Genomic DNA, 56866 nt, shown 5'->3' with positions numbered 1-56866 from the left:
TGACCCGGGCCGCCGGGTGAGCGGAATGACCGCGATCAGTGCTCCCTTCGGCGGTTCCCGCTATGCGCGCTATTGGGTCGTGCCGAGCATCCGTGCCTTCGCTCCCACCAACATGGCCCTGCACGACCTCGGCCTGGACCACCGGGGCAACAACCGCATCACGTCTATCTACGAGGTGGTCGACCCGCATGTCCCCGAGGGCAGTGAACTCGTCGGCGCCCGCAACATCCAGCTCCGGGTCGGTGGGCACTTCCGCACCCTCGGCGACCCGGCGGCCGTGCGGGCCGTGCTCGACGCGGTGACGCATGCCGTGGAGTCGGCAGTCTGACTCCGGGTCGCAGATCGACCTTCGGTCACGCGGGCAAGGCGCTTGGCCTGCCGCACGTGGAGCCTGACCGCTCGGGCTGATGTTCAGCCGCAGGGAGGACTCCGCCCCGACTACTTCGCCGCGACAGTGCGCGCGCGGCGCGTATGGCGCTTCGTCGACGAGCCTCCTCGCCCGTAGACCAGGTACATGGTGAACCCCATGATGATCATGAGAAGCACGGTGTAGACGAACGTGATCGACATGGAGTCGAGGTTGTTCTCCCCCTCCGTGCTGGCCTTGATCGCGACACCGAGGGGTTGGTAGAGCGGGTGATACAGGAACACCGCGGCGTCATAGTCGTCGAGCAGGCTGTTGAAGTTGAGCGCCGTGATCGCAGCCGCGGTCGGGAGAACCAGCGGAACCAGCACCGTGCGAAGGGTGAACATCGACCCGGCACCGAGGATGCGGGCGGCATCCTCGAGCGACTCCGGCACCGACGCGAAAGCCGCCTTGAGCAATCGCAGGGTGAACGGGATCTTCACGATCACGTAGGCGATCAGCAGGAGACTCGTCGTGCCTGTGAGCACCTGGCCGCCGACCATCGCGTTGGGGCGGTCGAACGTCATGACGAGGGCGAGGGCGATGAGAATCGTCGGCAGGATCCAGGGGATGTGCAGCAGGTACTCCAGCGTGACGGTCAACGGGTTGCGGTGCTTCTGCAGCAACCGTGAGACGAACAGCATCCCGCCGACCACGATCACCGACGCCAGCGCGCTGTAGACGACGCTGACCACGAACGGCCGGAGCACCGCGGGCGTGCCGAAGACCGTGGCGTAGTTGTCGAGCGTGAACGAATTCCAGCTGATGCTCCCCGTGACAATGGCACTCGAGTGCACGAAGGAAAACAGCACGATCAGCAGCACCGGCGTCGCGTAGACGACAAAGAGAGCGTAGGCGGCCACGTGCACGGCAGCGTTCGCCACTGGGTTCGGGATTCTCTGTTTTTGCAGCGGGGTCGCCACCTTCGCCACCGAGAAGTACACCCCCGACTTTTCGACCCGGTTCATCATTGCCAGAAGCACGATGGTCGCCAGGCCGAGGATCACGGCGAGCAGCGCGGCGAGGTCACGCGACCCGGTGCTCTTGGAGAAGGTGAGGATCATCGGGGCGATCGTTTGGAAATCGGTGCCGCCCAACACGAGCGGCGCTGTCAGTGCGCCGAGACCGGTCAGGAAGGTGAGAATTGTCACGGCGAAGATCATCGGGCGCAGGGCGGGCAAGACGATTCGCCAGAGGATGCCCATGGTCGACGCGCCCATATTGCGCGCCGCCTCGATGGTCTGGTAGTCGATCTTCGCCAGCGACGATCCCAGGAAAAGCATATGGTTCGTCGTCGTGGCCAGCGTCATCACGACGACGACCGCGAAGTAACCGGAGAACCAGTTCGGGTCGATCTCGGGAAACCAGTTGCGCACGGCGTTGGTGACGAATCCGTAGCGGCCGTAGATGAAGTTGTAGCCGGCGGCGAGCACGATGCCCCCGTAGATAAGGGTGGTGGCGTAGCCGAGCCACAGCATCCGTGCGCCCCGGATCTTGAAATAGTCGGTGACGAGAACGATGAAGATGCCGACGGCATTCACCGTGACGGCCAGCGTGGCGGCCAACGCGAAGCTGTGCCAGAGGCTGTTCATCGCACGTTCGGAGCTGACCAGTTTCTCGACGGCCCGAAAGCTGAACTGACCCTCCGGGAAGAAGGTTCTGATGAGCAGGTTGGCGTTCGGGAAGACCAAAAACGTCGCCACGAACCACAGCGTCACCAGGGTGATGATGACGACGAACGGGGATCGGAACATTGAAGCCCACGACGAAGTGCGCACGGATGTTCTCCTTTAGTACTGCAGGATCGACGACGGGTCGATATACAGTCGCGCCGCAGAACCCGGTTCGAGCGCAGATCCGCCGCCCTCGGGCACCAGAGCACGAATGCTGCTGCCATGACTGTCGATTGTGTAGGTGCTGTGCGAGCCGTGGTAGGAACGGCCGGCGACAACGCCATCGAGCCGGATCGCATCCGTGTTGCCTGGGGGCGCCTGCAACGACACCTTCTCCAGGCGCAGGTACGACGTTTTTGCTGGTGCGAGACCGGTGCCACCGCGCTGGCGCAGCTGGTGCACGACGTCGCCCGAGAGCTTGTTCATCGCACCGACGAAGGTACAGACGAACTCGGTGCCGGAGCGGTTGTAGATCTCCTCCGGGGTGCCTACCTGCTCGACCACACCGTGGTTGAACACGGCAATCCGGTCGCTCATGGTGAGCGCCTCTTCCTGGTCGTGCGTGACGTACACCGTGGTGATGCCGAGTTCCCGCTGCAGGTTCTTCAGCTGTCCGCGCAGCTGCACGCGCAGCTTGGCGTCGAGATTGGAGAGGGGCTCGTCGAGCAGCAGGATGCGCGGCTTGAGCACGAGGGCCCGGGCGATGGCGACCCGCTGCTGCTGGCCACCGGAGAGTTCGGACACGTTCTTCGCGAGCTGCTCCTCGCTGAGCTCGACCTGAGCGGCGATCTCGTCGACGAGCAGCGCCGTCTCGGCCTTCCTGGTCTTTCGCACCCGCAGGCCGAACGCGATGTTCTCCCACACGCTCATGCTGGGGAACAGCGCGTAGTTCTGGAAGACCATGCCCACGCTGCGTTTTTCGCTCGGCAGCCGGGTGGCCACCTTCCCGTCGATGTAGATCTCACCCCGGGACGGTTCGATGAACCCGGCGAGCGTGCGCAGGGCCGTCGTCTTGCCGCACCCGGAGGGCCCGAGCAGGGTGAAGAACTCACCCTGCTCGATCTCGAGGGTCAGGTCCGGGATGGCGATTTTCTCGCCGAAGCTCACTTCGACGTTCTCGAATCTGATCATGACTGTTCGTGCCCGGGCCGAGACTTAGGGCAGGTACTCGAGCTCGGTCTTCTCGACCCACTCGGAGATGCGTTCGCGGGTCAGCGACCAGTCGATGTCCTGCTTGGGGAGGGACTCGATCAGTTCGACGACCTCCGGAAGCGCCTCGGCGCGAGCCTTCTCATTCACCGGGTAGGACGCGAATTCGGCGGCGAACTCGCCCTGCACCTCGGCTCCGCCGAACCAGTCGATGAACTTCTCGGCCTGGTCCTGGCGCGGCGTGCCGTTGATGACCGCGATCTGCTCGGTGACGTAGGGGACACCGTCTTCCGGGCTGATCACGCCGGTCTTGGTGGCGTATTCGGCGTCGCGGCTGGTGATTCCGCTGCTCGGGAGCACGCCGTAGTCGACCTCGTCGCGGGTCAGGCGCGCATACAGGTCGGTGCCCTCGATCGCTGGTGAACCGTGCTTGTAGTAGTCCTGCACCTGCTTCCAGCCGGCATCCGAGATGCCCAGGTCGCCCTTCTCGTCGGCATAGGGCGCGAGCATGCCGGCGAGAACCAGTTGCGGGGTGGCCTGGCCGAGGCTGGTGTTCACTTCGTATCGGCCGTGGTATTCGGCGCCGTCCCACAGGTCGCTGACCTGTTTCGGGGCGTCTGCGCTCGTCACGGTGTTGGTGTCGTAGACGGTGACGATGGCCTGTTCCACGAGGGGCCAGAACGCCCCGTCCTTGGCGTCACCGGCTTTCTTGTCGACATCCCCCGACCACTCCGGCGTGTAGGCGGTGACGGCATCCTCTGCCTTCAGCGTTTCGAAGAACATATTGTTCAGGCCGAAGACGACGTCGCCCACCGGGTTATTCTTCTCGGCGACGATGCGGTTGGCGAGGTCGGCCCCGCCCAGCCCCACGATCTCGATCTTCATCCCGGCCTCGGCGGCCTTGGCGGTCACCCATTCCCCACGCCCATCCGAATTGCTGTTCGTGTAGACGATGAGGGTTCCGGAAGATTCCCCCGACGACGCCTCGCCTGCCGTGCTGCTGCATGACGCCAACGCGACGGTGCCCAGAAGCACGGCCGCAAGAGTGGCCGCTGTGAGAATGCGCTTGTTCAATTGTGAGTCCTTTTCTGGGCCGCGAGAGGGCAGATGGCCACTCACCGACCGAATCAAGTTTTAGCAACGGTTCATTCACACTAAGTCGCAGAAAATCCAGCCCCAGGCCACCTGAACGAAAGTTCGCCTTGCGTTAACTGGCTGTACTGACGCCGTTGGAAGCGATGCCGCAGTTGACGTCTTGCGCACGCAGCTGATGCCGAAATGTCCCGGGTTTAACTTGGCGCTCGTTCCCCGAAGCAGGCCCAGGCGCACTAATGCCAACGCGTCACGCGGCCCCGGCCTCGGCAGGGCCGACCTCCCCGAGATAGCCCTTCGACCATACGTAGAGCAAGAGCACACGATGGGCTCAGACCGCGATCGAACCACGATTGCTCGCGAGAGCGATGGACCTGCTCGCAAAGAATGACCAGGACTGGCAGCATGCCTCCACCCTCAATCCGCAGATGAAGCGCATGGACCCGTCATTCCAGGAACGAACTTTGGGATTCCGGCCCTGACCACCCTGGTCGACGTTCAGTCGACCAAGCACGTCTGGTCAGCAGAGGGTCTCGTCGAACGCCACTATTGCCGCGGCCAGGGAGGCCGATTGGTAATCCTCGATCAATGCAGACGCCGTAGTATCCCGCAGGTTTGTCACTTCAGCCGTGGGATTCGTGATGGCGGAGGTAAGTTGCAATAGCTGCTTGAGATCGGCCTGAGTCTTCGGTGTTCCGGAACCAGACATCGCCAGGGCAAGGTTGCAGGCGGCTCGCACATCGCTGTCACCATAGGCCTCGATCTGCTCGAGCCAACGGGCGGCATTCTTCTCCGCGGCAGCAGAACCGCCTCCTACGATGAGTTCGGTCTCGTTTGCAGATCGGCCGAGAATGCGCCCCAGATCATCCAGGCTGCTCGTGCCACTCCGAGCGCAACTGGCGCCCGTGAGGAGAAAGCCAGCAAGTACGAGCGCCAAGAACGTCCGGGCTGAGGCGTGCGGCCCCCTGGCCGATGGTAAGCGGATGCTGTCATGTGTCATGTCGATCCCACTCCAGTCAGATGCGATTCAAGCTCCTGGTTTCTCCGGCGGCGCCGGTGTTCGCTCTGTGGCCAGGCCGTCCGAAACGGGTCCGGAACCCGGTTTTACGACGCCGGCTCCCGCTCCGGCAATCGGCACCCGTGTCGTCTGCATTTCCCGCTCTAGCTCAATCTTTGAACGAGTCAGCTCGGCGTTTGTCTGTAGGTCTTGTACGGCTTGAACCCCCGAGGTAGCGGCCCGCTGCCCGAAGTAGAAGCCGACGATTGCGATGACGACCGTCGACAGTGTGGCGAAGATCGTCTCGGCGAAGTCAGTGCTTGCGCCAGAAGCCGGCGCCAGCACCACATCGTAGGTGCGCCCGGTCCCGTCGGCGGCGCCAGCCTCGGCAACATTGACGCTGATGACGCGTTCAGACGGAAAGCCCGCGAGTGTGCTTTCCGAAACTCCGGTGGATTTCGCGCCCCGCGATTCGCGCAAGCTGAGCTGACTGAACAGGTAGATCGACGAAAACGCGAAGAGGAGCAGAAGCAAGAGCGCAATCACCGCGCTGATGCTGCCGTTCGGAAGATTGAGCGCACCACGGTTTGCCGTGCCATCCATAACTCGGGAAATCCAGGCCACCAGCGTGAGCAGGACGAGGAGCGCTGATAGTCCGAGGAGGATCCAGACGGTGAGCGCGATCTCGGCCGGTACACCCACAGGCTGCTGAGCAAGCACTGTGATCAGAACCGTCAGAGCGGCCAGGACAACAGTGAGCACACCGCCCGTGACGTAGAGGGCGGTGTTGCTCGGTTCGCTTGCGCCCACTCTCGGCATCATCACAGCTCCCATCCGAATCGTTGCACGCAACATACACCTGGGACTCAGGTAGCGCTCATCTGAACGTGGCCCGGCACACTGAGACACGGGCGGTCTTCGCCTCAGTGTTGTTGTTGGCATCATGCACCCCGAGTTCAAGCAGGTGCTGCTGCCCTGGATCACCGAACGCCTGATGTTCCCGGGCGTCACTGGAGCGGGGTGGACCGATTCGCAGATCGAACGCGACGAGCGCGACCGCCGCAAACTGTTCGTGGGCATCACCCGAGCTCGCGACGAAGTGTGGGTCGGCTGCATCGCGGCGCAGGGATCGTCTGCGTGACCTACCCAATCCCCAGCTGCACCGGCAGCGGAAAGTGATCACGCGTTACTCATACACGTCCCGACGATGGCCGACGGTGACCACGACCACCACGAGGATGTCGTTGCGAATGATGTAGATGATCCGGTAGTCACCCACCCGCACCCGATAACCGAGTACGAGCCCGGCCGCATCGAGAAGGGAAGCGTCGGGGGCGAAGGTGACGAGAAGGTCGATGTCGCTGCCGGCGGCATCCGTGCCCTGGGCGATGCTGCCGAAGACTCGCACGGCGCCGGCACCGCGGTGGCCGGCCAGTTCGAGCACACGGCGCCGCTCGCGCGCCAGCACGAGAGACGGCCGCTCAACGGCGGCAGCCAGGATGCGAGCGAGAGTTTCCGGCCGCGGCTGCACCCGACCAACCTCGTAGGCGGAGCGGTTGGGCTGCGGAACTCTGGCACGAAGGGCCAGCTGGCTCTGCGAGAGATTGGCCCGTAACCGAGCCTCAAGAATCCGGGTGGACGCACTCATGCCGAGACTAAAGCTGGAGGCCGTGCGAACGAGTTGATCGCAACCACGCCCCACGCTTTTTTGAATCACCGCAGACAAATTTGATGCGATCCCGAACCCCGCCCACGGTTGGTTCAGTATGCGTTTTTGCGGTGGTCGACGTTTACGGCCAGGAAGACCAGAGTCTCGTCCATGATCTGAACGAGGACGCGGTAGTCCCCTACTCGGTATCGCCACACGCCGGAGTGGTTTGCGGTCAAACCCTTCCCGCGTTGGCGAGGATCGTCGAGACGTTCGACGTCCTCGAGGTATGACAGGACTCGTCGCTGCACAGCGCGGTCCAGCTTCCTGAATTGGCAATCGAACTGCTCGGTGGTCTCAACGCGCCACCGGGCGATCACAGCTCAGACTCGGCTTTCAGCGCCGAGAGCGGCCGGGAGCGGCGGCCTGCGGCTTCAAAAGCGTTCAGCGATTCGTCGGCCGCAAAGGCGTCCTCCAGATCGGTCAAGTGCTCGCGGAGGGCAGCTCGAACGTAGAAGCTCTTCGAACGCCCCGTGCGCCTGGACAGCTCCTCCAGCCGCTCCTCTTCCTCGGGGGTGAGACGGATTGAGATCGTCACGCTGCCACCTTCCAAAGTAAGACATGTTTACAAAATGATACATCCGTCCTGAAATTGCGTCCAGCCTCAGCCTCAGCCTCAAGCCCAATAGACCCGACAACGCTTTGCATTCCTATCCAATGCGCACGCCGAGGCTCGCCCTGGTCGAAGCTGGCCTTCGCCGGCAGTGGGAAGACGCGCTCGGCGGGAAGCATCGAGCACTCCTGGGCCGTACCGCTGTGCCCGCTGGTACGCGGCGACCGCCAACCACACCAGTTCGCCCACCCGCACGTGCTGCGCGCCGTCGCCGGCCGCCTCCACGATCCTTGCTCCGGGGTCGGTCAGCAGCAGATCGACAAACTGAAGAACGGACTGTTCACCGCTCTTGCTGTACACAATTCGCTTCAGGTCGGAGGTAACGCTGACGGGGGTGGAAAGTTCCTCTCTGCGCCCCAGACGGCCCCACGGTCTAGACCCTCCTGCAATTGCTCACCATGCCGGGCCAACGAGCGAATCTCACTGCTGATGACTGGGGCGTCAGCCGCGAAGCAGCCCCCACACACGATGAGGGCGACCCCGCACCGCGGGGCCGCCCTCTGGCGAAACGTAGAGCCGGTGAAACTAAACGGCCTCGGCCGCCGCTTCCTTCTCCGCCTTGCGACGAGCCTTCTCGGCGTCGAGAACGGCCTTCTCGGCCGCCTTCTCCTCCGCGATCCAGACGTCGCGCTTGGCCCCGGGCACCCAGCCCTTGTCGACAACACGGATCTGGTAGACGATCGCGACGCTGACCAGCACCACGGCGATGAGGATCGCGAGGATGACCCCGAGTCCGCCACCTACGCCGACGCTGACACCCACGAGGGTGCCGAACCAGCCGAAATCAGCGTCACCGAAGGTGCTGTTGGCGAAGCCGAAGTCGCCGAGAACCAGTAGCAGGATGGCGGGCAGGATGGTGATGATCACGCCGTTGACGAATCCACCGATCATCGCGCCGAGGCGACCGCCGGTGGCGTTGCCGTAAACACCAGCTCCACCTCCGGTGAAGAAGTGCGGCACCATACCGGGCAGGATCAGCGCGAGCCCGAACATCGGGTTCAGCCAGATTGCCAGCACACCCAGCGCGATGAGGCCACCGGCGAATGAGCTCAAGAAGCCGATGAGCACTGCGTTGGCGCCGAACGGGAACACGATCGGGATGTCCAGCGCGGGACGCGCACCGGGCACAACCTTCTCGGCGATACCCTGGAACGCGGGAACCAGCTCGCCGAGTACCGTGCGCACACCGTAGAGGATGACTGCGACACCCACACCGAACTGCAGGGCCTGTGCAAAGGCCGCCATGATGAACGCGCCGGCGTCGGCGGAGCCGAAGATGTCGAGTGCCTCCTGCATGGGAAGGGCGATGAGGCCCCAGATGGCGAAGACCAGGTAGATGAGCACCATCGACAGCGCGGTGGCGACCATCGAGTCGCGCAGGAACTTAAGGCCCTGCGGGAAATTGACGTCTTCGGTCGACTTGCTGCGACGTCCCACGGCCTGGCCGGCCGCACCGGCGGCGATGTAGCCCAGGGTACCGAAGTGGCCGATCGCGATGGTGTCGTTGCCGGTGATCTTCTTGGTCCACGGGTGCACGAACGCGGGCATGACCACCATGATCACGCCGAGCAGCAGAGCGCCGATAATGACCACGAGCCAGTTGGCGCCATCACCGAAACCGACGGAGAGCACCACGGTGAGCATCGTGGCCATGAAAACCATGTGGTGACCGGTGAGGAACACGTACTTGAGGGGCGTGAAGCGGGCCAGGGCGAGCATCACCAGGAACCCGAGGGTGAGCACGTAGGCGCTCTGGGCGCCGAACTCCTCCTGCGCGATGGCGGTGATGACCTCGTTGGTGGGGATGACGCCCTGGGCACCGGTCACCGCGAGGATCAGTCTGCCCAGCGGGTCGAGGGAGCCCACCACCACGTTGGCTCCGGCACCGAGGATCAGGAAGCCGAGCGCCGCCTTGAGAGCACCGCCGATCACCTGCCCGGAGTTGCGCTTGAGCGCCATGAGGCCGATGGCGGTGATGATGCCGATCAGATAAGCCGGCACATTGAGAATCTGCTGTCCGATGAAGTTCAGTACGACGACGAGCCACTCCATTGTGGGAGCTCCATATTCTGTGAGAAGGGAAGGTGAGAGGGGTTACTCGACGGCGGCGGTGAGCTTCTCAGTGATCTCCTCGAGATCGAAGAAGTTGTTGATGACGATGACCTCGGCGGGAACATCGCCGAGTTCTTCGGCCAGCTCCGCCGAGGTGAGCACGATCTCGGCCGTCTGAGCGGCACCGCGAGCCACGCCCATATCGGCGGCCTCGACATCCGCATCGATACCAAGCTTCGCGAGAACCTTCTCGGCGTTCATTTTCAGGAGCACGGACGTACCGATGCCCATTCCACAGACGGCGACGATCTTCATGGGGTGCCTTTCGATTGGGTGAGATCAGAGAGTAGAAGAGTGGGGTGGATGCGTGTGCCGCGCATTACGCGACTGCGGCGAACCCGCCGAGCACGGCGCGAACGTCGGCCGGACTGGTGGCCGAAGTGAGGCGATCCATGGCCGAGCTGTCGGAGAGAACACCGGCCAGTGCGCGCATCACGGCGAGGTGAGCGTCGTGGTCGACGGCGGCGAGCCCGATCACGAGGTTGACGGGGTCGTTGGCCTTGTTGCCGAATTTGACGGGCGTGGCCAGGCTCACCCAGCTGAGTCCGCCGGTGAGAACCGCCGGAGACGGCCGGGAGTGCGCCAGGGCGATGCCCGGGGCGATGACGATGTAGGGGCCGTGCTTTTCGACAGCGTCGATCATCTCGTCGGTGTAAGCATCCGTGGTTGCTCCACCCAACACGAGGCCGTCGCCGGCGAGACGGATCGCGGCACGCCAGTCGGCTGCATCCGCCTGGGTCACGATGGACGACAGTGCTTCGGCGAGGTTGAGTGCCACGAATGAACTCCGTTGTTTGGATTCGATCCACCCCTGATTGCGAGGGCGATTGGGATGAGTGTACAAGCTTGAGCGACCTTTTGTCTATAAATGTACTAAAGTTTTTGAAATTGACTCTCTAGCGTCGCCAAATAGCGTCGTGGGCAACGAATGGCGGGCGCGGCCAGTGTGGGAACTGCCGAGGCTCCAGCGCGAGTTAGATCGACGGAACGAGCGGGGAGAGACCGGGCAGGGCGCCACGGGTTAACCGGCTGATGCGGTCGGCCTCGAAGAGTGCGTCCTGGGCGATGAGCGAGGCTCCCGTGATGCCGGCGATGTGGCCGAGCCGGGATTTCTCCACCACCAGCCCCTGCAGGGCGAAGTCCCGGGCGCCGGCGAAGATAGCGTCGCGGATGGCGCCGAGGAAGGGCTCGCCAGCCTGGGCGAGGTTGCCGCCGACCACCACGGCCTGCGGGTTGAGCAGACCCACCACGTGCGCCAGGCTCTGCCCGATGGCGGTGCCGGTCTCGCTGAGCAGCCGCCGCACCTCGGGGTCGCCCTGGTTGGCGAGGCCGACGATGTCGTTGCTGGTACGCACCCGGTAGCCCCGGCGCTGCAGCTCGCGGCGGATCACCGCACCGCTGGCGCTCGTCTCGAGCCGTTCGGTGCGGGCTCCGCCGGAGCGCACCGGGCTGAGATCGCCCGCGCCTCCTCGGGAGCCGTGGTAGATCGAGCCGTCGAGCACAAACGCCAAACCGACCCCGATGCCGGCTTTGAGAACCGCCACGTCTCGGTATTCGCTCCAGCCTCGCCGCGCCTCGGCGAGCGCCATGATGTTCACGTCCCGGTCCACGGCGAATACGGCATTGTCAAAGCGGCCGGCGAAGTAGTCCTTCACCAAAACGCCGTCCCACTGCGCGTCCACCTGCCCGGTGGCGAGCCGCCCGGTCACAAAATCGACCGGGCCGGGCACGCCCACGCCGATCCCCACCACGTCGGCGCGGGTCTTGCCGAGCCGATCGAGCATGTGGTCGAAGACCTGGCCGGCCCATTCGAAGATCTCGGCCGGCCCCTCGCTCAGCCCGATGTCGGCTTCATCCTCGCTGAGGATGGTGGAGACCAGGTCGGTGATGGCCAGCCGGGTGTGCGATCCACCAATGTCCACGGCGAACAGCAGGCCGGCGTGCGGATTGACCGCGAACTCCTCGGGCGGGCGGCCGCCGCGGGAATCGAGTTGCCCCACACTCACCACGATCGACGCGAGCAGCAGTTCGTCCAGGCGCCGCGCCAGGGTGATCCGCGACCAGCCGAGCTGGTCGATGAGGCCGCTGCGGGTGGTGGCGAGGCCGGACCGGATCAGACCGAGCACCACGCCCGAACCCGTAGATAAAGTGTGAGCCATCGAATCCTTACCCCTCCGACGCATCCGCGGGTGCACTTCACACTCGCCGGATCCGTTATTGACTTAAGTACATTTGTATACCAAAGTGTCTTCCATGGCTACCGAATCAACAAATCCCACGTCAACGACGACGCAGCCCGAGCTCGACACCCGCGCTGTCGCGAGTGCCCAGGCCCTGGCCGCCCACATCGTGCAGGCCAAAGGACATGGACACGGCGGCACCGCCATGGCATTGGCGCCATTGTCCCACGTCTTGTTCTCCCGAGTTCTGCGTCACTCCCCCGCCCACCCCGACTGGCCCGCCCGCGACCGCTTCGTTCTTTCCGCCGGTCATGCCAGCCTTCTGCTCTACACCCAGCTGTTCTTCACCGGCTACGGCCTCACCCTCGACGACCTCGCCAAGAGCCGCTCCCTCGGCTCCAAGACGCCCGGACACCCCGAGGTGCACCACACCGTCGGCGTGGAGATGAGCACCGGACCGCTCGGCCAGGGCGTCGCCTCCGCCGTGGGCATGGCCATGGCCGCCCGGCACGAGAGCGCCGTGTTCACCCCCGGCTCCACCCTGCTCGACCACACCACCTGGGTGCTGGCGGGCGACGGATGCCTGCAGGAGGGCGTCTCCGGTGAGGCGTCGAGCCTGGCCGGCACGCTCGGTCTCGACAACCTGGTTCTCATCTGGGACGACAACGGCATCACCATCGACTCCAGCACCGCCGACACCTTCACGGAAGACGTGCGCGCCCGGTACCGGGCCTACGGATGGCGCGTGCTCGAGATCGACACCCCCAACGACCTTGATGCCCTCGAGGCCACCCTCCGCGCGGCGGCGGAACGCACCGGCCGCCCCACCCTGGTTGCTCTCCGCACGGTCATCGGTGCCCCCTCCGCAAAGTTCGGCGGCAGGTCGGCCGCGCACGCGGGCGGCTTCGGCGCCGACGAGCTCGCCGCGGTGAAGACGACACTGGGCTTCGCCCCCGATGCCACCCTGCAGGGCCTCGTCGCCCCCGAGACCCTCGAACACACCCGCGGGGCGCTCACCCGCGGCGACGAACTGCACCGCGAATGGGAGGCCGACCTGGCCTCCTGGAGCACCCTCGACCCCGAGGGGGCAGCGCGCTGGATTGCCTTCCGCGGCGGCGAGTTCGACACGTCTGCTCTCGACTCGGTCAAGGTCGGCAGCCCCGGCGACCTGATCGCCACCCGCAAGACCAACGGCGCCGTGCTCCGCGCCCTGCAGGGCGCAGTTCCCCTGTGGGGCGGCTCCGCAGATCTCGCCGGCTCCACCACCGTAGAGGTCGACGGCGACCGTTTCTCCGCAACCAACTCGGCCGGCGAGTTCATCCGGTTCGGCATCCGCGAACATGCCATGGCGGCCATCCTCAATGGCATCGCCCTGCAGGGCCCGTGGCGCCCGTTCGCCTCCACCTACCTGGTCTTCAGCGACTACATGCGCCCGAGCATCCGTCTCGGCGCCCTGATGGGCCTCGGCGCGGTGTACGTCTTCACCCACGACTCCGTCGCCGTCGGCGAAGACGGCCCCACCCACCAGCCCGTCGAGCAGATCGCGTCGCTCCGCACCGTTCCGAGCCTCGACGTGGTGCGCCCCGCCGACTCCATTGAGGTCGTCGCCGCCTGGCGTCGCATCCTCGCCTCCCCCGACCGGCCGGTCGCCCTCGTCCTCAGCCGGCAGGACCTGCCCGTGCTCGAGAGTCACGACACCACCCCCGCGGGGGTCACGGCCGGCGGTTACGTGCGCTGGCAGCACGGCGATGGGAACGACCTGGCCATCCTCGCCACCGGCAGTGAAGTCCACCTCGCGATCAAAGCCGCCGCACGCTTGGCTGAGGACGGCATCTGCGCCCGGGTCGTGTCCATGCCCTGTGTCGAGTGGTTCGCGGAGCAAAGTACCGACTACCGCGAGGTCGTGCTGCCGGTGGCACTGCGTGCCCGGGTCGCCGTCGAGGCTGGCCGCGGCGATGCCTGGTACCGCTGGGTGGGCCTCGACGGGTGCGTGGTGTCGATCGAGGAGTTCGGCGAGTCGGGCAGCGGCCCTCAGGTTCTCCGCCGCCGCGGCATCCACCTCGACGCGGTCATCGCCGCCGCGCACGCCACCCTCGGCGCGCACCCCGGCACGCCGCAAGGCACCTCCAAACCCCTCACCAACGAAGAACGCACCTCATGATCACTCTCGCCCCGACGCCACAAGCGTCGCCCGCCAGATCGACCACACCCTGCTCACGCCCGAGGCCACCGCCGCAGAGTTGACGGCCCTCATCGCCGACGCGATCGAGCTCAGCACCTACTCCGTCTGCGTATCACCGTCGATGCTGCCGCTCTTGATCCCCGCCGGCGCCGACCTCAAGGTCGCGGTCGTCTGCGGCTTCCCCAGCGGCAAGCACCACAGCTCCGTCAAGGCCGCCGAGGCCGCGCTCGCCATCGAGCAGGGCTCCGACGAGATCGACATGGTCATCGATATCGGTGCAGCCGAGGCCGGCCGCGTCGACGACGTGCAGGCCGACATCGCGGCCGTGCGTGCGAGCACCCCCGCACCGAAGGTGCTCAAGGTCATCAGCGTGCGCAGCTTCGATGATGCCCGCGCCATGATCGCTGCGGGCGCGAGTCGCCTCGGCGTCTCCGGCAGCGCCGCACCGCTCAGCGGCAGCACGCACGCCGTCCCGACCGGCACCTAATAGGCGTCCGTGCCGGCCTCGCCGAACTCGATTGGGCGGACAGGTCTGCTCGCCTAGAACCGTCGCATCATTCCGCGCGCGTTCGCACTGCATGCGCTCGACAACGGGCCGACGTGGCCGCCGACAGGGTCGCCCACATTCAGCCTGACCCCCCGCCGAAAAGCACCCCTAGTTCGGGTTGTGTTGCCTCACCGACAGTGACCCGTGGCCGGGCGCGACGACACATTTTGCGGCGTAGATCGGAACTCCGCCGTGCTCCGCTGTCTGGGTGAGGATGAGGACCGCCGCTGACGGCCCTATGTTCAGCAGTTTCGCTCGCGTGGGGCCAGCGTCGGTTGCGACGATCTGGCACACGCTGTTTGTGAAGACGTGGCCGTTTGCCTGCATGGATGCGAGGAGTGTCCGTGGTTCGGCGGCGATCTCCGAGAGTTCGGATGCGATTCGCGCGCTCACATCACTGAGGTAGCGCCCAGCGGGGAGATGCTCTTGAACAGTGGCAACGGGAACGCCATCCTGCAGCAAGACGCTCTCGCGGATCCAGGCGTTGGCAGCCGGGTCGAGCGAGAGCCGGTGGGACACGAAGTCTGTAACCCCTTCCAACTCGAAGCGCACCGGCTGGACAGTCAACGTCATGTTCGGGTCGGCTAAGGCGACCTCAAATGGCCGCAGCTGCTCCAGTCCTCCGTGCGGGATGAAGTCCGTTACGAATCGTCCAACTCCGCGACGGGTGACCAGTAACCCGTCTTCTTCGAGGAGCATCAGCGCCTCGCGTACGGGTGTGCGGCTGACGCCGAGCATTGCCGAGAGCTCTGTTTCCCTCGGCAGCATTTCGCCGAGCCGGAACACACCAGAGCGGATTCCATCTGCGAGCCGCGTGTAGACGGCGACTCGAATCGGCTGGCCGACGGTGAGGTAGAGCTGCTGGTGAAAGAACGGGTGCGGTTCCAAACGGGTCGTCACGAGACCTCCTTGTCACCCCGAACGTATCACATTTGATATGCTACCTGAGAGGTATAACTTCATACTATTCAGACGAAGGGGTCAACATGAGTTCAACCACCACGAGGGTCGGATCACCGTCAACGATGAAGGGTCTGCATCCCCCCACGAACAGCACGCCGCACATTGATCCGAAAGGGGTGGACATCGCCGAGACGATCCTCCTTCCGGGGGACCCGCTGCGAGCGAAATTCATCGCCGAGACCTACTTCGACGACATCCGATGCTTCAACGAGGTTCGTAACATGTTGGGTTTTACGGGCACTTACCGGGGGCGTCCCGTGTCCGTAATGGGCACGGGTATGGGCATCCCCTCCATCTCGCTCTATAGCTATGAGCTGATCCACTTTTTCGGGGTCAAGAACCTGATCCGGGTGGGCACCTGCGGCGCCATGCAGAAGAACATGGAGCTCTACGACGTAGTTATCGCCCAGGGCGCGTCGACCGACTCCAACTACCTGCACCAGTTCAACCTGCCCGGTTCATGGGCGCCGCTGTCGTCGTACAGGCTGCTCGAGCACGCCAAACGGATCGCCGACGAGCGCGGTCAACGCACCCACGTGGGCAATGTGCTCTCGTCCGACCTGTTCTACGGCGCCGATCCAGACGCCATGGGGAAGTGGATGAAGATGGGCATCTTGGCCGCCGAGATGGAGTCGGCAGGTCTGTTCGCCAACGCCGCGGCCGGGGGCGTCGATGCGCTTGGCATCTTCACTGTTAGCGACCAGCTCGTCACCAACGCCAAGACCACCCCCGAGGAACGGCAGACCGCCTTCACAGGAATGATCGAGATCGCGCTGGAACTGATCTGATGAGCAACGCGACTCACGCCAAGCGTCCAACTCCGGTCTTCAACCCGACCCGGGCCGTCCCCATCCTGCTGTTCCTCTTCGTGTTTTCGCTGGTGCTGGACAATGGCTTCAAGTTCATGTCGCCGGCGCTGGCGCTGGATCTCAACCTGCCCGTCAACACTGTCAGCCTGCAAGCCACGCTGACCGGCATCCTGATCGGTATCGGTGCCGTGGTGTACGCCGCGCTGGCCGACTCGATCAGTATCCGGAAACTCATCATTTTCGCGATCCTCGTGATGACGATCGGGTCGATCGTCGGCTTCATCTTCCAGGCCAACTTCTGGCTGGTCCTAATCGGCCGGCTGATCCAGACCGCCGGTCTGGCGGCCGCCGAGACCCTTTACGTGATCTACGTCACCAAGCACTTCAGGGGCGACGAGCAGAAGAAGTACCTGGGCTTCAGCACCGCAGCCTTCCAACTGTCGCTACTGATCGGCACCGTCGGCAGCGGCTTCATCGCCACCTACATCGGCTGGGCGGCCTTCTTCCTGGTCACGTTGCTTTCCCTGCTGACCATCCCGCTCGTGCTCCGCACGGTTGCTGCAGAGGAAACGAACGACAGCCACGTGGACGTGCTCGGGCTTTTCCTGATCGCGGTGTTCGCCACCGGCATCATCCTGTTCATGCAGAACTTCAACCCCTGGTACCTGGTGCCAGTCGTCGCGGGGCTGATCCTGTTCATCTGGCACATCCGAACCAACGACAACGCCGTGATCACCATCGCGTTCTTCGCCAACGCTCAATACTCGCTGATGATCATCGTGGTATTCGTCATCTACTCGGTCCAGCTCGGCTACACCTTCCTCTTCCCTTTCCTGGTATCCGACATCTACGGCTACAACCTGGGTGGGGTCTCCCTGCTGCTGATCCCCGGCTACATCGCCGCTGTGATCGTCGGCTCGGCCACCGGCAAAATCGCCCGGTTCCTCACATCCAAGCAGGCCATCACCACGGCGTTGATCGTGATCACCGCCTCGATGCTGATCCCGGCTCTGGTGGTGGACAAGTGGATCGGGATCTTCGTGATCTCGATGGTCTTGTTCGGCATGGGCTTCGCGTTGATGTACGGCCCCCTCGTATCGACCGCCATTGGGCGGGTGCCGGTCGAGAAATCCGGTATCGCCATCGGCTTCTACAACCTCACCATCAACATGGCAGTGCCGATCGGCATCGCCTACACCGCAACCCTGATGGACCTGAAGCCCAACCTGCTCGGGGGCATCGCCGGCACCGACTCGGCGGCCTCTTACGGAACGGTGTTACTGATTCTCGCGGCGGTCGCCGCCCTCGGCCTGGTGCTCTACCGCGTCTTCGTCGTGGTCCTGGAGCGCCGAGGCGAACCCGAACCCGCACCCGTCACCAACTAAGGACACACCATGATTTCGACCCCCACCGTCCCCCTCAGCGCCGCCATGGTCGCCCAGCACATCGATCACACCCTCCTGAAGCCCGAGGCCACGGCAGCAGACGTGACCGCACTCATCGCGGAGGCCGTCAGGCTCGGCACCTACTCGATCTGTGTGTCCCCGTCGATGCTGCCGCTCAGCATCCTCGCCGGCACCGACCTCAAGGTCGCGGTCGTCTGCGGTTTCCCCAGCGGCAAGCACCACTCCGCCATCAAGGCCGCCGAGGCCGCCCTCGCCATCGAGCAAGGAGCCGACGAGATCGACATGGTCATCGACATCGGTGCCGTCAAGGCCGGCCGTTTTGAAGACGTGCAGGCTGACATCGCGGCCGTGCGCGCGAGCGTTCCGGCACCGAAGGTACTCAAGGTGATCATCGAATCCGCTGCGCTGACCGATGCCGAGATCGTCGGCGCGTGCCAGGCATCCGTCGCCGCGGGAGCCGACTTCGTCAAGACCTCCACTGGTTTCCACCCCGCCGGCGGAGCGACCGTGCACGCGGTGCGCCTGATGAAGCAGACCGTGGGCGACCGAGCCGAAGTCAAGGCCTCGGGCGGGGTACGCAGCTTCGACGATGCCCTGGCCATGATCGAAGCCGGCGCGACCCGGCTTGGTGTCTCGGGCAGCGCGGCACTGCTCTCCGGTGCGTCTTCGGCCGAAGGCGCTGGCAGCTACTGACAACCGGCCGGGCTCGCACATTCCATCTTGTGTAAGCCCGGCGCGCATGTTCTTACCGGCCCGCCGAGACGTCGATCAGCACCTTCCCGACAACGCCGCTCTCGACCAGGGCATGGGCATCCGCCGTGTGCGCGAGGTCGGTGCGGTGCAGGGGCAGCCCCGCCGCCTCCCCCACAGTCAGTGCGCCATCGACGAGGGCCGCGGTGATGTCCTCGGCCGCCGCCCGAATCACGTCGGCACCCACCGTGTAGAGCAGCACGAACTGGTAGCGCACGTTGAGGCTGAAGTGCTGGCGCACGTCGAGCGTCACCTGGTCGCCACCGTTGTTGGCATAGACCGCGATCGACCCCCGATTACGGATGACGGCCAGGTCCAGCCGCGCATTCTGGGCCGGCGCGACCTCCACGATCAGGTCCACCCCCTCCGGCGCGATCGCCCGGATCTGGGCGACGACATCCGGGTCGGTGTAGGTGAGCACGTGCTGCGCGCCGGCCGCCGTGGCGAGCGCCGCCTTCGCCGGACCGCTCACGGTCGTGACAACGGATGCCCCCGCCCACCGGGCCAGCTGGATCGTCGCGTGCCCGACCGCACCAGCTCCGCCGGCCACGAGCACCACCTTGCCGGCGAGGGCACCCGGGTGCAGCCGCCGCGGTCCGTCTTCGGCCACCGTCAACGCGCGGTACGCCGTGATCGCCGGTACCCCAAGGCTCGCGCCCTGGTCGAAGCTCGCATTCTCCGGCAGCAAGAAGACGCGCTCCGCGGGCAGCACCGCGTGCTCCTGCGCCGAGCCGCTATTTGCGCGCTGGTACGCAGCGAGCGCCAGCCACACCCGGTCGCCCACGCCGACGTGCTGCACCCCGGCGCCGACCGCCTCCACGATCCCTGCGCCATCCTGGCCGGGTACGACGTCGTCGAACGCCAGCGCCTGGCCCGGTGCCGAGCCGCGCCGTGATTTCCAGTCGGTGGGGTTCACGCCGCTGACCACGATCCGAACCCGCACCTCGCCGGCTCCGGGTTCGGTCACCGGTCGATCGACGAGCTGGAGCACGGACGGGTCACCGGTCTGGCTGTACACAATGGACTTCATGTCAGGGGTAACGCGAACAGCATTAATAAGTTTCCCGACCTGACGTCTTGCTCCTGGGAACCGTCCCCTAAACCGCTGACACCGACGCCACCGACGCCACCGACGCCGCAAAGTACTCGTAGAGACTCGACTCGATTGGGCTGGCCAGGCCAAGGGTTATGGAGACAACGTCATGCCCGCTCTCTCCGGACATTCTCGTCTGGCGAGCATCCTGAGACTTGGCTCTGCCGAGATAGTAGAACTCAGTGCCTTCTGCATCGTCCTTCTTTGCGAACACGTGCAGCGGGAGCTGATTCTCAACAATGGCCTTCACCTCTCCACTGGCGAGTGTTCGTCTGCTACGGGTGTACCACGTCAGGGTTGATGAATTGAGGAACTCATCTTCATACTTCGTGCTCTCGGACACGTCTGACCCCTTGTGGTACGTCACAAAAATCGGGCAACTGTTAGAGAAGTAGTCGACTTTGTACCCATAGATGGTGCTCTGCTGGTTTGACTGCCAATTGAGCAAACGACAGACGTCTTTGCGAGAGTACCGTTGACCCACTTGAAGCTGCCCAGTCCACTTGTACCGGTGGCGCGCGAGGTACAAACCCGCATCAACGACATCCCGAACGTGCATTCGGAAGAGCGGCTCCGTGCCCCATGCAGCCGCGAATTTCTCGCTGAGCCGGTAGGTCCCTCCGTTAAGAGAAACTATCGGAGCGGCACCGTACTTGGCTGCTTCGGCTTCGGTAAAGAAAGTCAGGCTCAGGACGGCAAGGACGGAATTGAGCGTCGCCTGATCGCCAGCCAGCTCGCTCACCTCAAGCGCAGTTTGATAGTCCTCGACCGTCAGTTCACCAGGATGCGTTAGTAGCTTGTCGAGAAGGAGCAGCTCGTGGGGCCGCTTTCCGTTAAGTAGTTCTCCGGAGAGGAACGTCAGGACAGCGTCTTCGAACTCTCCGGCCGAGGCATCCGTTGCCCCGACCTTGTTTAGGAATCTCCAGTAGTTCTTCTGCTTGGTCGCGATGACCGTCGGGTCGACGGTATCGAAGCGGGCGAAGTCCATGAGTAGGGGTGATCGACCGAGGCGGTTCTTCAGGTCGACGAAGGCCCTCTTGAGGTTTGACATGCTGTCGAGAGTTGTAGTCGCGAGGGAAGCGAAGATCTTCTCTCGCGAAATCGCGTCAAAATTGACGCTTGAAAGACCAGCTATCGCCCCAGCTTCTTGCGCATCGATGATCTTCTTGCGGATCGAATCCTTGTTGAGGGTGCTGTCACCGAAAAGCGCAATTGGGATCAGGTAGTTGTTGTCGTAGTTTCCTATGAAGTCGATCACCACCAGGTGGTCTTTGCCCGCAGCTTTTCGCAGTCCACGCCCCAACTGCTGCGTGAAGACGATGCTCGATAACGTCTGTCGGAGCATAACCACTTGATTGACCGAGGGTATGTCGATGCCTTCGTTGAATATATCGACAGTCGCGATGTAGTCGAGTTCACCGCGCTCCAGCATCTGCACCGCCTGCTCGCGCTCCTCGACCGAGTGTTTTCCGCTCAGTGCGCGTGTTCGAAGTCGTTGCCCGTGGACATCCCGCTGGTTGAGAATCTCACAGAGCTCAGCTGCTTCGGCATTCTTGCTGCAAAAGATCAACCCTTTGACCGGCACACCGGCATGGCCATACTTTTCGATGGTCGACACGAGATGGTCGACGCGCTCAGACGCGACCAACCGGCTGAGGTCCGCTACCTGATCGATGACTTCGCCGTTGGACTTTATGTAATCCGTGACGCCGTAGTAATGGAACGGCGCCAGCATGTCTGCCTCGAGAGCCTTCTGCAAACGGATTTCGTAGGGCACGTTGAAATCGAACAGCTCAAACACGTTGAACTCATCCGTGCGCTCCGGAGTTGCTGTCATCCCGAGAAGGAAGGCCGGCTCAAGGTGATCAATCAGCGTGCGGTAGCTCGCGGCGCCAGCGCGGTGGACCTCGTCGATCAGTACGTAGTCAAAGGCGTCAGGCTTAATCGCGCGAAGATTCTCGGGCCGAGAAAGCGACTGAATCGATGCGAATACATAGCGGCGATCGAGCTCTTTCTTCGAACCGACGAACTTGCCGAAGTCGCTGTCCGGGGCGTTCAGCACGCGCTTGAACTCATCAATCGCCCGGTCCAAAATCTGCTCGCGGTGGACGACGAACAACATACGTTTGGGCGCGTATGCCCGCACGTCGAGCGCGGAGAGGATTGTCTTTCCTGTCCCTGTCGCCGAAATTACGACGGCACGGCTCTCCCCCGCGTCCCGCAGAGCCTGGATCTCGGCGAGTGCTTCAACCTGCATTGAATTTGGGAAGATCATTCCCATGGGGAGCGCATCACCGAGCGGTTCGACCGCTGTGATTCCTCGAAAAGGGTTGTGGGGCTGAGGGGTCCAAGTCAGCGCGTACTCATCGATCCATTTCCGCGTCAAAGCAGCCGAAGCATCCATATGTGCCTGCACGGCGCAAGTCAGTTGCTGCACGATGTCCCCATCGGGCAGAGCGGAAAAGCGCAGATTCCATTCCTGGTTCCTCAGCAGCGCCGACGCGGTTAAATTGGAACTGCCGACGATCGCCGTGGTGCTCGACTCCTGCTCGAATATGTACCCTTTCGCGTGGAACCCAACAGGGGAGTCTGGGTATACGTAGACATTGACGCCCTCGAGGTTGAGGAGTTCACGGAACGCGGCAGGCGAGTTGAACCCGAGATAGGTAGAGGTGATGATCGTGCCTTTTCCTCGGTAGTCGAGGAGCGCCTGTTTGAGCAGGGCGATCGCGCTCGGAGTGATGAATGCGACCGAAAACACGAAGTTGCGCGATCGCTTGAGCTCATCGAGGATCGTTTTAAGCATCGTCTGGCCATTGGAATTCGAAACGAGAGTGGGATGAAAGACTTGGCCAGCCTTGACGTGTGAATCTAAGAACCCAAAAGCATTGTCGCGCGTTAGTTGACTGCGAGTCTCACTCAAACCAGAAAGTCCTTCATCACGCGCTCTACTGCTGGGATGTCGGCGGGGGCCCACTCCAACTGGTCAAGCTCGGCAGCTTGGACCCAGCGAATCTCCGAGTGCTCAGTCAGGCGAGGTTCCTTGCCGATCAGTGAGCAGTAGTAGGTGGTGAGGATGACGATACCGAAGTCGTACTCGTGCTCGGTGGTTGCGATATGCTCGCCAATTTCTGCCGAGCAGAGTAACTCTTCCTCGAGTTCGCGGAGCAAGGCCTGCTGCGGCGACTCGTTTGACTCGATCTTGCCTCCGGGGAATTCCCACATCCCGGGCAGCGACATCGTCGAGCTCCGTTGTGCCGCCAGGATTGTTTCGCCTCTGGTGAGGACCGCGCCAACGACTTCGATTCTCTTCTTCAAGCGTGTCTCCATTACTTGGCCGTCGATCCGTAGAGCCAGCTTAGCTAGCGGCGGTGTGCCCCTCGCGGCCGTCATCACTTCACCGCGAGGGTGCTCTTGCACCGCGGATACCGCCGGCAGCCCAGGAACGGCCCGCGCTTGCCCGGGCGCTCGACCATGAACGCACGGCCGCACCGGGGGCAGACGGTGGAATCGAGAGCCTCGCCGATGGCGTTGGTGCGCACGATCCCGTGGTCCCGGATCAGTTCCATCAGGAAGGGTGACTCCCTGTTCTTGACGGTGACCAGCAGCACGCCCCGCCGGGCACGGGTCATGGCCACGTAAAACAGTCGCCGTTCCTCGGCCCGCTTGAAGTCTTCGGCCGCGGGCATCGCCATGCGCAGCACTGGGTCGTTCGGGATGGTGCTTGGAAAGCCCCACTTGCCCGAGACCATACCCGGGATCACGATGTAGTCCGCCTCGGCGCCTTTCGAGGCGTGGATGGTCATGAACTCCACGTCCAGAAGGTCAGCGAGGTCGCGGCAGTCCGGCAGGCAATCGCTCTGGTGGCGGTACCGCCCCAGGACGAAAACGGTGACCTTGACGCCCACGGGCTGAGGGATTCGGCCCCGGGCGATCTGGGTGTGCAGCGCCTTGAGCCGGTGGTGGATGGCCGCCTTCACGGCCTTGTCGGTGTCGACAGAGACGGCCCCGATCGTCGGCGGGAATTCCGGGGTCGAGGACACGACGCGTTTGATCAGCTGGGTGGGGTTCTGCAGCACGAACCGGCTGGAGACATCCGCTATCGATTGCGGAAACCGGAACGTGCGCTCCAGCCGCAGCACCTCGCTGGGCCCGAACAGGTGCTCGAAGTCGGTCATCACCGACAGGTCGGCGCCGGCGAACCGGTTGATGCTCTGCCAGTCGTCACCGACGGCGAACAGGTGACAGCCGGGCTGGGCGACTAGGCCGCGGGCGAGCCTGGCCCGAGCGTGGCTGGCGTCCTGGAACTCGTCGACCATGACCAGCTCGTAGGGGCTCTCCCAGTCGCCGGCCTCCAGGTGATCCGCCGACAGATTGAGCATGTCCTCGAAGTCGATGCAGCCCTCGGCGGCCAGCTTCTTGTCCCACTCCCGCCGAATCGGGGCGAACAGGCGCAGGAACGCGGCGTCGCGGAAGCGCACCTCGCCGTGTGACTGCTCCTCGAGGCGTTGCCGCAGCTGGTCGTCGCTGAGGCGATTGCTCTTGGCGTGGGTGAGGAACGAGCGGAACGTCTGAAGCAGGCGCCCATAATCTGTGGGTGTCTGCCCGGCGAGGAGCCGCTCGGGGTTTGCCTGCAAACGGATGCCGCGCTCGGTCAGCTCCTTCTCCAGATGACTGAGGCCTTCGCCGCTCCAGAGCTGTGCCCTCGTCGTCTCCAGAAGCGTGGTGCCGTGGCGGCGGTGGGTCTCGCGCTTCCACTGCATGCCGTCGAGGTAGCCGACGAACTCCTCCGGCGCCTGCCCGTTCTCGTCGACCGCCCAGTGCTCGTGATACGCGTCGATCTGCGGATAGTAGAAGTCCGGGTGGTACTGCCGGTGCTCGGAGTCGGCCGTGTCGACCTCGTAGGAGCGTTCGTACACGTACTCGACGCTGTTGAAGTAGAGCCAGTCGGCGATCATCCGCTCACCGGTGCTTCTGACCTGCTCGCCCTGCGCCGTGCGGAAGGCCGGTGGCTTGTCCGTTTCACCGAGCTCTGCGTCAGGGTCGGGGTAGTCACGGGCGAGCACTGCCCGGAAGAAGTCCCAGTGGAGACGGAACGGCGGGTTTGTCGCGCGGAGAACATCGACGATGCGCCCCAGCTGTTTGATGTCTCCCCCACCCTCGAGCCAGGGCGCCAGCGACGGCTTGCGACCGGTGGCCTTCCCGATGATCTCGAGGCCGAACGCGTGGAACGTCTTCGCGACGACCTTGCCGGCATCGAGGCCCAGAGGCGCCAGCCGTTCTTGGGTGCGCGCGCCCAGCTCCTTCGCCGCGGCATTGTTGAAGGCCAGCATCAGGATCTTGTCGGCCGGAATCAGGTTGCGGTGCAGCGCGTAGCCGGCTTTGGCGACCATCGTCGAGGTCTTGCCGGATCCGGCTGCGGCGACGACCAGCATCCGGTTGTCGAAGCAGACGACCGCGCGCGCCTGCTCGGGTGTGAGCGGTGACTTCTCGACCGTGTCGAAGAAGTCCTGGCAGTCGTCGAGCTCGGCGGCAAGGTGCCGCTCGTTCTGGGCGGCGACGAACTCGGGCAGGTCGTCGCGCCAGATATTAACCGTCTCCCGGGACACCGCGGAGAGTTCCGTGATGTGTGGCCGGAGATCGGGGTCGTCGAGCAGCTGGCCGAAGCCGACGGCGGCTTTGCGCGCGGCCCAGTAGGCGGAGAACTCTGTGGTGAGCCAGCCCTTCGTCTTGAGCTGCACGGCGACGGCGGTGCCGAGCGCTTCGGTGAAGAGCCGCACCTGTTTGGCGGCCTGATCGAATTCGTCGACGAGTTGCAGCAGCCTGAGCACGCGCACGGCCTCGGCCTGTGCCGCTGTGAAGGCCGTCGCGAAGGATGCCGCGCGCCGGTTCGGGATGCCGCGGAACCGAAAGCGCCGGTCCGGATGCTCCAGCTCGAGGTGTGACCAGAGGCGACCGGGGGTCACGGTCAGCCCGCCGAAGGAGCCGATGTCGCGGGCGACGGGCTCACCGTCGAGGGTGATCGTGAGTTCGGGGCCGGTCAGGGTCAGTCGCCAGTCCCGGGATTTCGTGACGCGCTTGCCGAGGGCCGACGGGTGCCAGGTCTGGGCTCGGTTGGGGATGGTCACGGGCGACTGCGCTGGGCGGAACAGACCATAACTATGCCGCTCGCCGAGTCTTCCAGAGCAGCTTCACCGTGCGACTCACGAATGCGGCCAGCGCGAGGACTGTCGAAAATGTCAGCAGCATCTGAGCCATGGTCCCCATGCTCTCCAGGGTCGACGACGGCAGAGGCGGGTTGTTGATCCCGTACTGCCAAAGAAGGTAGCCGGCGAGCGCGAAGACCCCGGTCAGGCCGAGAGCGGCAAGGAAGAACTTCAAACCATTGCTCCGCAGTACCTGAACAACGCCATCCAAAATAAAGGAGGCTATGAACGGCAGAAACACCGTCAGCACGATGATCCCGCCGTATGCCGCTAACAAGGCTCCAAAAGAATCCGGGCTCATTGTTCAGTCCCCCAACTGTTTGCCGATCACTTCCAGTGCCAGCCTAGGTGCGCCGACATCACCAAGAACGCCTGTGATCTGCCCTGCTGACCCCAGTTGGGGGCGCCGCGAATTGGAGGTGAGACAGACGCCTCTAGGCTTCAGGCATGACCCGACGGATGGCCGACCCAGAATTTCGCGACGACCAGCTGAACCGAATCCGCGAGCCGCAGGTGGCCGCGATCAACGCACTCTGCGATCAATTGATGATGGAGCTGCCCGGCTTCTCTGTTCCGTACATCGCGCCCCATTACGGTGCTTCAACCGCCGTCATCCTTGCCCTCTCCTCGAACCCTGGGCCGCAGGCCGGCGGAGCCAAGGGCTCCGGCATGCTGTCCCGAGAGAACAATGACGGCTCGGCCGCTCGGATGGGCGACATCTACGAGACCGTTGGCCTCACCGACGCCCAGATCGTGCCCTGGAACGCGTACCCGTGGCACGTGCACGAAACACACCCGAACGGCCTGCCGAACAATCTGATTGACGACGGGCTCGATGTGCTCAAGCGAGTTCTTGATCTGCACCCCAACATCCGCTCCATCGTTGCCCATGGCGGAGACGCTCACCGGAGCGTGAACCAGTTCATGAAGAAGATGCGATTCGGCGACTACGCGGATGCCCGTGGGTTGAAAACCTGGAACACCCGCCACACCAGCAACCGGGCTTTCATCCTGCGCGAGCCGGAGAAGTCCATCGCTCTAGAAAGGGTGCGCGAGGTCTATCGCGAAGCGATGCGGCACGCCGGGCTCAAACCCCTCCCGGCGCTCAAGGTTGACCTGCCCGCTCTAATGACCGGGCCTGAGCTTCGGGCGGCCGCACGGGGTGAGCTGCTCCCCCTGGTGCCGGGTGAGGTCGAAGCCGAGGCTCGGATCAGCGAGTATGTCCACGCACTGCCGTCACAACGGAGTCAGCGCTTGCTGGTTGAGCTTCTGCTGCGCGACCTGGCTTCGTAGGGGGCGCATAAGCTGCATGATCGGCCAGCGGCAACCGTTGGGTCGTGCCACTCCGCCAAGAGTTGGCCTTCGCACCCGAGGGTTAGGCTGCAACGTGTGAAATCAGCAGCCGTGCCCACCGCCACCGAACGGCTGCCGGAGCGCGCAGCCGTGATCGACCTCGACGCGATCAGACACAACGTTCGCCACCTCGTTGCGCTCGCCGCCCCAGCCCGGCTGATGGCGGTCGTCAAAGCGGACGCCTACGGTCACGGGGTTCTCCCCGTCGCTCGCGCGGCGCTCGAGGCGGGAGCGGAGTGGCTCGGCGTGGCACACATATCGGAGGCACTGGCACTCCGCGCTGCGGCCATCCCGGTGCCGGTACTGGCCTGGTTGAACACCACAGACAGCGACTTCGCCGCGGCAATCACCGCGGACATTGATCTCGGATGCTCCGGCTGGGCGTTGCCGCTCATCGCCCTGGCTGCGCAGCAGCAGCAAAAAACCGCACGCATTCATCTCAAGATTGACACCGGTCTGGGCCGCAACGGCAGCACCCCCACGGAGTGGGCCGAGCTCGTGGCCCGCGCCCGACAGGCGGAAGCCAGCGGATCTGTGACCGTCGTGGGCATCTTCTCGCACCTCGCGGTGGCCGATGAACCCGACCGCGTCGAGACCGACGAACAGGTTGCGGCATTCACGACGGCCGTTGCTGTGGCGCAGGAGGCGGGGCTGAGCCCGATGGTGCGGCACCTCGCCAACAGCGCCGGCACGCTGTCCCGCCCCGACACGCACTTCGATCTGGTGCGGGCGGGGCTGGCCATCTACGGCCTGTCGCCGTTCGCCAACCAGACCTCGAACGACCTCGGATTGCGCCCGGCGATGACCTTGCGCACGCTCGTATCGGTGTGCAAAGACGTTCCCGCCGGACAGGGCGTCTCCTACGGGCTCAACTACCGCACCACGGCCCCGACGACGCTCGCCCTGATTCCTTTGGGCTACGCCGACGGCATTCCGCGCATCGCCACGGGAGGCCCGGTGCGAGTCAACGGCGTGACCTATCCCGTGGTCGGGCGCATCGCCATGGACCAGATGGTCATCGACCTCGGTGAGGCCGCACTCGTGGCCTCCGGCTCGTCGGTGATCGGTGCCGAAGCGGTGCTGTTCGGCCCCGGCGACGACGACGCATCCGTTGACGAGTGGGCGGCGGCCGCCGGCACCATCAATTACGAAGTGGTCACCCGCATCAGTCCCCGCGTTCCCCGCGTCTACCGAAACGTCTGAGACCAATCCGGGCAGGCCCGTCAGAGGCGCGGACGGCCAGCCCAGCGGTCGGCCTTGAGGGCCAGGTGCAGCTCAAGGCGCGCCTGCCCGCCGAGCGGGTCGACGCCCAACGCGGAACGGATGCGTGCGAGCCGGTTGTAAATACTGGTTCGGTGCAAATGCAGGTGCTCTGCGACCTCGGCCACGGACCCGTTCTTGTCGTAGAGCATCTCGAGCACGGGCAGCAGTTCCCCGTTTCGGTCGAGTGCCCGGAGTTCGGAGAAGAGCGCTGACTCGGACGGCAACACGTCTCGACTTGCGACGGCCAGGAATTGGTAGACCCCGGTAGCGCGAAACGATACGAGCGTGCCGAGCTGGGTATCAACCCTGGCCGCTTGCACGGCGCTCCGCGCCTCGGAGTAGGCACCGGGCAGCCGTCGCAGGTCGGTGAAGGGCTCGCTCAGCCCGATCAGGGCGGGTGCAGCCACCTGCCCACCGCGGCGGGACACCTCGAACTCAAAGCGCATTCGAACCTCGGACAGGTCGAAGCCGTCAATCTCGTCGTGGAGCAGCAGAACGGCATGCGTTTCGGTGCCGGCCGAGAACAGCACGGTATTGATGCCAAGCGTGGCATACAGTGCGGCGAGACGGTGCAGCAGGCCGCTCTTGGCGGGGTCGCGCTGCGCGTTGTCACCGCGCTCGAGCAGCGCGGCGAGCCGCCAGGGTCCGCGCCCGTGCACACCAGGCCAACCGTCCACCGCCACGCCGGCATTGCGGTCCCCCAAGCACGCGGCGAGGAATTGGGCCTCGTCGGTGCGCCGCGCTTTAGAATCGGCGCTGGAACGGTTGAGCAGCATCTCTGCGAGGGCGTCCATCTCCGGGCGGATGAGCCGCAGCTCACGCAGAATCACCTCGGGCGTTTGCTCGTCGTCGAGCTGGAGGACCCACAGATACCCCACCCGGAATCCACGTGCCAGCAGCGGCACGCACACGCGGCCCAACATTCCGAGGTCGGCGTTGGCCGGCACGGGAACCGGCTTCACTGCCGAGGCGATACCGTGGCTGAGCTGCCAGGCGCTGACATCGGGCGGAACAACCTTGCTCAGCAGAAAGTTCGTGCGCACTCGGTCGGCCGTGGGTTGATGCGCGCTATACGCGAGCAGCCCGCCGTCGAGGTCTTCAAGCGAGAGAGCCCGGTCAATTCGCGCGGCGATGTTGACCACTGCTTGGTCAATATCGGCCGTTTTCATAGATTCAATCTAACGGAGCAGCGTGGACGTCAGGAGACGATCGACGCACCTGGGCGCAACAGATGTCGAGCCGACTGCGGGGTGTCTGCACGATGAATCCGCCCCTGACCACCGGCCTCGGGAAAGACAAATACCTGTGTAAACGGCAATTTTCTGCCTTGTGCACCGCACGACGGAGTTGCCCTCGGCCTCCGTTGTCCCCGTGGCGGAGCCGGGGCGGCCTTTAAATCCGGGTTTATCATTTTAAAGCTGACCAAAGTCGATCAGCAGGCGTCTACAAGAAGCAGGAGTTCCCCATGATCATTGGCGTTCCAACCGAAGTCAAGAACAACGAGTTCCGCGTGGCCATCACCGCCGCCGGAGTGCACGAAGCCAAGATTCACGGCCACACCGTGCTGGTACAGGCCGGCGCGGGAATCGCCTCCGGCTTCGCTGACACCGACTACGAAGCCGCCGGTGCAACCATCGTCAAGACCGCCTTCGAGGTGTGGGCCAGCGCCGACATGATCCTCAAGGTGAAAGAGCCGATCGCGGCCGAGTACTCGTACTTTCGTGAGGGCTTGATCCTCTTCACCTACCTGCACCTCGCCGCCGAGCCCGCCCTCGCCAGCGCCCTGCTCGAGTCCGGCGTGGCCGCGATCGCTTACGAGACCGTGCAGAAGGCTGACCGTTCACTGCCGCTGCTTGCCCCGATGAGCGAGGTTGCCGGACGCCTCGCCGTTCAGGTCGGCGCCGCGTCGATGACCCGACCGGGTGGTGGCCCGGGCATGCTGATGGGCGGGGTGCCCGGGGTGCGGGCCGCCAAGGTGACTGTGATCGGTGCCGGCGTCGCTGGCTCCAACGCCGCCGCCATGGCCATCGGGATGGGCGCTGACGTCACCATCCTGGACATCAACATCGACCGCCTGCGCGAACTCGACGCCCAGTACGCCGGACGTCTGAAGACCATCGCCTCGAACGCCTACGAGATCAACCGTTCCGTCACCGAGGCCGACCTCGTGATCGGCTCCGTGCTGATCCCCGGCGCCAAGGCCCCCAAGCTCGTCACCAACGAGCTCGTGTCGCGCATGAAGCGGGGCTCCGTGCTCGTGGACATCGCGGTCGACCAGGGCGGCTGCTTCGAGGGCACACACGCCACAACGCACGAGAACCCCACCTTCCCCGTGCACGGTTCGATCTTCTACTGCGTCGCCAACATGCCCGGCGCCGTTCCGCAGACGTCGACCCTCGCGCTGACGAACGTGACTCTGCCCTACGCTTTGTCGATTGCCGACCGTGGCGTGCGTGCAGCATTCGAGCGGGACGCCGCCCTTGCCGGTGGCCTGAACATCGCCGCCGGAAGGGTCGCGAACCGCTCGGTCAGCGTCGCCCTCGACCTACCGCTCACGGATTGGACCGACCTCGTCTCAGAGGTCGAGCTCGCGCTGGTCTAGCAGCACTGGTCGCGGATGCCGGGTACGGCCTGATCGGTCGGCCCCGGCATCCGCGACCCACAATTTCTGCAGAGATCGGTGACCCCGACACTGTGCCCATTGCCTGGACTACAAGGAAGTATCTCCGATGTCGCAAGTGAAAACCAGCACGCATCCAGCGCCGAACGCGCAACCACACCTGGCACGATCGCTCTCGAACCGTCATATCCAGCTCATCGCCATCGGCGGTGCGATCGGAACGGGCCTGTTCATGGGCTCGGGGAAGACGATCTCCCTCGCGGGGCCGTCCGTGATCTTCGTCTATATGATCATCGGCTTCATGTTGTTCTTCGTCATGCGGGCCATGGGCGAGTTGCTGCTCTCCAACCTCGAATACAAGTCGTTCAGCGACTTCGCCGGTGACCTGCTCGGGCCGTGGGCCGCCTTCTTCACGAGCTGGACGTACTGGGTGTGCTGGATCGTCACCGCCATCGCCGAGCTGATCGCGATCGCGCTGTATACGAGCTTCTGGTGGCCCGATCTGCCGCTATGGATTCCGGCGCTCGTGGCGGTAACGATTCTGCTCGGCTTCAACCTCACGAGTGTCAAGGCGTTCGGCGAGACCGAGTTCTGGTTCGCGCTGATCAAAATCGTGGCAATTGTCACGCTTATCGTCGTGGGCCTCGTGATGGTGTTCACTCAGTTCCAGTCCCCCAACGGCACCCCGGCGAGTTTCACCAACCTGTGGAACGACGGCGGGATGTTCCCGACCGGCCCGATGGGGTTCATCGCCGGTTTCCAGCTCTCCGTGTTCGCGTTCCTCGGGGTCGAGCTCGTGGGCACCACGGCCGCCGAAGCGCAGCACCCGGAGAAGAACCTTCCCAAGGCAATCAACTCCATTCCCATTCGCATCATGCTGTTCTACGTTCTCGCCTTGATCATGATCATGACGGTCACGCCGTGGCGTGAGGTCCGCGCCGATGTGAGCCCGTTCGTGGCGATGTTCGCCCTCGCAGGGCTCGGCGGGGCCGCGGCCGTGATCAACTTCGTCGTGCTCACGAGCGCGACATCCTCAGCAAACTCCGGTCTGTATTCAACATCCAGAATGCTTTTCGGGCTGTCGGTCGAGGGCACGGCATCGGGGCGGTTCCAACGTCTGACCCGCCACAAGGTGCCGGCCAACGCCCTGCTGTTCTCGTGCATGTTCCTGCTCATATCGGCTGTGCTGCTGTATTCGAGTTCATCGATCATGGCCGTGTTCACCGTGGTGACAACAATGGCGTCGGTGCTGTTCATCTTCGTATGGACCATCATCGTGGTGAGCTACATCGTGTATCGCAAGCGCCGCCCGGCGCTGCACGCAGCATCCAAGTTCAAAATGCCCGGCGGCGTGTACATGAGTTATGTCCTGCTCGCGTTCTTCGTATTCCTGATCTGGGCGCTCACCCAGAAGACGGATACGCTGCAGGCGTTGGTCGTGACGCCGGTGTGGTTCATCGGGCTCGGCATCGCCTGGCTCATCATCCGCCGTCGCCCCGAAATGGCCGCTAATCAAGAACTTCACCGGGCGAGTGTCGAGGCCGATCGGGCTTTGGCGCTCACCTTCCGCGACTGAGGGTCGAGACGAGCCGGTCAGTCCGAGGCAGCGCGGTGCTCAGCCGGCGTCACAGGGGAGACATCTGCATGTACTGCAGCCTGTCCGCCTCCCGCCGGGCGTCCCGGAGGAGCCTCACCGTTCGCAGCACGAACCCGATCAGCGCCAGCACAGTGGAGACCGCGACCAGGTAAAGGGAAACCGTGACCATGAGGGCCGGCCTCTCCATTTCCACTCCGGGGTAGCCGGCTCCGAACTGCCACAGGGCGTATCCGGCACCGGCAAGCAGAACCACCAGGCCCAGGCTGCCCAGGAACAGCTTCGGGCCGTCGCCTCGCAGAAGCTGCACGATTCCGTCCAGGAGGAACGACGCCGCGAACGGCAGACACACCGTGCCCATCAGGACCCCGCAGTGCGCCACGACCAGCGCCTCCGTTGCGAGCAACACATTATCCGAACTCACGCTTCAGTCCCCCAACTGATTGGCTTTACTGCAAAGTTCAAGCCTAGGTGGGGGCGCACCGCGAAAGAAGGCTTTGGCCTGCTTTTTTGTCCCCAGTGGGGGTGTCTCGGCAGTAAATATGGATGCCTACGGCAGGTCTGGAACAGACTCCACACCGATTCGGAGGCTCCTGATTCGCCCTGCCGAAGCCGTGAGGGGTCACAAATCGACCTTCAATCGACTCAGGAAGGTCGATTTGCGACCCCTCACAGCCGTCTTCAGCCACCGTGGCGGTTGGCGCTATCGAAAGTCGGTGACTTTGGGCCGCCGCTAACGTCATGGAGATGCGGCGAACACCTCGTCAAGCGTGACCAATTCGTTCCCGCCGAAGTATTTTTGTACGTCGGCGGGACATTCCACGGCAGCGATAGAAGGGGGCATATAGACATCAACCCGGTCGCCCACGAACTCGACCTCGATGCTGACGCAGACCAACACGTTGGCAACCCTCGAATTGAATCCACTTCCGGTGGAGCTTTGCCCCGATGCGGCGTAGCTAACCAGCACCTTCGGGTAGGACATTGATCGATCGACTACCGCTCCGAACGCCGCTCCGCGAGCCCAACCGGGTGTCTGTTCATCTGTGTCTTCGCGGATTGTGGCGAACGCCGGCTTGGGCCAGACGTCTCCTGTGGACACCGCATCCAAGTAGCTGTCGAGGTTGTGGCCAATGGCGCTTTCGATGGCCAGGGCGGAGACCTTCTCTATGCTGATCCTGGCCTCAAACATTGCCTCCTCTCGTATATTCGGACGCGAACCTGAGCACGCCGAAAGAGGGAGGATCAGGCACAAAACGAGAGCGGTCTCAACAACCCGTCGTCCTGAATGCCGCGGCGCCTTTACGTCACTGTTTAATCGGGAGAGCGTGGAAGGCTGCCTCATCGATGGCGCCTCAATACTCATGGATCCCCCGATTCCCTGGGCCGAATCTAGCGGGCGGGGAACGCTGACTACAGCCCCAGAACGGGCGGGCCGCCCTTGCAGAATCGATGACCACTCGAGCGTCAGGAAAACTGTCGCAAGACGCGGCCAATCTCCTACTGATTCCAACTCCTTCAGAAGCGCGCGCGGTTGCCAGAAAAGCTTTGATTCCATGTGCTAAGACCCAATTCCAGCCTGGCTACGCTCTCCGAGGTGCTCCGTGGCCAACTTGATGGCAACGAATAGCGACATCTCGTCGGTCACGGACTGGGGCCCAGCCGCGGCTATGGCATCCTTGAGTCCGGCCCAACGAACCGGTTGAATTCCATCGACGGTCAAATTGCTCGGCGTGAATGTGGACCGATCAAACTCGTCGATCTGCCAGCGGCTCGCCACCCGGAACTCCCACTTATCGAGGTCGAGCGGGTCGTAATCGGCCAAACAGGTCGACGTAACCAAGGCAAAGACATACACATCGGCGTGAAGTCGCTTCGGCTTCCCACCAATGTCAGTGTGGGCGTTTCCCTTTCGCACTTTCCAACGCGGTTTTGTTTGAGAACGCGGATCAGACTTATTCCGGGCCTGAACAAGGCCTGAGGTCTTGACCTCGATGCGGGTGCCGCTGAGCGCCAGCACGTCGTACGCGTCCTACTCGACTCGACTCGCGGGAATTGCGTCTACGGCGAGGCCAACCACGTACTCGGCCAGGTAGCCGCGCAGATTGTTCGTTCGCGCATCTCCCATCCCGAAACGCCAGAAGTCGACCACCTTGGCCTGGGGTCCGTTCCGAAACTCATCGGCTGATTCCAGTTGCCATTTTGCACGAGTCATGCGGCCCCCTCGTTCTGTTTGTTGCTCCAGTCGCAGCCCGAGATGACCCCGCTTGCGCGCCAAGGTAGGCCCAGAACAGGAGTTTGTCTCTGCTCGGAACGTCTCCTGTGATGCATTCCTTTCACCCCAGAGCAGGGGCCACGGAGCATCAGTGACCGAATGTCGGTGGCCCCTGAGATCCTGAACTCCTTCCGACCGGGAGCGCCACGGCCTGGAGGCACCCGATGACCGCCCACACCGAAACCGCGCTGTTCCGCCTGATCGACAACTCGGCGACGTCACCCGTGATCCTGCACGCACCGCACGGCGGGCGTGCGATCCCGGCGGAGCACCTGCACTCCTACGTCATCTCACCGGCCGAGTTGGAGGCGGAGAAAGACATCATGACCGACCACTTCACCGACGAACTCGTGGCGGCTATCACCGGCGCGAGCGCGGTCATCAGCGGGCTCTCCCGGTTTGCGGTCGACGTGGAGCGGTTCCCCGACGACACCGAGGAGATGAACGCGGTCGGCATGGGCGTGCTCTACACCCACGGCTCCCGGAGCCAGGAGATCCGGCGGGTGTCCGTCGACGACGAGAAGCTCCTGATGGATTACGTCACCACCTACTCGGCCCGGTTCACCCAACTCGTGGACGCGACACTGGCCGTGCACGAGCGAGCCGTGATCTTCGACGTTCATTCCTACCCGGAGGCCCTGCTGTCGGATGAGCTGCACGGCGGCGGCTACCGGGCACCGCTCTGCGTCGGGTCGGAGCCGTTCCACGCCTCCGTCGACCTTCTGGCCACGGTTGGCGGATGCTTCCCTGACCTCGACGCGCACGCCAATGCGCCGTTCGCAGGCTCATACGTGCCGCTCAAGCACTACCGCAGCGATGCGCGGGTGAGTTCGGTGATGCTCGAGATTCGCCGGGACGTCTACATGGATGAGGCCACGGTGACTCGCAAGCCGGAGGGGTTCGCGCCGTTGCAGGTTTCGCTGAAGCGGCTGGTCGACTAGGTTCGATACGGCTAAAACGACGCACACGGTCACTACCGGAAACGTACGCGCTCTCCCACGGTCGCGCGCAAACCATCGAGTTGCCACGACGCGCCTTCGTCAATCCCGGGCAAGCCCTGTGGCGAGTAGCGCTTGATGGTAGCGGTAGTCCAGACACCTGGTAGCGGCGGTCGGGCATCCGTTTGCATCGAAACGGTGCCGGTCAGAACGGGGCCTCATCGGGCAGCGGTGGCCGGGCGGGTCTCGGCGGCCCGGCACCAGCCCGAGACGCACCCGCGGGTGCACCCGGAGTGGCGATCGGGGTGGCCGGTTCCGTCACGAATGGGCGTCCGGTCGGTGAGTGCCAGGTGAGGATGCCGCCTTGCTCTTGTTTCACCGTCCACCCGGTCTCCGTCTTCAACGCATGGCAGCCCGGACAGAGATGGGCAAGGTTGTCGTGGGCGGTGTGGCCAAGGTCTTGCCATTCATGGGTATGGTCGAGATCGGCGCCGCGCGCGGGCTGGTTGCAACCGGCGAAGCGGCAGGTTTCGTCGCGCAGGCGGAGAAACCGCCGAAGCTCTTTCGTCACCTTGTAGCGTGTGCGGCCGACCGAGAGCACGACCCCGGTTTCGGGATGAACCAGGATGCACGTGAAGCTCGGTGCTCGCGAGGCCAGGTCGCGGGCCGTGTCGGGGTCAATCGGCCCGTAGCCCTCGAGGTAGCCGGGTTCTTCGCTGTGGCCGAGGAGGGTCATCACCGGGACCGTGATCTGGACCGTGGCACGGATGCCCGTGCCGATTCCCGACGGAGTCACCCCGTCGATCAGCAGATCGGTCATCACGTCGGTGCGCACCTGGGTGAGGGAACGCGGCTCCCCCGGCCCCTGCAGGCTGCGCGCGGCGTCGTTCGCCCGGGCGAAGATGGCGTGCACGACGTCGGCGCTCGTGGTCAGGCTCAGCGTCGCCATTCCGTCGGGTTCCGCCTGCACCCAGGAGGTGCGTTCCGCGAAGGACTTCTCCCGCCGGGCGGTGATGGACTCCGGGTGCAGGCGCTCGCGGAGCACGCGGGCCTTGTGCTTGAGCTTGGCCGCCGTCAGAGCGCGCGCGGCCGGCAGCAGCGCCTCCTCGAAATCGGGCAGCGCCGCGGCGGGCACCGAGAGGGCCTGCCCGATGATCACCTGGGCGTGCCGGTAGCTGATCTCGCCGGCTTGCAGCGCCGCCCGGGTGCCGGGGAGGTCTTCGGCCAGGGCCCGGGACTCGGCGATCAGACCCTCGGCGGTGGGTGCGGGGATGCGCAGGGTGCAGGCCAGTTCGCTCGAGAATTCGCGCCGGGCGATCTCGTCGGGGTCCCACCGGGAGCTCGTGTTGCGGGGAGCGCTCGCGGCCGTGGCTTCGCTGAACCTGCGGGCGTCATCGATCAGGTCGGCCCGCTGCGCGAAGCCCCGTGCGAGGCTGCGGTCGACGGCGGCTATCGCGTCGAAACGCGAGCCGAGCTGGGCCTGCGAGGTGCTGACTGAGGTGGTCATAGCAGTCACGTTACGGGGTGCCACTGACATTCGACGGCCGTGGCACAGGAGTGTGAATAAGCTGGTCAAAGTGACTTTGTGGAGGAGTAGTCGGAGGTGTGCGGTGAAGGCCGAGGGGCAGCCCGACCTCCCGTACTGGGGGTCCTGTGCGGCACCGGAAGTCACTGGCCCGCTCCCCCATCCAAGATGCTGTAACCGGGGGACTTGCACGACGCTCGTCTTGGAGATCAACCCTGGAGGAGCATCCGCATGTCTGAGCAGTCGCATCCGCGAGTCGGCGTCTATCTCGACTTCGACAACATCGTCATCTCGCGGTACAACCAGTTGCACGGCGACGGCGCCTTCGGCCGGGACAAGGTGCGCAGCCGCGTTTGATTCAGCCCGCGACCGAGGTCGCCACGCGCATCCAGCAGGCCCTGGTCGACGTCGGGGCGATCCTGGACTACGCGGCGGCCATCGGGCCGATCGCGGTCAGTCGCGCCTACGCCGATTGCGATCGCGGTCAGTCGCGCCTACGCCGATTGGTCGGCGCCGGTCAATGCGCGCTACCGGAGGCAACTGGTCGATCGCGCCGTCAACCTCACCCAACTGTTCCCGGCCGTGTCGACGCTGAAGAACGGTGCCGACATCGCTCTGACCATCGACGTGATGGAACACCTGTTCCGCCTGGACGATCTCACCCACATCGTGATCGCCGCCGGCGACTCCGACTACATCCCGCTCGTGCAGCGCTGCAAGCAGCTGGGCCGGGTCGTGATCGGCATCGGGGTGTCCGGCTCAACGAGCAGCGCGCTGGCCGCGGCCTGCGACACGTTCGCGGACTACGATTCGCTGCCCGGGGTCATGCGGGTGACGCCCGTCACTCCGGTGCCGTCGGTGGTGACGGCATCCGTCGCCCAACCTGCAACCCAGAAAACGGCGCCGAAGAAGCCCCCGGTCGCCAAGATCGTCGCCACGAGCAAGGCTCAGGCGCTGACGGATGCGACGCCTCGGCAGACCGCGCCATCCGCCGGCCCCGCTGTGCCGCCAGTCGATCTCGATCTCAGCCCCAGGGCCAAGAAAGCGGCGACGGCGCTGCTGCTGCGGGCGATGGAACACCTCGCCGCGAACCACATGGAGTGGCAGCATGCCGCCACGCTGAAGAGCACGATGCGACGGTTGGACCCGACGTTTCAGGAACGCGCGCTGGGCTTCAATCAGTTCTCGGACTTCCTTAAGTCCAGGCATCAGACGGTCGAGTTCCAGCAGGCGAGCCCCACCGCCCCGATCCTGCTGAAGGTGCGGTAGCGGCCGGCTGATCTAGGGAGGCCAGCCGGTCGAGCAGGCTGAAACGGATGCCTACCCGCCCAGCCCACAGCACCCGTCGCTACACGGGGGCGAACGTTGCGGCCAGCTCGGCCGGGGCAGCGAGCCGCACGATGATGGGCGTTGCGTTGCCCAGGTTGTCCGAGACCGGGCAGCGAAGTCTGGCCAGGCGGAGCACCTCGTCGCGTTCCGCCGTGCTGGAGTCCCAGTCGAACGCGGCGATGAGCTCGATGCCCTCGAATCCCGCTCGGTTCTCGGACAGCCTGCGCGAACCAATTCGACGGATATTTTGCCTGCAACGCCCGAAAATGGGCCTCCCAGGCACTTTTTCATGAGAATCTCCGTCGAATTCGTTCGGGGCTTGGCGAAGGAACGGCAGCGGGAGCGGACGGGAGCGAACGGGACCCGGACGAGGACGGGAGCGGACGGGACCCGGACGAGGACGGGAGAGGTGGGACCCGGACGGGGGAGGGCGGGCGGGAGCGGGCGCGGCTTTGGAGGGGTGCTACTCCGCGCACCACACCCCGGCCTGCATCGTCGCCGTGACGCATAGGCCCGCGTCGAGCACGATCAGGTCGGCGCGGAGGCCGGCGGCGAGCCGACCGCGGTCGGGGAGGCCGATCATGTCGGCCGGGTTCTGGGTGGCCGCCCGCACCGCGACGGCCAGCGGCACTCCGGCGGTGTGCACGGCGTAGCGCACGGCTTCGCTCAGGGTGAGCACGCTGCCGGCGATCGTGCCGTCGGCCAGGCGCGCCACGCCGTCAGCGACGCTCACGTCGAGGCCGCCGAGCTTGTAGGCGCCGTCGTCCGCGCCGGCGGCGGCCATGGCATCCGTGACGAAGACGGGCCGCGACGGGCTTTCGATGATGAACCGCACGACGGCCGGGTGCAGGTGCACGCCGTCGGCGATGAGCTCGGCGAAGACGTTCGGGTCTTCAAGAAGGGCGAGAGCCGGGCCGGGCTCACGCTGGTGAATCTGCCGCATCGCGTTGAATACGTGCGTGCCGGCCGTGGCCCCCGCCGCGATCGCCTGCCGCGTCAGGTCGTAGTTCGCGTCGGTGTGCCCGATCGCGGCCACGGCCCCGTGGCCCGCGATCTGCGTCACGGCCGCTAGCCCGCCCTCAAGTTCAGGCGCGATGGTGACCATGCGCACGGTGCCTCGCCCCGCCCGCATCAACCGGTCGACGGTCTCAGTATCAGGCTCGCGCAACAAGCTCTCGTCGTGGGCCCCGCGGTGAGCTGGACTCAGCCACGGGCCCTCCAGGTGAATTCCGGCCAGCACTCCCCGTTCGACCAGCCCGGCCAGGGCTGCCACAGTGCGCTCGAATTCGTCGAGGGGACCGGTGACGAGACTGGCCATCATCGTGGTCGTGCCGTGGGCCCGGTGGGTCGCGGTGATCCGCGCCACGGCTGCGTCGGTGTCGGCGTCGTTGAAGCTGCTGCCGCCGCCGCCGTGCGTGTGGATGTCGACGTAGCCGGGCGCCAGGGTGCTCTGCTCGAAGACCTGGTCGGGAGGGCGGGGCGGCTCCCCCGCGCCGCAGGCCACAATCAGCCCCGCACGGATGTCTACCCACCCCGGCGTGTGCACCGCATCGGGTGCGATCACGGCCCGGGCAGCGAGGAGCATCGAGTCGACCTGGATGGGTGCGGGCGGGGTCATGAGGGTGTCTCCAGGAGTCAGCGAGTTGCAGGGAACGGGGGTCGGGGTCGAGTCAGGGAGTGCTGCGTCAGATCCCCTGCCAGGCGTGCTTGTTGGCCCAGGCGTACTTGTAGTAGGCGAGGTTCTCGAGCCGGGAGGCGGCGGCCTCGTCGACGATGACCGTCACATGCGGGTGCAGCTGGATGACGGATCCCGGCTTGCTCGACGTGATCGGTCCCTCGACGGCGGCGGCGATGGCATCCGCTTTCTCCTCGCCGAAGGCCAGCAGAATGAGGTGCCGGGCCCGCAGAATGGTGCCCAGACCCTGCGTCATGCAGTGGATCGGCACGTCGTCGGGGGATGCGAAGAACCGCGCGTTGTCGACGCGGGTCTTCTCGGCGAGGGTCTTGATTCGCGTGATCGACGCGAACGACGACCCCGGCTCGTTGAACCCGACGTGCCCGGTGCGGCCGATGCCGAGAATCTGCACGTCGATGCCGCCGGCGGCGCGAATGGCTGCCTCGTAGTCGACGCCCGCGGTCTCGATCGTGGCCAGATCGCCGTTCGGCACCTGGATGTTCTCGGGGGTGAGGCCGATCGGCACGACGGCGTCGCGGGTGATCACGGAGCGGTAGCTTTCCGGGTGGTCGGCGGGCAGGCCGACGTATTCGTCCAGTGCGAAGCCGCGCACTCGGGAGACGTCCATCGGGTTCTCCGCCAGGGAGGCGGCGAGCGCCGCATAGACCGAGAGCGGGGTCGAGCCGGTGGCCAGGCCCAGCACCGCGTCGGGCTTCTGGGTGATCAGTGCGCGAATGGATGCCGCCGCGAGCGTTCCCGCCGCGGCCTTACTGTCAACAAAAACTACTTCAGCCATTTTTCGTACTCCAGATTCTGGATTGTGTGGACTAGACCGACGTCGAGGAGGCGGAGTCCGGCGCACTGGCGTCGGGCACCTCGTCGTCGCCGCGGCCGGGGGTCTTCAGATTCCACTTGCGGATCACGAAGCGGAACAGGAAGTAGTAGATCGCGCCATACGCCAGTCCGATCGGGATGAGCAGAAGCGGCTTCTCGGCGAGGCCGAAGTTGAGCACGTAATCGAACAGACCCGCGCTGAAGCTGAAACCGTCGCGGATACCCAGTGCGTTCACCAGGGCCATCGACGTTCCGGTGAGGAAGGCGTGGATGACGAATAGGGGGAACGCCACGAACATGAACGAGAACTCCAGGGGCTCGGTGACGCCGGTGAGCATGGCGGTGAGGGCACCGGAGAGCATGATGCCACCGACGATCTTCTTTTGGGTCGGCTTCGCCTCATGCCAGATGGCCAGGGCTCCAGCGGGCAGGGCGAACATCATGATCGGGAAGAACCCGGTCATGAAGGTTCCGGCGGTGGGGTCGCCGGCGAAGAACCGCGCGATGTCGCCGCTGGCACCGTTGTAGTCGCCGATCACGAACCACACCACGGAGTTGAGGATGTGGTGCAGCCCCACGGGTATGAGCAGCCGGTTGGTGGTGCCGTACAGGAAGCCGCCCCAGATGTCGTTGGAGGTGACGACATCGCCGAAGGCAGTCAATCCGCCGGCGAAGGCCGGGTAGACGAAGCTGAGGAGAACACCGAGTGCGAGCGCCACCACGGCGGTGATGATCGGGACGAAGCGTCGACCACCGAAGAAGGCGAGGTAGCTGGGCAAGGAGATGCGGTGATATTTCTGCCAGAGCACCGCAGAGACGATACCCATCAGGATGCCGCCGAGCACGCTGTAATCGACGAGTACCTGGGGGTCACCCTTGGCCGGCAGCCCCAGTACGAGAGGCGACATCGCCTCACCGACCTTGGAGAAGACGAGATAGCCGACCACGGCCGCGAGGGCGGTCGAGCCGTCGGACTTCTTCGCGAAGCCGATCGCGACGCCGACCGCGAAGAGCAACGGGAGGGCCCCGAACAGCGCCCCGCCCGCCGAGGCGATGACGGCTCCGCCCGTTTCGAAGCCCGGAATGGCGCCGAGCAGGTCAGGCTGACCGATGCGGAGAAGCAGCCCGGCGGCAGGCAACGCCGCGATGGGCAACATAAGGCTGCGGCCGACTCGCTGAGCCTGGCCCAGGCCCGGTATTTTTCGTCGCGTCCCGGCGTCTTCGGTGATGCTGGACATGAATTCCTCCTGTGATGGGTGTGGTGTGTGGGGCCCGGTCTCATGCCGGGCCGGAGATCAGAGCTGGTGCCGGAGATTCAGGGTCATGTGAATCTGGTAGCGATCACCGCGGTACCAGGACGTGACGTACTCGATGGCGGCTGACCCCGCCGACGAGGTGCGACGGAAGACGATGAGCGGCGCCCCCGCGGTGACGCCCAGCGTCTCCGCGAGTTGGGGACCGGCAGCATCCGCCCAGACCGCCTGCTCGGCGTTGTCGATGCGCAGGCCGTATTCGGTCGCGAACGTCGCGTACAGGGAGCGGGTAAGGTCTTGCTCGCCAAGATTCGGCAGCAGCTCCGCCGGATAGTAGCCGCGTTCGAGGGCCATCGGGGTGCCGCCGGCCAGCCGGAGCCGTTCGACGACCTGCACCCGGGCGCCCGCGCCCAGACCGAGTGCCGCCCGCACATCGAGCGGTGCCTCGATCAGCGCGGTGGCCAGCAGGAGTGTTGCCGGAACAAGGCCGCGGCGGCGCATGTCCTCGGTGAAGGAGGCCAGGTGCAGATCGCTCTGCACGCGCTCGCCCGCCACGAAGGTGCCTTTGCCCTGGATGCGGTAGAGCAGACCCTCCTCGACCAGCTGACGGATGGCCTCCCGCACGGTCGACCGGCTGACGCCGTATTTCGCCATCAGCTTGCGCTCGGGCGGAATCGCGGCGTGTGGAGCCAGGGTCTCCTCGACCAGATCCTGCAGGATCGAGCGCAGCTGCGTTTGCTTGGACACCGGCCCGGCTGCGAGCATTGAACTCTCCTCCTGGGTCTGGCTCATGGCGTTGCCTTTCACTTGTTGATCGGTTCGGTCGGCGTCGAGCCCGAGTGGTGTAGTACCACTTCCGCTGAGTGGTCCGTACTGGTACGATCCAATAGTTAGATCATGAAGGCAGGGCACCCCACTTGTCAACACCGAGTGCGGCCCGGGCCTTCGATCGAATCGCAGTCGATGAGCCCGTCGCAGTGCCCACCACAGAAGGAACAGAAGATGACTAGCAAAGCCGCGCAGATCCTGGCCGCCCTCGGCGGAAAAACCAACATCGTCGAAATCGAGGCGTGCATCACTCGCCTGCGCACCGAGGTGACCGACCCCGCGGCCGTGAACGAGGCGGCGCTCAAGGCCGCCGGAGCGCACGGTGTCTTCCGTTCCGGCACCATTGTGCAAGTCGTCGTGGGCCCCGAAGCCGACAACCTGGCCGAGGACATCGAGGACCTGCTATGAGCCCGGCCGCACCCGTGAGCGCCTCCGTGGTCGCCCCCGTCATCGTCCTTTCCCCTGTGCCCGGCCGCGCTGTGGCGCTCGCCGAGGTGCCCGACCCCACCTTCGCCCAAGCCATCGTGGGCCCGGGCGCCGCGATCGACCCGCCCCGCGGCGTGGTCGACGCCATCGCCCCGATCAGCGGCACGCTGCTCAAGGTATTCCCGCACGCCTACGTGATCGTCTCCCCCGACGGTCTGGGTGTGCTTGTGCATTTGGGTATCGACACCGTCGAACTGCACGGCGAGGGCTTCACCCTGCGCGCACAGCAGGGCGACCACGTCTCTGCCGGCGACATCATCGTCACCTGGGACGTGTCGGCCATCGAGGCCACCGGACGCAACCCGATCGTGCCCGTGATCATCCTCGAACAGAAGGCGGAGAACATCACGCTGGCGGATGCCGTCACGGCCGGCGCCCAACTCGAGTCCGGCGATGTCTTCCTGACCGTCACCCGCTGAGCGTCCACCGCTGACCGTCGACCGCGGACGCATCCGCCGGGGGATTCATGGCGCTGGCGCTGGCGCTGGTACTGGTGCTGGTGCTGGTGCTGGTGCTGCTGCTGCTGCTGGTACTGGTACTGGTGCTGGTACTCGTGCTCATCGTGCTGCCGCTTGCGGCTTGCCTGCGGCCAGGTCGGAGGTTACGCGGGAGGCCGCGTCGCCGATCTCGGAGAGCAGCACCGTCAGGCGCCGCCGGCACCCGTCTCCGGACGGTCGTCGCCGACCTCTTCCTGCGCCATCGCCCGAGCCGAAGCCTCGGGCACCCACATCACGTCGCCGTGCTCGGCGTTGGCTCCCCGGGCCAGCACGAACATCAGGGACGACAGCCGGTTCAGGTACCGCGCGGTGAGCGGGTCGACGGAGGTCGGGTGCAGGTCGATGGCAACCCACACCGCTCGCTCGGCACGGCGCACGACGCCACGCGCCTGATAGAGCAGTGCGGCTGCGACCGTTCCGCCGGGGAGCACGAAGCCGCTCAGGTCGGCGGCCTGCTGCGCAAAGTGATCGACGGCACGCTCGAGCCGGACAAGGTGCGACTCGCGGATGCGTGCCGGCGCCGACTCGGGGTCGTCGAGGGGCACGGACAGGTCGGCCACCAAATCGAACAGGTCGTTCTGCACGCTGGCGAGCGTACTGGTCACCTCGATGGGCAGGCCACCGGCAGCCATGGCCAAGCTGACGGCCGCGTTGGCCTCGTCGCAGGCTTCGTAGGCGGCGACACGCACGTCGGTCTTGGCCACGTCGCCGTGCCGGCCGAAGGTGGTGCGGCCGGAATCGCCCTTGCCGGTGTAGAGGGCCGGTTGGGCCGGTGCGAATTCTCCGAGGTCAGCCATAGCGGACACTATAGTAATCGCCGCGCCATCCGCGTAGCGTTTAGGCGAGCCGCAAGCAGTTTTCTTCTCGCACCTCCCGCGGCAGTGACGTGACGGGAACTGTCCGATCGACGGGTGTTCGATCACCGAGGAGCGATATGTCCAAGGATTCAGCAGATGGCATCGAGTCGGAACTCGGGGACGCGGTCAGTGAACCGCACCGAGAGGGCCTGGGCACCATCGACAAAACGGTTTTCGGCGTTTCCGCCGGCATCATCGTGGTGATCTGTCTGGTCGGGGTGATGTTCACCGAGACCGTGGGCGACGTATCAGCATCCGTTCTCGGCTGGGTAACCGGCAACCTCGGCTGGTTGTTCATTCTCGGGGCGTCGGGCTTCGTCATCTTCTCGTTGGTGCTGGCCTTCGGGAGGTACGGCAGCATTCCGCTCTCCCGCGACGGGCAGAGCACCGAGTTCTCGACAGTCTCCTGGGTTTCCATGATGTTCAGTGCAGGCATGGGGATCGGGCTGATGTTCTTCGGCGTGTACGAGCCGGTCACCCACCTGGCGACGCCGCCGCCGTTCGTCGACGCACCGGCGAACAGCCCGGAGGCTGCCAACGCGGCCATGGCGTACACCTTCTTCCACTGGGGTCTGCATCCGTGGGCGATCTATTCGGTGGTCGGCTTGGCCCTGGCCTACTCCACCTACCGGATGGGCCGCGGCAACCTGATGAGCGCTCCATTCCAGGCCCTGTTCGGCAAGGAACGGATCGAGGGCAAGGGCTGGGGCAAGCCGATCGACATCCTGGCGATCATCTGCACCCAGTTCGGTTCGGCGACGTCGCTCGGGCTGGGCGCACTGCAGATCGCGGCCGGTGTCTCACTGCTTCGTTCCGGGCAATTCGAGGAGGAACCCGGAACGGTCGTGCCGATCATCATTATCTGCGTGCTGACCGTGGGGGTCGTGTTCTCCGCGGCGAGCGGGGTGGCGAAAGGCATCAAGTGGTTGAGTAACACCAACATGGTGCTGTCGGCCCTACTCGTCGTGTTCGTCTTTGTGGTCGGCCCGACCGTCTTCATCCTGAATCTGTTGCCGTCGTCGATCGGCGTCTATCTGGCCGATCTCGTACCGATGAGCTTCCACTCGGCGGTGTTCGGCGGCGAGGAGTGGCTGGCGAGCTGGACGATCTTCTACTGGGCGTGGTGGATCTCCTGGACCCCGTTCGTAGGAACCTTCATCGCCCGGATCTCCCGCGGCCGCACCATACGTGAGTTCATTCTCGGCGTGCTTCTGGTACCGACGGGGGTCAGCATCCTGTGGTTCGTCGTCTTCGGCGGCATGGGGTTGAACCTGCAGCTGAACGGTGTCGACATCGCCGGCACCGGCAGTGCGGCGGCCGGCTTCTTCGCGGCGTTGCAGCAGTATCCGTTCTTCATCGGCTCGGCTCTCGTAGTGATGGTGCTCACCGCCGTGTTCTTCGTCAGCGGGGCGGATGCGGGCGCTCTCGTGCTCGGGACGCTGTCGAGTCGCGGTCGTAAGGAGCCCTGGAAGCCGCTGGTGATCCTCTGGGCGATCCTCACCGGCGCCGTCGCTGCGGTTCTGCTGTTCGTGGGCGGGCTGGGTGCCCTGCAGACGTTCACCATCCTGGCGGCGACCCCGTTCGTTCTGATCATCATCGGGCTGTGCGTGTCGCTCTATGTGGATCTGCGTCGTGACCCGTTGCGCCAGCGCACCGTCGGGCCGGTGCGCACCTCCTCGGAGGCGCTCGGCGCGGTCCCGTTCACGAATGCGACCGCGGAGAGCATCGACCTGGGCGTGCAACCGGATGCCGCGTCTCCCCTCGACCCGGATGGCCATCGACCCTGAGACCGGCTTGTTTTTGCAGGCCGATCGCTCACGCCTCGGATTTGAGCGCCTGCAGGAACGCGGTGTTCGGATGCGCGTGCGGCAGGACATCCGTCACCTCGCGCAGCGCCTGCTCGATCGGGATCCCCCGGTGTCTCGCAGCGTAGAGCGCACCAACCGCGGGCGTGCGACTGACCGCTTGCACGCAGTGCACGAGCACGGTGCGTCCCTCGGCGCGCAGGGCCGCGATGACATCGACGGTGTCCGTGAGCACGAAGTCGAGGTTGGGGTTGGCCTTCTCTGCTGGCTCGTCGATCAGCCAGACCGCAACCTTGTTCTCCGCACGGATGCGGCCGGGAACCTGTGTGCGGCCGACCCGGCAGAGCGACACGACGGCGTCGATTTCCACCGGCAGGTCACCCAGGATGCCGATCGCACCGAGCCAGACACCATCGTCGTGCGGGTGCCGCACGAAGGTGGAAATGTCGCCGGAGGTGGAGTAGGGCAGGTGATCGGCGGTAGGCCAGGTGGTGGCGACACGGTCTTTGCGGGACCGACGGTCGAGTACGGCCACGCCGCGGCGCTTGGCTGCACCAGGCTCGTTCCGGTCGGTGCTGGCCCGGTCTCGGCGCTCGGCCAGCACCGGGGACCCCGACACGCTCGACCATCGGGATCGCCCACCGTTCGCGCGGGCGGCCAGCACACCGCGGCGCACCAGTTCGTCGGCGCGCAATCCGCCCGGCCAGCCGTGCACGATGCGGCGCCAGGCGGCCGGCACCGCGGATGCGCCATAGCGCGCCCCGAGCAGCCCGCCGGCGATCGCGGCGACCGTGTCGGTGTCGCGGCCGCCGCGCACGGCGATCTCGAGGGCGTCCTGCAGGTGCCCGGCGGGGGTGGCGGAGACGGTTCCCGCGCCGGAAGCGCCACCCGGCGTGCTCCGTGGCTGAATGATCGCCGACCAGGCCGCCTGCAGCGCCTCCACGACCCAGCCGTTCCGGCTGAAGTCGGAGGGAACGCCGGCCTCGGCCACGACGAAGCGCGCCTCCCAGAGCGCGCGGCGGTCGGCGGGCAGGGCGTCAAGGCCGACCCGAACGTCGAGGGTGCCCTCGAGCACCGCGTGCCGAATGGCCAGGCACCAGAGCACGCAGGCGTCGCCGGCATCCGTTTCATAATGGGTGAGCGTGCTGATCGTGCGGGCGACGCCGGCGAGCGCCACCGGGTCGTCGAGGTAGGCGAGCGCCACGGGCGCCGTGCGCATGAGCGAACCGTTGCCGCCGCTGCGGCCGTGCCGGTCGTGATGGGCACGGGCGACGACGCGCACCGCGGATGCCGTGGGCTCGGTTCGGGAGAGCACCGCGCGCAGCTGGTTGCCCACGTCCGGTGCCGTGCGGGCCCACTCGACCCAGGCAGCCACGATCTCGTCGAGCACGGCCTCGTCGCGGAGGTCCTGACCGGCCGCGATCGCGTTGACGATCGGCACGGCCATGGAGGTGTCGTCGGTCCACTCTCCGGGAGCCCAATCGAACCCGCCGCCGCCCCTCATCGTAACCACGGCGTCGCTCGCGAGCGGCGGGCCGAACTCGTAGCCGGCGCCGAGGGCGTCGCCACAGGCCATGCCCAGCAGAACGCCGGCGGCGCGGTCCAGTTGTGCGGACGTCAGTTTCAAGCGTTTCCCCCGTGCAATCGTGCGATCGTGCAGTCAATGAAGTCGGGCTCCGGCTGGCCCGTTTTCCGGGCCCCCCGAGGCACAAACCCCCACGTCGAGCCTACGGGCGAAACGCCGCATCCGTCGCCGCCGCATTCGAGGGTCAGTGCCGGCCGTGAATCGGGGGTCGTTCGTTTCCCCGCCCACGGCCCTGCAGCACATCCGCCCCTAACGAATTCGACGGAGATTTTGCCCATAAACCCTGTTTTCGGCCTCAAACCGACCCTTTCGGCAAAATCTCCGTCGAATTGGTTCAAGGCCGGGCACGGCGCTCTGAATGGGGGGCTCCTCGGGTTCTACGCCACCGACAGCACCACGGCGGTAACCATCTGGTCCCGGCCGGAATCCTTGGCCTGGTAGAGGGCCGCGTCGGCGCGCGCGAGCCAGTCCGCCACGGTCTCGCCCGGGGAGAGTTCGGCCAGGCCGACGCTCACAGTGCAGGCCAGATCGGGCGCCAGGGCACCCCAGTGGTAGCCGCGAACGGAGGCCAGCAGGCGCTCGCACGCCTGCTCGGCACACTCCAGGGTGGTGTCCGCGAAAACGAGCAAGAACTCCTCGCCGCCCACGCGCACGGCCATATCACTGTCCCGGGTGACGGCGCGCAACAGGGTGGCCATGGCGTTCAGCACCTGGTCGCCGGTGGCGTGCCCGTGCTCGTCGTTGACCCGCTTGAAGTGGTCCATGTCGATCATGGCCACGCAGATCGGTTGCCGGGTGTCACGGGAGCGGCCCATCAGGGGCGGCAGCTGGCGGTCGAGCGCCCGGCGATTGGGCAGTCGGGTCAGCGGGTCGGTGTTCGCCTGGTGGTCCAGATCGTCGGCACGGATGCGCAGCCGTGCCGCATCGAGCTGCGACCGCTCCGCCTCGTGGCGGGCCTGCTCGATCCCCAGGGTGTTGATCAGCATCTGGGACTGGATGCCGGCCGTCTCGGTCGTGCGTTTCAGGATCAGGGCGTGCAGCTTCTCGAAGTGCCCGAGCGCCTGCTCGAACCGGCCGGACTCCTTGTGCATCTCGAACAAGGCCTGCTGCAGCTTGATGTGCAGAGCCGGATCGTCGTCGAGGGCGGCGACCAGCAGCTGGGCGTTCATCATCGCGGTTGCCCCATCGAGGTCACCCTCGGCCCTGGCCACCTCGGCCAACTGCGCGTCGTTGTTCTCCTCGAGACTGCGGAACCCGTGCGCCTTCGCCAGACGGCGGGCCCGGCCGGCCTGCTCGCGGGCCTCTTCGTGCTCGCCGAGTTCGATCAGAATGCTGACCAGGTTGGTGCGGGCGATGCTCTCGTAGAAGTTGTGCCGTTGGGCGTGGGCCACGGCCACGGCCTCCCGCACGAGCAGGAGGGCCTGCTTCAGGCCCATCTCCACGTTCATGCCCTGGGCGCTCTGCCTCTGAGCCTGGATCAGGCAGGTGTCACCGAGGTTGTTGAGACCCACGAACCGCGCCTCGGGGTCGTCGATCGTGCGCGTGAGGCCCAGCGCCTGCCGCCCCAGTTCGAGCGCCCGTTCGGACTCGCCCATGCCCTCGTGCACCATCGACGAACGGCTGAGCGCCCAGAATTCGGCCAGGGCGCTGCCACTGCCACGGGCCGTCTCCACTGCCGCGAGCACGTGGCGCAGCGCCGGTTCGTAGAGCCCCGTGTCGCTGTAGGCCAGCACCAGGGTGCAGTGCACCTTGGACTGCCGCAGCAGATCGCCGGTGCCGTCCAGGAACTCCAGCGCCAACAGTCCCTGCTGAACGGATGCCTCATAGTCGCCCAGTCGCAGCCGATGCAGCGCCAGCAGTTCACGGGCCTGCGCCTGCTGCAGCAGCGTCGCGCCGGCCCGGGCCAGCACCGCCTCGGCCTGCCCGACACCGTCGAGATGGCTCCCGCTCGCGCTCAATCGCTCGCAGTCGGCGAGGAGGTCGTCGATCGAGGATTCTGGCGCTGGTTCTGGCGCTGGTTCTGGCGCTGGTTCTGGCGCTGGATCTGGCGCTGGTTCTGGCGCCTGCACTGCGTGAGGCGCTGCTGGTCGTGGCAGGTCGATGGCCGGTTGTCCCCCTGAGTCTTGTGCGGCATCCTGGTCTGAATGCATGTTCAGTCCCCCAACTGTTCGTGCTCAGACTGAACCTAGCAGTCGGCCTGCCTCAAAAACCCGGTTCTCGAGGGCATCGACGATGGCCCTCTGCCCCAAAACGAGGCGCACGCACGCCGACCCGCGGGGCACTCAGGGTGCCGACCTAGGATGAGCTCATGACCGACCTCGCCGCTCCCCCTGCTTCCAACGCCCAGCGCCTGACCATGTTCGGGGCGGAGTGGTGCGGCGACTGCCGCCGCTCGAAGAAACTGCTCGATACGCTGAACGTCGACTACGACTACGTCGACCTCCTGCTCGTGGGGGACGGCGCCGACCGTGCCCACGCGATCAGCAGCCGCACCCAGATCCCGGTGATCCTGTTCCCGGACGGCACCCACGTGGTGGAGCCCAGCGATTCGACTCTGCACGCGAAGTTGACCCAGCTCGGCAGCATCCGCTAACCGGCTCGCTCGCCCTCTCCGCAGCGGAGGCCAGCTCGCCTGCCCGAGTGCCCGCGCCCGATTCAGGGGAAGTAGTCGGCGAGCACGCGCGCGGTCACGAGCGCGAGCTTGCGGTCGAGCCGCTCATACAGGGGCATCAGTGCCGTGGCGCCCGAGGTCGTGTGCACCACCCCGGCAGAGTCGAAGATCGCGATCGGCTCAAGGTCGCGCAGCAGCGCCCAGAACGGCTGGTAGAAGTACACGCTGCGACCGCCCGCCTCGAACTCATCGAGGGTCATCGCGACATACTCCGCCCGCGCCCGAACGGTGGAGGGAAAGTCGCGGAAGAACTCGCATCCGGGGTTTTCTGGATCTTCGTCGTGCAGCATGGGCGCCGGAACCGCGTACCACTCGTACCGGTCGTTGGTCGCGGTGGCCAGCGCGCTGGCGATCACCCGGTAGGTCAGCGCCCGGGCGGACGTGGCCGGTGTGGTCTTCGGGATGCCGAGTCCGGTCGCCACCTCGATACGCTTGACGATCGTGTGCGGGTTGAGCGTGGCCAGCATCTGGATCCAGCTGATTTTCTGCACCACCCCGTTGACCAGGAATTTGCAGCCGCCCTCGAGGTCCCACTGCACGCTCATGCCGTCCTGCTCGTCATGCACGATCAGGAGGCGGTCGGCCTCGTCGACCTCCACCCCGGAGATGCGGAGATGCGGATGCCGCCGCACCAGTTCGCTCGCGATCCACCACATCTGGGCGGTGAGGAAGCGGTCCGCCGGCGGGTGGTAGACCTCGTAGCGGTCGACCTCGCTCTCGCTGACGCCGCCACTGTCGCCGCTATCACCACCGCTGTCGCCACCGCTATCACCGCTGTCGCCGCTGTCGTCACCGCTGCCGCCGCCGCTGTCGCCGTCACGGCCGGGCAGAAAATTCTCGCCGGAATCGTTTGACTCTGCATCACTCATAGTCGCGTCCCTCCACTCGATGCGGCTCTGCCCGCTCATCATCGTCGATCCGGGCCCCGAGCGAAACTCCCCGTTCGAGGTCGGTCGGCGCACGGGGTTCCTGCACAGCCGGACCCGTGCGGTGATTCTGCACACGCTGCGTCGGCCCCGAGGTCCCGACCCCGGCCCGCGCCTACGGTACCGGCATGACCATCGCCGCGAGCCGCTCCCGTTCCCGTCACCGCTTCTCCGCCGATTCCGTGGGCGCCTACCTGCACGAGATCGGCCGTGTGCCGCTCCTGACCAAGACGGATGAGATCGAGCTCGCCCAGCGCATCGAGGTCGGGCTGCTCGCAGCGGAGAGACTCTCACGGCTTTGGCCGGGTGCTTCCGGAGAGGGGGCCGCCGACCTCGGAGAGGAGCTCCGCTGGCTCGCGGCCGACGGCGGGCGGGCCATGAATCACCTGATCTGCGCGAATCTCCGGCTGGTGGTGTCCGTGGCCCGGCACTTTACCGGCCGCGGGCTCGACCTCCTCGACCTGATCCAGGAAGGCAATCTCGGCCTGATCCGGGCGGCCCCGCGTTTCGACCACACCCGCGGTTTCAAGTTCTCGACCTATGCCACCTGGTGGATCCGCCAGAGCATTCAACGCGCGCTGGCCGACCAGGCCCGAACCATCCGTCTCCCGGCCTACCAGGTTGAGGCGCTCACCGCCCTCAACCAGGTGCAGCACCGGCTGCGGCAGCAGTTCGGCCGCGACGGCACCATCGCGGAACTCGGCCAGGCCAGCGGGCTCACCACGCAACAGATCCTGACGCTGCGGAACCGCACCGGCCAGCCGCGGTCGATCGACGCCCCGGTCTGGGCCGACCTCGGCAGCGGCCTCGAGAACGTGCCCTTCGGCGACACCATTGCGGATGTCGCGGCGCTCGACCCGTGCGACGCCGCCGGCCGCATCCTCCTGCTGGAGCGCCTCGCCTGCCACCTCTCCCTCCTGCCCGACCGCGAAGCCAGCGTCCTGAGCATGCGGTACGGCCTTGGCGGCGACATCCCGAAGCCCCGGCGGGAGATCGGAGCGCACTTCGGTGTGTCCTACGACCGGGTGCGGCAGATCGAGCTGCAGGCCCTGGCCCGGCTGCGGTCTCCGTTGGCCTCCGGGCGGGTTCCCGGGGCGCGGGTCAGCGCCAGCGCGGAGACGGCGGAACGGGGCGGCGGCAGAATCGCGGCAGCATCCGTTTCTCGAAGTGCTTGACGGCGAATCCTCCGCGAGCGTAGCTTCAAACTGTTGCCCCGGACCCCGGCGACCGCACCGGAAAAGCCGACTGAGGGGGTTCGATGTTTGGGAACGCGGGTGCACAACCGCCGAAGGATGTCGACGGCCGGGATTTGATCTCCGAGGCGTCGTGCTCGGTTCCGCCGGGGCTGGCGTGTCCCGCTGAGAGCAGCATCTCCCTGGCGAACGACGATTCGGTCGGGAACTGGCTCGAGGACTTGCCGGAGCGTTCCTGGGATGTCGGCCCGGGAGAGTAGTCCCGTCGGCCCGGCCCGAGGCGGCCCGAGCGGCGCATTCGCCCTCGCGCGGGAGCTGCACGTGCCTGGGAATGAATCCACAGAAACATGTGTTTGCATAGAAGTCGGCATCACGCCGGACTGCGCAGCTCAGAAAGCGCATGCCAGACTCGACGCCAACAGCACACCGACCAGCTTCCCGCCAGAAAGGGACCCCGTGACTCCGCACACCTCCGGACTGCACCACGTCACCGCGATTGCCGGTGCACCGCAGCGCAACATCGACTTCTACGTGACCGGCCTCGGCCTGCGGCTCGTAAAGAAAACGGTCAACTTCGACGACCCCGGCACCTACCACCTCTATTACGGGGATGACGCGGGCCGCCCGGGTTCGCTGCTCACCTTCTTCCCCTGGACGGGCATCTCCAGCGGGCGCCCCGGCTCGGGCCAGTCCACGTCCACCGCTTTCTCGGTGCCGGCCGGCAGCCTCGGCTGGTGGGCCGGCCACTTCAGGCAACTCGGCGTCGAATCCGAATTCGTGCGCCGCTCCGCAGACGAGGAACGCCTCTCCCTGCGTGACCCCGACGGCCTGCAGCTGGACCTCGTGGCCTCGTCGACGGTTGATCCGCGCAATCCGTGGGACTCGGCATCCGTGCCCGCCGAGTACGCGGTGCGCGGCCAGCATTCCTCGGTGCTCACCGTCGCCGACCCGACCGGCACCGTCGAGGTGCTCACCCGCGACCTCGGCATGCACGTGATCGAGGAGACAACCGACCGCATCCGGGTGGGTGCCGGCGACGGAGCCCCCGGCAACATCGTGGACATCCTCGCCGACCCGAACGGGCAGGTCGGCCTGACCGCCGGCGGCAGCGTGCACCACATCGCGTTCCGGGTGCCGGACAAGACCACGCAGGAGCAGTGGCGCCAGGAACTCGTCGCGCGCGGCTACGGCGTGACGGCGATCCTCGACCGGCAGTACTTCACGTCGATCTATTTTCGCGAGCCCGGCGGCGTCTTGTTCGAGATCGCGACGGACACCCCCGGCTTCGACATCGACGAGCCACTGCTGGAACTGGGCCGCTCGCTCAAGCTGCCGCCGTGGCTCGAGCCCAGCCGGGACCAGATCGAGCGCGCCGTCGTTCCGATCACCCTGCCGAGCGAGAACAACCCGGCCCTCGTCGCGGAGAAGTAGGACCCTCGATGACCGAGCAACGCGACTCCCCACAGACCGATCTCGACTGGGTGCACGTTTTCCGGGCGGGTTCGCCGACGGCATCCGGCGACTCGGGCCCGCCCGGCTCAGACCCCACGGATGTCTCCGCCCCCGTGCTGTTGATGCTGCATGGCACCGGCGGCGATGAGCAGGAGATCCTCACCCTTGCCGACGCGCTCGACCCCGGCGCGACCGTGCTCGCCCCGCGCGGTCGCGTCACCGAGGGCGGCATGCTGCGCTGGTTCCGCCGCCTCTCCGAGGGCGTGTTCGATGTCGAGGACGTGGTGCTGCGGGCCGGCGAACTGGCGGGTTTCATCGCCCAAGCCCGGCAGCACTACGACCTCGACGGGCGCCGCATTATCGCCGTGGGCTTCTCCAACGGGGCCAACATCGCCCTGGCCACGGCCCTGCTGCACCCCGACGTTCTCGACCGGGTCGTCGCGTTCTCCGGCATGTTCCCGCTCGACGATCGCGCGCTCGCCACGGACCTCGCCGACACGACGGTGCTGATGCTCAACGGACGCTCCGACTTGATGGCCCCGCTCGCGAGCGCCGACCGGGCCGTCGCCACCCTCATCGGGCGCGGCGCCCAGGTCGACCGCGAGCTGCGCGATGGCGGTCACGGCATCGCCGCCACGGATGTCGCCGCCGCCCGAGCTTGGCTGGCCCGCCCCATGCAGACGCGCGCGTAGGCGTGCCGTGAGGGAGCAGCCCGTCGAGCCGGACCTCGATTTCGAGTATCGAACGCAGCGACAGCGCGTGCTCTTCGGCACCGGGCGGGCCGGCGAGCTGCTCGGCGAGGTGCTCGGCAAGGTGCTCGGCGAGCAGCCGGCCACGGGGCAGGCCGGCGGCACCGGCACCAGCACGGCGAGCGTAATCGCTACGGCGGGCACCTTGGGCGCCAGCGGCACCCCCGGCGCCCCGCGCGTGATGATGATCGCGACCCGGCGGGAACTGGAGCGGTCCGCGGCGGTGCTCGCCGGCATCCGTTCGGTGCTGGTGTTCGATGAGGTCGTGCAGCACGTTCCGGCGGAGTCGGCCGAGCGCGCCCATCGGGCGGCCCAGGCGGCTCGCGTCGACGTGATCGTTGCCCTCGGCGGCGGGTCGGCGATCGGGTTGGCCAAGATTCTCGCGTTGCGCAGCGAGCGGACCGGCGGACTGCCGATCGTGGCGGTGCCCACCACCTATTCCGGTTCGGAGGCCACCGCGGTCTGGGGGCTGGTCGAAAACGGGGTGAAGACCACCGGGTTCGATCTGAGGGTCCTGCCCGGCACCGTGATCTACGACGCCGACCTCACGCTGTCCCTCCCTCGCGAGCTGAGCGTGTCCAGCGCGCTGAACGCCCTCGCCCACGGCGTCGACGCCCTCTGGGCCCCGGGCGCGAACCCGGTCAGCGCGCTGCTCGCCGCTGAGGGAATCCGGATGCTGGCCCACGCCCTACCGCGAATCGCCGTGGCTCCCGGGGTCGGCCCGCACACCGCGGAGGCGGCCGGCTCGGACACATCGGGGAGCGATCCGGTTCTGGGGGGCGGCGGCATCCACGGAGCCCTGGCCGCCCGGAAGGATGCCCTCTATGGCGCGTATCTGTCGGCGAGCGCGTTCTCCAGCGCCGGTTCGGGCCTGCATCACACGATCTGTCACGTGCTGGGCGGGACTTTTGGGCTGCCGCACGCGCAGACGCACGCCATCGTGCTGCCGCATGTGGTCGCCCTCAACGCGCCCGCCGCCACCGAGGCCGAGGCGCGGATAGCCGCCGCCCTGGGCTCGCGCACCGCCGTCGAAGGGTTACTCGCCCTGCGGGACAGCCTGCACGCACCGACTGCCCTGCGGGACTTCGGGTTTCAGGAGTCGGACATCGCCCGGGCCGTGGCACTGATCCTGCCGGCCGTTCCCGCGTCGAACCCGCGCGCGGTCACCCCCGACGACCTGACTCTGCTGCTGCGGAATGCCTGGTCCGGCGCCGCCCCGGGCGGGCGCTAGCCGCTGGGCGGGCGGCGCGGCCGGGCGGGCGGCGCGGGCGG

At 65.6% G+C, this 56866-nt stretch carries 56 protein-coding genes (1 of these 56 cut by a window edge); 22 read left to right on the top strand and 34 right to left on the bottom strand.

Going from position 1 to position 56866, the window contains the following annotated elements; all coding sequences use genetic code 11:
- On the top strand, positions 1–328 hold the 3' end of the coding sequence (locus tag E3N94_RS14630) for an alpha/beta hydrolase (protein WP_174776137.1). The gene continues 392 nt to the left of window position 1, outside the view; 328 of the gene's 720 nt are visible here — the last part of the coding sequence; the start codon falls outside the window, past its left edge; its stop codon occupies positions 326–328.
- 110 nt (positions 329–438) lie between these two features.
- Here the strand turns inward: E3N94_RS14630 and E3N94_RS14625 are convergent, their stop codons facing one another.
- The 5 genes from E3N94_RS14625 to E3N94_RS14600 all read right to left on the bottom strand — a co-directional run bounded on the left by E3N94_RS14625 (position 439) and on the right by E3N94_RS14600 (position 6127).
- Positions 439–2184, bottom strand: coding sequence for an iron ABC transporter permease (locus tag E3N94_RS14625; RefSeq protein ID WP_241980792.1), 1746 nt, complete (start codon positions 2182–2184; stop codon positions 439–441).
- Positions 2185–2196: 12 nt separating this feature from the next.
- Positions 2197–3210, bottom strand: a complete 1014-nt coding sequence (locus E3N94_RS14620; protein ID WP_134570466.1) for an ABC transporter ATP-binding protein — start codon at positions 3208–3210, stop codon at positions 2197–2199.
- Positions 3211–3234: 24 nt separating this feature from the next.
- Positions 3235–4302, bottom strand: a complete 1068-nt coding sequence (locus E3N94_RS14615) for an extracellular solute-binding protein (protein ID WP_134570465.1) — start codon at positions 4300–4302, stop codon at positions 3235–3237.
- Between the two features lie 538 nt (positions 4303–4840).
- Entirely contained in the window at positions 4841–5257 is a 417-nt protein-coding gene (locus E3N94_RS14605; RefSeq protein WP_134570464.1) for a hypothetical protein, read from the bottom strand.
- Positions 5258–5347: 90 nt separating this feature from the next.
- Complete coding sequence (locus tag E3N94_RS14600; protein ID WP_134342820.1) at positions 5348–6127, bottom strand: hypothetical protein; 780 nt, start codon at positions 6125–6127, stop codon at positions 5348–5350.
- Positions 6128–6260: 133 nt separating this feature from the next.
- Here E3N94_RS14600 and E3N94_RS14595 point away from each other — a divergent pair, with 133 nt between their 5' ends.
- Positions 6261–6458 (top strand): hypothetical protein, encoded by a 198-nt coding sequence (locus tag E3N94_RS14595; protein WP_134374061.1) that lies wholly within the window; start codon positions 6261–6263, stop codon positions 6456–6458.
- Between the two features lie 45 nt (positions 6459–6503).
- Here E3N94_RS14595 and E3N94_RS14590 read toward each other — a convergent pair whose 3' ends face one another.
- From E3N94_RS14590 to E3N94_RS14560, 7 genes are all read right to left on the bottom strand, one after another.
- Complete coding sequence (locus tag E3N94_RS14590; RefSeq protein WP_134374063.1) at positions 6504–6965, bottom strand: nucleotidyltransferase domain-containing protein; 462 nt, start codon at positions 6963–6965, stop codon at positions 6504–6506.
- Positions 6966–7078: 113 nt separating this feature from the next.
- A complete protein-coding gene (locus E3N94_RS14585; protein WP_255453040.1) occupies positions 7079–7345 on the bottom strand; it encodes a type II toxin-antitoxin system RelE/ParE family toxin in 267 nt (88 codons plus the stop codon).
- Positions 7342–7563, bottom strand: a complete 222-nt coding sequence (locus E3N94_RS14580) for a DUF6290 family protein (protein ID WP_104171445.1) — start codon at positions 7561–7563, stop codon at positions 7342–7344. The genes E3N94_RS14585 and E3N94_RS14580 overlap by 4 nt, the downstream gene beginning before the upstream one ends.
- Before the next feature lie 600 nt (positions 7564–8163).
- Positions 8164–9690: a PTS ascorbate transporter subunit IIC gene (locus E3N94_RS14575; RefSeq protein WP_134374065.1), complete on the bottom strand. Its 1527-nt coding sequence runs from the start codon at positions 9688–9690 to the stop codon at positions 8164–8166.
- Between the two features lie 42 nt (positions 9691–9732).
- The gene (locus tag E3N94_RS14570; protein WP_134342816.1) at positions 9733–10005 is read right to left on the bottom strand and encodes a PTS sugar transporter subunit IIB; all 273 of its coding nucleotides are present in this window, start codon (positions 10003–10005) and stop codon (positions 9733–9735) included.
- A 64-nt stretch (positions 10006–10069) separates the two neighbouring features.
- The gene (locus E3N94_RS14565; RefSeq protein WP_134374067.1) at positions 10070–10528 is read right to left on the bottom strand and encodes a PTS sugar transporter subunit IIA; all 459 of its coding nucleotides are present in this window, start codon (positions 10526–10528) and stop codon (positions 10070–10072) included.
- A 196-nt stretch (positions 10529–10724) separates the two neighbouring features.
- Complete coding sequence (locus tag E3N94_RS14560; protein WP_134374069.1) at positions 10725–11909, bottom strand: ROK family protein; 1185 nt, start codon at positions 11907–11909, stop codon at positions 10725–10727.
- 94 nt (positions 11910–12003) lie between these two features.
- Between E3N94_RS14560 and E3N94_RS14555 the strand changes: the two genes are divergently transcribed.
- Together E3N94_RS14555 and E3N94_RS14550 are read left to right on the top strand one after the other, a co-directional pair.
- Complete coding sequence (locus tag E3N94_RS14555; protein ID WP_134374071.1) at positions 12004–14091, top strand: transketolase; 2088 nt, start codon at positions 12004–12006, stop codon at positions 14089–14091.
- A gap of 37 nt (positions 14092–14128) precedes the next feature.
- Positions 14129–14599: a hypothetical protein gene (locus tag E3N94_RS14550; protein ID WP_134374133.1), complete on the top strand. Its 471-nt coding sequence runs from the start codon at positions 14129–14131 to the stop codon at positions 14597–14599.
- A gap of 168 nt (positions 14600–14767) precedes the next feature.
- On the opposite strand, the gene E3N94_RS14545 is transcribed toward E3N94_RS14550, so the two are convergent.
- The gene (locus E3N94_RS14545) at positions 14768–15559 is read right to left on the bottom strand and encodes a GntR family transcriptional regulator (protein ID WP_104099167.1); all 792 of its coding nucleotides are present in this window, start codon (positions 15557–15559) and stop codon (positions 14768–14770) included.
- Positions 15560–15645: 86 nt separating this feature from the next.
- Between E3N94_RS14545 and deoD the strand changes: the two genes are divergently transcribed.
- From deoD to deoC, 3 genes are read left to right on the top strand one after another with little or no spacing between them, the layout of a single operon-like run.
- A complete protein-coding gene (gene deoD, locus E3N94_RS14540; protein ID WP_255453039.1) occupies positions 15646–16410 on the top strand; it encodes a purine-nucleoside phosphorylase in 765 nt (254 codons plus the stop codon).
- Positions 16410–17816, top strand: coding sequence for an MFS transporter (locus E3N94_RS14535; protein ID WP_134570463.1), 1407 nt, complete (start codon positions 16410–16412; stop codon positions 17814–17816). Before deoD ends, E3N94_RS14535 begins: the two co-directional genes overlap by 1 nt.
- 9 nt (positions 17817–17825) lie before the next feature.
- Positions 17826–18530, top strand: coding sequence for a deoxyribose-phosphate aldolase (gene deoC, locus E3N94_RS14530; RefSeq protein WP_134570462.1), 705 nt, complete (start codon positions 17826–17828; stop codon positions 18528–18530).
- 52 nt (positions 18531–18582) lie between these two features.
- On the opposite strand, the gene E3N94_RS14525 is transcribed toward deoC, so the two are convergent.
- The 5 genes from E3N94_RS14525 to E3N94_RS14505 form a co-directional block, all read right to left on the bottom strand.
- Positions 18583–19617, bottom strand: coding sequence for an NADPH:quinone reductase (locus E3N94_RS14525; protein ID WP_134570461.1), 1035 nt, complete (start codon positions 19615–19617; stop codon positions 18583–18585).
- Between the two features lie 67 nt (positions 19618–19684).
- On the bottom strand, positions 19685–22486 hold the full coding sequence (locus tag E3N94_RS14520; protein ID WP_198416297.1) for a DEAD/DEAH box helicase: 2802 nt from the start codon (positions 22484–22486) through the stop codon (positions 19685–19687).
- A gap of 113 nt (positions 22487–22599) precedes the next feature.
- Complete coding sequence (locus E3N94_RS14515; RefSeq protein ID WP_134374081.1) at positions 22600–22998, bottom strand: (deoxy)nucleoside triphosphate pyrophosphohydrolase; 399 nt, start codon at positions 22996–22998, stop codon at positions 22600–22602.
- Positions 22999–23072: 74 nt separating this feature from the next.
- Positions 23073–25808, bottom strand: coding sequence for a UvrD-helicase domain-containing protein (locus tag E3N94_RS14510; RefSeq protein ID WP_134570459.1), 2736 nt, complete (start codon positions 25806–25808; stop codon positions 23073–23075).
- Positions 25809–25839: 31 nt separating this feature from the next.
- On the bottom strand, positions 25840–26187 hold the full coding sequence (locus E3N94_RS14505; protein ID WP_134401095.1) for a hypothetical protein: 348 nt from the start codon (positions 26185–26187) through the stop codon (positions 25840–25842).
- A gap of 146 nt (positions 26188–26333) precedes the next feature.
- Here E3N94_RS14505 and E3N94_RS14500 point away from each other — a divergent pair, with 146 nt between their 5' ends.
- Positions 26334–27179: a uracil-DNA glycosylase gene (locus E3N94_RS14500; RefSeq protein WP_134415705.1), complete on the top strand. Its 846-nt coding sequence runs from the start codon at positions 26334–26336 to the stop codon at positions 27177–27179.
- Positions 27180–27275: 96 nt separating this feature from the next.
- Positions 27276–28442 (top strand): alanine racemase, encoded by a 1167-nt coding sequence (gene alr / locus E3N94_RS14495; protein ID WP_241987136.1) that lies wholly within the window; start codon positions 27276–27278, stop codon positions 28440–28442.
- 20 nt (positions 28443–28462) lie between these two features.
- Here the strand turns inward: alr and E3N94_RS14490 are convergent, their stop codons facing one another.
- Positions 28463–29671, bottom strand: coding sequence for a PucR family transcriptional regulator (locus E3N94_RS14490; RefSeq protein WP_134374091.1), 1209 nt, complete (start codon positions 29669–29671; stop codon positions 28463–28465).
- Positions 29672–29967: 296 nt separating this feature from the next.
- Here E3N94_RS14490 and ald point away from each other — a divergent pair, with 296 nt between their 5' ends.
- Both ald and cycA read left to right on the top strand, forming a co-directional pair.
- A complete protein-coding gene (gene ald, locus E3N94_RS14485) occupies positions 29968–31104 on the top strand; it encodes an alanine dehydrogenase (RefSeq protein ID WP_134570457.1) in 1137 nt (378 codons plus the stop codon).
- A gap of 127 nt (positions 31105–31231) precedes the next feature.
- A complete protein-coding gene (cycA, locus tag E3N94_RS14480; RefSeq protein ID WP_134393754.1) occupies positions 31232–32698 on the top strand; it encodes a D-serine/D-alanine/glycine transporter in 1467 nt (488 codons plus the stop codon).
- Between the two features lie 49 nt (positions 32699–32747).
- Here cycA and E3N94_RS14475 read toward each other — a convergent pair whose 3' ends face one another.
- The 4 genes from E3N94_RS14475 to E3N94_RS14460 all read right to left on the bottom strand — a co-directional run bounded on the left by E3N94_RS14475 (position 32748) and on the right by E3N94_RS14460 (position 34931).
- Positions 32748–33140 carry a hypothetical protein gene (locus E3N94_RS14475; RefSeq protein WP_134570456.1) on the bottom strand — a complete coding sequence of 131 codons (393 nt, stop codon included), beginning with the start codon at positions 33138–33140 and terminating at the stop codon, positions 32748–32750.
- A gap of 315 nt (positions 33141–33455) precedes the next feature.
- On the bottom strand, positions 33456–33908 hold the full coding sequence (locus tag E3N94_RS14470) for a hypothetical protein (protein ID WP_134415699.1): 453 nt from the start codon (positions 33906–33908) through the stop codon (positions 33456–33458).
- Between the two features lie 369 nt (positions 33909–34277).
- Entirely contained in the window at positions 34278–34736 is a 459-nt protein-coding gene (locus E3N94_RS14465; protein ID WP_134415698.1) for a hypothetical protein, read from the bottom strand.
- 12 nt (positions 34737–34748) lie between these two features.
- Positions 34749–34931 (bottom strand): hypothetical protein, encoded by a 183-nt coding sequence (locus E3N94_RS14460; protein WP_134415697.1) that lies wholly within the window; start codon positions 34929–34931, stop codon positions 34749–34751.
- Between the two features lie 224 nt (positions 34932–35155).
- Here E3N94_RS14460 and E3N94_RS14455 point away from each other — a divergent pair, with 224 nt between their 5' ends.
- Positions 35156–35932: an N-formylglutamate amidohydrolase gene (locus tag E3N94_RS14455; protein WP_134570455.1), complete on the top strand. Its 777-nt coding sequence runs from the start codon at positions 35156–35158 to the stop codon at positions 35930–35932.
- Positions 35933–36134: 202 nt separating this feature from the next.
- Here E3N94_RS14455 and E3N94_RS14450 read toward each other — a convergent pair whose 3' ends face one another.
- Complete coding sequence (locus E3N94_RS14450) at positions 36135–37436, bottom strand: HNH endonuclease signature motif containing protein (RefSeq protein ID WP_166790116.1); 1302 nt, start codon at positions 37434–37436, stop codon at positions 36135–36137.
- Between the two features lie 249 nt (positions 37437–37685).
- On the opposite strand from E3N94_RS14450, the gene E3N94_RS17530 reads away from it, so the two are divergent.
- Positions 37686–37811: a hypothetical protein gene (locus E3N94_RS17530; RefSeq protein ID WP_277870684.1), complete on the top strand. Its 126-nt coding sequence runs from the start codon at positions 37686–37688 to the stop codon at positions 37809–37811.
- Positions 37812–37925: 114 nt separating this feature from the next.
- The gene (locus E3N94_RS14445; RefSeq protein WP_347232705.1) at positions 37926–38723 is read left to right on the top strand and encodes an NYN domain-containing protein; all 798 of its coding nucleotides are present in this window, start codon (positions 37926–37928) and stop codon (positions 38721–38723) included.
- A 79-nt stretch (positions 38724–38802) separates the two neighbouring features.
- Here the strand turns inward: E3N94_RS14445 and E3N94_RS14440 are convergent, their stop codons facing one another.
- The 5 genes from E3N94_RS14440 to E3N94_RS17525 form a co-directional block, all read right to left on the bottom strand.
- On the bottom strand, positions 38803–39066 hold the full coding sequence (locus E3N94_RS14440) for a hypothetical protein (protein ID WP_134570453.1): 264 nt from the start codon (positions 39064–39066) through the stop codon (positions 38803–38805).
- 180 nt (positions 39067–39246) lie between these two features.
- Positions 39247–40401, bottom strand: coding sequence for an N-acetylglucosamine-6-phosphate deacetylase (gene nagA / locus E3N94_RS14435; protein ID WP_241973077.1), 1155 nt, complete (start codon positions 40399–40401; stop codon positions 39247–39249).
- Positions 40402–40468: 67 nt separating this feature from the next.
- Positions 40469–41254 carry a glucosamine-6-phosphate deaminase gene (gene nagB, locus E3N94_RS14430; protein ID WP_104099480.1) on the bottom strand — a complete coding sequence of 262 codons (786 nt, stop codon included), beginning with the start codon at positions 41252–41254 and terminating at the stop codon, positions 40469–40471.
- Positions 41255–41285: 31 nt separating this feature from the next.
- A complete protein-coding gene (locus tag E3N94_RS14425) occupies positions 41286–42530 on the bottom strand; it encodes a PTS transporter subunit EIIC (RefSeq protein WP_104099479.1) in 1245 nt (414 codons plus the stop codon).
- Between the two features lie 57 nt (positions 42531–42587).
- Positions 42588–43337, bottom strand: coding sequence for a GntR family transcriptional regulator (locus E3N94_RS17525; protein WP_134374105.1), 750 nt, complete (start codon positions 43335–43337; stop codon positions 42588–42590).
- A 171-nt stretch (positions 43338–43508) separates the two neighbouring features.
- Here E3N94_RS17525 and E3N94_RS14415 point away from each other — a divergent pair, with 171 nt between their 5' ends.
- Complete coding sequence (locus tag E3N94_RS14415; protein ID WP_255408595.1) at positions 43509–43781, top strand: PTS glucose/sucrose transporter subunit IIB; 273 nt, start codon at positions 43509–43511, stop codon at positions 43779–43781.
- A complete protein-coding gene (locus E3N94_RS14410) occupies positions 43778–44278 on the top strand; it encodes a PTS glucose transporter subunit IIA (protein WP_104099477.1) in 501 nt (166 codons plus the stop codon). The genes E3N94_RS14415 and E3N94_RS14410 overlap by 4 nt, the downstream gene beginning before the upstream one ends.
- Here E3N94_RS14410 and E3N94_RS16765 read toward each other — a convergent pair.
- Both E3N94_RS16765 and E3N94_RS14400 read right to left on the bottom strand, forming a co-directional pair.
- The gene (locus E3N94_RS16765) at positions 44268–44420 is read right to left on the bottom strand and encodes a hypothetical protein (RefSeq protein WP_174776136.1); all 153 of its coding nucleotides are present in this window, start codon (positions 44418–44420) and stop codon (positions 44268–44270) included. The two genes, E3N94_RS14410 and E3N94_RS16765, sit on opposite strands and share 11 nt — an antisense overlap.
- Positions 44421–44502: 82 nt before the next feature.
- Entirely contained in the window at positions 44503–45153 is a 651-nt protein-coding gene (locus tag E3N94_RS14400; RefSeq protein WP_104099476.1) for a cob(I)yrinic acid a,c-diamide adenosyltransferase, read from the bottom strand.
- Positions 45154–45290: 137 nt separating this feature from the next.
- Here E3N94_RS14400 and E3N94_RS14395 point away from each other — a divergent pair, with 137 nt between their 5' ends.
- Positions 45291–47000, top strand: a complete 1710-nt coding sequence (locus tag E3N94_RS14395) for a BCCT family transporter (protein ID WP_134570452.1) — start codon at positions 45291–45293, stop codon at positions 46998–47000.
- A gap of 28 nt (positions 47001–47028) precedes the next feature.
- On the opposite strand, the gene E3N94_RS17320 is transcribed toward E3N94_RS14395, so the two are convergent.
- Together E3N94_RS17320 and E3N94_RS14385 are read right to left on the bottom strand one after the other, a co-directional pair.
- Positions 47029–48645, bottom strand: a complete 1617-nt coding sequence (locus E3N94_RS17320; protein WP_241976758.1) for an ADP-ribosylglycohydrolase family protein — start codon at positions 48643–48645, stop codon at positions 47029–47031.
- A 335-nt stretch (positions 48646–48980) separates the two neighbouring features.
- A complete protein-coding gene (locus tag E3N94_RS14385) occupies positions 48981–50561 on the bottom strand; it encodes a GGDEF domain-containing protein (RefSeq protein WP_134570451.1) in 1581 nt (526 codons plus the stop codon).
- 350 nt (positions 50562–50911) lie between these two features.
- Between E3N94_RS14385 and E3N94_RS14380 the strand changes: the two genes are divergently transcribed.
- Positions 50912–51196 (top strand): glutaredoxin family protein, encoded by a 285-nt coding sequence (locus E3N94_RS14380; RefSeq protein WP_134570450.1) that lies wholly within the window; start codon positions 50912–50914, stop codon positions 51194–51196.
- Between the two features lie 62 nt (positions 51197–51258).
- Here E3N94_RS14380 and E3N94_RS16825 read toward each other — a convergent pair whose 3' ends face one another.
- Positions 51259–52143 (bottom strand): hypothetical protein, encoded by an 885-nt coding sequence (locus E3N94_RS16825; protein WP_104099471.1) that lies wholly within the window; start codon positions 52141–52143, stop codon positions 51259–51261.
- Between the two features lie 185 nt (positions 52144–52328).
- Here E3N94_RS16825 and E3N94_RS14370 point away from each other — a divergent pair, with 185 nt between their 5' ends.
- From E3N94_RS14370 to E3N94_RS14355, 4 genes are all read left to right on the top strand, one after another.
- Positions 52329–53375, top strand: coding sequence for a sigma-70 family RNA polymerase sigma factor (locus tag E3N94_RS14370; RefSeq protein WP_104099470.1), 1047 nt, complete (start codon positions 52329–52331; stop codon positions 53373–53375).
- 474 nt (positions 53376–53849) lie between these two features.
- Positions 53850–54824 carry a ring-cleaving dioxygenase gene (locus tag E3N94_RS14365; RefSeq protein WP_104099468.1) on the top strand — a complete coding sequence of 325 codons (975 nt, stop codon included), beginning with the start codon at positions 53850–53852 and terminating at the stop codon, positions 54822–54824.
- 8 nt (positions 54825–54832) lie between these two features.
- Complete coding sequence (locus E3N94_RS14360; protein ID WP_104099467.1) at positions 54833–55537, top strand: alpha/beta hydrolase; 705 nt, start codon at positions 54833–54835, stop codon at positions 55535–55537.
- Between the two features lie 7 nt (positions 55538–55544).
- Positions 55545–56825, top strand: a complete 1281-nt coding sequence (locus tag E3N94_RS14355; RefSeq protein ID WP_233191142.1) for a maleylacetate reductase — start codon at positions 55545–55547, stop codon at positions 56823–56825.
- Positions 56826–56866 lie beyond the last annotated feature (41 nt).

The sequence above is a fragment of the Cryobacterium sp. Sr3 genome, assembly GCF_004402835.1.
GTDB lineage: Bacteria > Actinomycetota > Actinomycetes > Actinomycetales > Microbacteriaceae > Cryobacterium > Cryobacterium sandaracinum.
This window is presented reverse-complemented; position numbering and strand designations above follow the sequence as displayed.

Excerpts from the sequence above, each read along its gene's own strand:
- E3N94_RS14620 (WP_134570466.1), bottom strand. The coding sequence starts at position 3,210 with ATGATCAGATTCGAGAACGTCGAAGTGAGCTTCGGCGAGAAAATCGCC.
- E3N94_RS14595 (WP_134374061.1), top strand. The coding sequence starts at position 6,261 with ATGCACCCCGAGTTCAAGCAGGTGCTGCTGCCCTGGATCACCGAACGC.
- E3N94_RS14590 (WP_134374063.1), bottom strand. The coding sequence starts at position 6,965 with ATGAGTGCGTCCACCCGGATTCTTGAGGCTCGGTTACGGGCCAATCTC.
- E3N94_RS14575 (WP_134374065.1), bottom strand. The coding sequence starts at position 9,690 with ATGGAGTGGCTCGTCGTCGTACTGAACTTCATCGGACAGCAGATTCTC.
- E3N94_RS14570 (WP_134342816.1), bottom strand. The coding sequence starts at position 10,005 with ATGAAGATCGTCGCCGTCTGTGGAATGGGCATCGGTACGTCCGTGCTC.
- E3N94_RS14560 (WP_134374069.1), bottom strand. The coding sequence starts at position 11,909 with ATGGCTCACACTTTATCTACGGGTTCGGGCGTGGTGCTCGGTCTGATC.
- E3N94_RS14555 (WP_134374071.1), top strand. The coding sequence starts at position 12,004 with ATGGCTACCGAATCAACAAATCCCACGTCAACGACGACGCAGCCCGAG.
- deoD (WP_255453039.1), top strand. The coding sequence starts at position 15,646 with ATGAGTTCAACCACCACGAGGGTCGGATCACCGTCAACGATGAAGGGT.
- E3N94_RS14535 (WP_134570463.1), top strand. The coding sequence starts at position 16,410 with ATGAGCAACGCGACTCACGCCAAGCGTCCAACTCCGGTCTTCAACCCG.
- deoC (WP_134570462.1), top strand. The coding sequence starts at position 17,826 with ATGATTTCGACCCCCACCGTCCCCCTCAGCGCCGCCATGGTCGCCCAG.
- E3N94_RS14525 (WP_134570461.1), bottom strand. The coding sequence starts at position 19,617 with ATGAAGTCCATTGTGTACAGCCAGACCGGTGACCCGTCCGTGCTCCAG.
- E3N94_RS14520 (WP_198416297.1), bottom strand. The coding sequence starts at position 22,486 with ATGCTTAAAACGATCCTCGATGAGCTCAAGCGATCGCGCAACTTCGTG.
- E3N94_RS14505 (WP_134401095.1), bottom strand. The coding sequence starts at position 26,187 with ATGAGCCCGGATTCTTTTGGAGCCTTGTTAGCGGCATACGGCGGGATC.
- E3N94_RS14500 (WP_134415705.1), top strand. The coding sequence starts at position 26,334 with ATGACCCGACGGATGGCCGACCCAGAATTTCGCGACGACCAGCTGAAC.
- E3N94_RS14490 (WP_134374091.1), bottom strand. The coding sequence starts at position 29,671 with ATGAAAACGGCCGATATTGACCAAGCAGTGGTCAACATCGCCGCGCGA.
- ald (WP_134570457.1), top strand. The coding sequence starts at position 29,968 with ATGATCATTGGCGTTCCAACCGAAGTCAAGAACAACGAGTTCCGCGTG.
- cycA (WP_134393754.1), top strand. The coding sequence starts at position 31,232 with ATGTCGCAAGTGAAAACCAGCACGCATCCAGCGCCGAACGCGCAACCA.
- E3N94_RS14470 (WP_134415699.1), bottom strand. The coding sequence starts at position 33,908 with ATGTTTGAGGCCAGGATCAGCATAGAGAAGGTCTCCGCCCTGGCCATC.
- E3N94_RS14460 (WP_134415697.1), bottom strand. The coding sequence starts at position 34,931 with ATGACTCGTGCAAAATGGCAACTGGAATCAGCCGATGAGTTTCGGAAC.
- E3N94_RS14455 (WP_134570455.1), top strand. The coding sequence starts at position 35,156 with ATGACCGCCCACACCGAAACCGCGCTGTTCCGCCTGATCGACAACTCG.
- E3N94_RS14450 (WP_166790116.1), bottom strand. The coding sequence starts at position 37,436 with ATGACCACCTCAGTCAGCACCTCGCAGGCCCAGCTCGGCTCGCGTTTC.
- E3N94_RS17530 (WP_277870684.1), top strand. The coding sequence starts at position 37,686 with ATGTCTGAGCAGTCGCATCCGCGAGTCGGCGTCTATCTCGACTTCGAC.
- nagA (WP_241973077.1), bottom strand. The coding sequence starts at position 40,401 with ATGACCCCGCCCGCACCCATCCAGGTCGACTCGATGCTCCTCGCTGCC.
- nagB (WP_104099480.1), bottom strand. The coding sequence starts at position 41,254 with ATGGCTGAAGTAGTTTTTGTTGACAGTAAGGCCGCGGCGGGAACGCTC.
- E3N94_RS14425 (WP_104099479.1), bottom strand. The coding sequence starts at position 42,530 with ATGTCCAGCATCACCGAAGACGCCGGGACGCGACGAAAAATACCGGGC.
- E3N94_RS17525 (WP_134374105.1), bottom strand. The coding sequence starts at position 43,337 with ATGAGCCAGACCCAGGAGGAGAGTTCAATGCTCGCAGCCGGGCCGGTG.
- E3N94_RS14415 (WP_255408595.1), top strand. The coding sequence starts at position 43,509 with ATGAGCCCGTCGCAGTGCCCACCACAGAAGGAACAGAAGATGACTAGC.
- E3N94_RS14410 (WP_104099477.1), top strand. The coding sequence starts at position 43,778 with ATGAGCCCGGCCGCACCCGTGAGCGCCTCCGTGGTCGCCCCCGTCATC.
- E3N94_RS16765 (WP_174776136.1), bottom strand. The coding sequence starts at position 44,420 with ATGAGCACGAGTACCAGCACCAGTACCAGTACCAGCAGCAGCAGCAGC.
- E3N94_RS14400 (WP_104099476.1), bottom strand. The coding sequence starts at position 45,153 with ATGGCTGACCTCGGAGAATTCGCACCGGCCCAACCGGCCCTCTACACC.
- E3N94_RS14395 (WP_134570452.1), top strand. The coding sequence starts at position 45,291 with ATGTCCAAGGATTCAGCAGATGGCATCGAGTCGGAACTCGGGGACGCG.
- E3N94_RS14380 (WP_134570450.1), top strand. The coding sequence starts at position 50,912 with ATGACCGACCTCGCCGCTCCCCCTGCTTCCAACGCCCAGCGCCTGACC.
- E3N94_RS16825 (WP_104099471.1), bottom strand. The coding sequence starts at position 52,143 with ATGAGTGATGCAGAGTCAAACGATTCCGGCGAGAATTTTCTGCCCGGC.
- E3N94_RS14370 (WP_104099470.1), top strand. The coding sequence starts at position 52,329 with ATGACCATCGCCGCGAGCCGCTCCCGTTCCCGTCACCGCTTCTCCGCC.
- E3N94_RS14360 (WP_104099467.1), top strand. The coding sequence starts at position 54,833 with ATGACCGAGCAACGCGACTCCCCACAGACCGATCTCGACTGGGTGCAC.